The sequence below is a fragment of the Bacillus sp. FJAT-25509 genome, from assembly GCF_001420605.1.
Classification (GTDB): Bacteria; Bacillota; Bacilli; order Bacillales; family Bacillaceae_G; genus Gottfriedia.
In genome coordinates, this window is the sequence record NZ_LJIZ01000021.1 from 346,027 (window position 1) to 403,697 (window position 57,671).

Here is a 57,671-nt window from a genome sequence, read left to right on the forward strand (position 1 = left end):
AAATGTATTGGAAAGAAAATTCCATTATTCAAGCTATGCTTTTTTGTAAGACTGAAGATCTTCATAAATATGATATCAGCGAATTCCGATATGTGAGTTGGCACCAATATGGCTCAGATGTCATTCCTAGAGAGGGTTCGAAAGCAAAGACAATTTTGAAAATCGCTAAAGAAAATGGATTTAAGCAAGAAGATATTGTCTTCTTCGGTGATGGAATGAACGACATCGAACTAATGGAACATTCAGGAATTGGCGTTGCAATGGGAAATGCTGAAACTGCGGTAAAAGAGAAAGCTAATTTAATCACAGATAGTTGCAATGAACATGGTATTTACAATGCGCTTAAGAAAATGTTATTAATCTAATACCTGAACGAAATTAGATTAACCTAGAAAAGCGCGAACACTTTGTGAACTCTGCTTGATTTGATATTACTGACTTTAATAATTGGTAGAATTAGATTAAGATCTGACTTAATGTATGATATTTTTTGGAAAATCGAATAATAATCTTCAGATAGCACTTTATCTGGAGGACAAATATGAAGCGCACATTTAAAATAATTGGAATATGTTTACTTTTACTGATCATAGTTGGTGGTGGATCGATATTTCTATCTCCAAGACCTGTTACGTGGTTTTTGAAAAAGTCTTTCGCCGGTGGGATTGAAGTAGAGGCAGCTGATTATGGTATAGCAAAACATAAAACAACAATGGATACTGATATTGAATACTCATCAAAATATAAAAGCAGTACGTTTGATTTGATTAAGTATAAAGGTGATTTGAAATACGTTCCAACTATTTTTTGGATTCATGGTGGCGCTTTTGTAGCTGGAGATAAAAATGATGTTCGGAAATATGCTACATATATCGCGAGTCATGGGTATAATGTAGTGAATATAAATTACCCCTTAGCTCCAAGTGTTGCTTATCCAATACCTCTACAACAAATTGATCAAGCATACAAATTTGTCAAAAAAAATGCTGGTAAATATAGACTGGATTTAAACAATATTTATATAGCTGGAGATTCAGCAGGAGCTCAGCTTACAGCACAATTTGTAAGCATTCAAATGAATAAACACTACTCCGATACAGCTAAAATAGGTCAAAGTGTTGATCCAAATACAATCCGTGGTGCGATTCTTCTTTGTGGTCCTTATGATATGAAAGAAGTTCAGACAAACGCTTCATCAAGATTTATTAAATTTGTATTTAAACGGGTTGGATGGGCCTATTTTGGAAAATACAATTGGGAAGATGAAAAGATGACAAAGGAAACATCCCTTTTAAGAAATGTACCAGAAAAATTTGTTTCAACATTTATAACTGATGGAAATACAGGTTCCTTCGAATCACAAGGTAAAAAATTCGCAACTTTACTAGAAAAAAGAACAGGTGTTAAACAAGTCTTTTATAGTAAATCAGAAGGAAAACTAGGTCATGAATACCAGTTCCAAATGAATACGAAAGCTGCCCAAAATACATTTAATGAATTACTCAATTTCTTGAACGGTACGAAAGTTTCTCAATAAAAAGCATTGGAATTCGCTGCCTCCATTCACCCAAAAAAGAACCTCATAAGTACTTACACTTATGAGGCTTCTTTTTCTTTATAAATCAAACTTTATTTTACACCAACTGCATCAAATGCATTATTAACAGCTGTTACTTCAGCAGAACTTGCACCATATAGGTCAGCAGCAGATTGTACAAGTGCTGCACGTGCTTGACTAAAAGTTGCTGAAGAAGTTAAGTAAACAGTATTTGCACGATAGAAAATTTTTCCTAATTTATCAATACCGATGCCTGAAACAGTTACACCATAATGAGTTCCACCTGCTGAAATTAAGTAAGCAGCTTTATTGATAATACTGCTATTTGTGTGAACGCCACCATTATCAGATGTTCCAGTGTAACGTTTTGAGTAATGATCTGGATCACCATATTTAGTTGGATCACTCATTGAACGAAGAGCGTCACCAGCAATACCAGGTGTATAGATATCTTCACCAATCTCGTAATCTGGATTGTTATTATTATAGAACTCAATTACAGTTCCAAAAATATCCGAAATAGCTTCGTTTAATGCACCAGATTCATTTTGATAGATTAAGTTAGAACTTCTTTCAGTAACAGCGTGAGTTAACTCATGCGCTACTACGTCAAGTCCACCTGATAAGTAAGTGAATGTTGTTCCATCACCATCACCATAAACCATTTGAGAACCGTTCCAAAATGCATTGTTATAACTACGGCTATAATGGACAGTTGATTTTAAGGCAGCACCATTACCATCAAATGAATTACGTCCAAAAACAGTTTTGTAATAGTCGTATGTTTTTCCAGCATAATAATGTGCATCAACTGCTGCAGCTTCACTTGTACTATTTAGTAGTGTGTCAGTGCTTGTCAAAAGTGTACCAGGAAGAGTAGTACGATTAGCTCCATTATATGTGAAAATACCGTTTCCTCTTGTATTGTCTTGTAAATAATAAGTTGAACCAGATTGAGTCATATTTAATGTTTTTGTATCACCAAGTACACCTTTTCCTGTTGCAGTTACATTTGTACCAGTAACTGATGGTTTAGCAACTGATGCTCCAGCTGACTTACTAGCAGCATGGATGCTGTCCATTGTATCAATACTATTATATTTATTTAAAATTTTTCCTGTTGAAGCTTCAATGAAATAATTATAGTTTCCTGGTTTTGGAGAAAGGAAGTTTAAGTTTACTTGATAAGCATATGTAGCATCATCACCACTTGTATAAACTACTAGTTGAGCTGTAGGGTCTTTTTCATAGACAGGAGTATATCCAAGGTCTGTTTCTGCGATTTTGATAGATTTATTAGCGTTAACTTTTTTAGTAGATTTTAACCCTTTTTTAGTATCTAAGTTTGGAATTACTGTACCAGAGAATACATTTAGAGCACCATTATCTCCAACTACAGCCGTTTGAGTAGATCCCCATACAGGAACACCATTATAAACTTGTTGTAAGTGAAGTGCGGTACCATAAGTATCTTTTTTGCTAGACTTAACAATGAACGACTCATTTGCAGACTTTGAACCTAGTTTGAACTTATCTTTGTTAGCATTTACATAAGCTTTTACAACGCTTTCAGCATTCTTAGCTGATGGTTTTGTCAGCTGTCCAGAAACGAATTCAGGAGATCCTACTGATTTGTTGTACTTGTAATTTGACAATACATTTTTTGGTGCAGCATATGTATTAGTTACCGCTAAACTACTTGCCGCCAAACCTACAGATAATCCAACCGCTAAAACTTTTTTGTTCATTAAAAATTCCTCCCCTTGGTTAACAAATGTGGTATTGAGGAATTCATCGTATCATCCGAAAAACTGGTTTATCAAACTACAAAATTCGTCAATTCTTGCGTTATGAGAGAAAAAAATAAGCGGAAATATCGAGGAAATATTAATTCAGAATCTTTAAAATAGTTAAAAAGTATTGATTTTAGTTAAAAAATGGTAAATAAAAAATCGAATTTTATTAAGAATATGTATTTTTTTGGTTAAAATTAACTCAAGAAAAAGGAGTCTAAAAAGAGAAAAAGTATGGAAATTATTATATTAGTAAATGATTATTTTTTAATTTAGTTAGAAGGTAAAGTCGGAAATACAAAAGTGTTGGTGAACTATGTAGATAAGAGGGAAGGTAACAAGCTACAATATAGCAAGCTTAGCGAACAGATTTTATCTGATTCAGAGTTGTTAAAAACTTATTACAGAGAAATACTAATTTTGTTAGCAGATGTGGCCTCAAATCAAGATGAGTCTGTAAGTGAATATACAACAGGACAATTATCTATTTATTTTGGAGTAAGTATTACTACTATAAATAACTGGATTAATGACGGACGATTTATTGGCTATCAAAGAAAAGAAACTAACGAGCAAGCTAGAATAAAAAGTAACACTCTTTGGAAATCAAGGACTGGGAAAGTCTATCCAGTTCAAGAAATAGTAAATGAATGGGAAAATAGTAATCCAGAATCTAATGGTACGGACCAAGATGAAAAAGTATTTTTGATAAATCAAAACGCAGCTTTTGAAATTAAATATAAGGGTCCATATGAAGATACACTAGGATCAAAGCCACTTTCAGATATGACATCAATGGAAGAATCAGATGCTTCTGTTTGGAGATATTTTAGAAAGAGGTTGCACGATGAGTACGGGTTATAGACCGACTAGTTGGCCACGTATCGAAAGAGATTATGATGATATCATTCTAGAAATAAGTAATTCACTAAACTCTGAACATGATTTCGTAGCAAAAGTAGTATTATTAGATGATTACTCTCAAGTATAAAATCACCCTAAAATTACCAAAATAAATAATAAAAACTAGTAAAAGGGTGAGTAATTTGAGTATCGAATTCCAAGTCGGAAAAGATTACGAAAATGGTTCAATTAAAGACGCTTTACAAGATTTAGGTTTTCAAGAAGATGGTAGAGAATATAAAAAAGACGGAAAGAGATTTAGGTATGAAGGCTGTGATAAGTATCAAAGCTATATCTTTTCTGTAACGATGAATCAATTAAATTAAAGTATTATAAATAGACCTAATTTGTTTTTTTGTTTTAAATCTAGTTATTTAAGTCCTATTGAAATTTAAATTTCAATAGGATTTTTTTAGTTTAACGACTTAATCTTCAAACTTACACAAATTCTTGCTCATTTTCTATCGAAAATAGTCGAAAATAGTCTGTTTTTTTTAGAAGTGTTGATTTTACTACATTAAAATAACCCGTTTGACCTCCGATTGAATATTCAGAATAATTGAGAAGGTAGTCGGAAAATAGGAGGAAGAAGATGGGGAGTAATTTACACAAAGGAGATTTTCTAAAAGGTATAACAATCGTAGCGTTATCATCAAGCTTAATTTTGGCCTCTTTAGGAAATGTAGGTCATGTTTCAAAAGCTGATAGTTATTCAAAAGCAGAAGAAATTCTTACAAAATTAACACCAACACAAAGGGTAGCTTTAAAAGAGCTATCATCTAATGAGTCGAAAGGTCTTCAAATATCACATATGGATTTAAATTCCAATGAACAAACAGATGTAATCGTTGAGTTTTCCAATAAACCCGAAAAGGTTGCACAACTTGAATTAAATGCAGAAGGAAAGCAGCTTTCTAAAACGGAAGCTTCTAAACTAGTAGATCAAGATCATGAGGATTTCCAGACAGATGTAAATAAGGTTTTAATTGATGGAAATAAATCAAAAGTAAATTTTAAAATTAATCGCTCTTATAAGCATGCGTTCAATGGTGTAGCGATGAGCTTGCCAGCAAATCAAATTAAAAATCTTTTGAAATCAAAAGTTGTTAAAGCCGTTTGGAAAAATGAAAAGTTTTCAATTGATCCACCAAAACAAGCAGAAAATAATGAGCAGTTAAAAGCTGATGAGTTTAATGTCACTAATTATACACCGTATGATGGATTAGATCGTTTACATGAAGAGGGTTATACAGGAAAAGGTATCAAAATCGGTATACTTGATACAGGAATTGATTATAATCACCCTGATTTAAAGGACGCATATAAAGGTGGATATGATTTTGTTAACAATGATAATGATCCGATGGAAACAACGTATGCGGATTGGAAAAAATCTGGTCAGCCTGAGCTTTCTGGCTCAAATACATATTATACAGAACACGGTACGCACGTTGCTGGAATAATAGGCGGTCGTGGTGTTGCTAATAGTGAGTATAAAACACTTGGCGCTGCTCCCGAAGCAGATCTTTATGCTTATAGAGTATTAGGACCATATGGTAGTGGGACAACTGCTAATATTATTGCTGCATTAGATAAAGCTGTTGCAGATGGAATGGATATTATAAACATGTCGTTAGGGGCATCAATTAATGATCCTCTTTATGCTACATCAGTTGCTGTTAACAATGCAGTTTTAAGTGGTGTAACAACTGTAGTTGCTGCAGGTAATAGTGGAGACCAAATGTATACTCTTGGTTCTCCAGGTTCATCAGCTTTAGCATTAACTGTTGGAGCTTCCTCAACTGCAATTAATATGTTTCAGTTTACTGGATTACAAAATGGCAAAAATTATGCTGTTAGAGAGATGGCAAGAAATTATTCAGATGATTTAACAACTTTAAAAGGAAAAACGTTTAAATTAGTAGACGTTGGGCTTGGTAAGGCAACAGATTATAACGGTAAAGATGTAAATGGAAAAATAGCTTTTATCTCTCGTGGAGACACTGTATTTGTAGATAAAATTAAACTAGCTAAAAGTAAAGGCGCAGCTGGCGTAATTATTTATAACAATGAAGTGAATAAAGCTGAAGGACTAATCCAAGCGTATTTAGGTGAATCGGTCAATTCAATTCCTAGTTTTTCAGTTTCATATGAAGACGGAATGGCAATTTCAACAGCGATGAAAGCCGGGGATACTGATTTTACATTTGGTGAATTTACAAAAGTAAAAACGGCAGATGATGAATTAGCGGTATTTAGCTCAAGAGGTCCTTCGAGGGTAAATTATGATATCAAACCAGAGATTACCGGACCTGGTGTTGCTGTACTTTCAACTGTTCCGTTTTATGTTAATAATAAAACAGCAGATGGAACTAGATCGGAAGACTATAAAATAGCCTATGAACGTTTATCAGGAACATCGATGGCAACCCCTTATGTTGCAGGAGTTTCAGCATTATTACTCCAATCTAATAAAGATTTACAACCAGCAGACGTAAAATCAATCTTAATGAATACGGCTGATTCATTATCGAAAGATTATAGTGTTTATGAGATTGGTAGTGGAAGAGTAGATGCTTATGAAGCTATTCATTCAAATGTTGAAATTAGTGTTGATGATAAAACGCCAATGATTATTGATGGAAAAGAAAAATCTATTAACGAGTTAACGGGTGCAATGAGCTTTGGTTCAATTAGTTTTAATGATTTAGATCAAACTTCAACACGAAATATTACTATGAAGAATAGAAGTGAAAAAGCGAAAATCTTTAGTATTGAAGCCAAATTTCAAACTGGACTTAGAGGTTCAAAAGATGCTGCAAAAAATAAATTAACAATTGCAGGGCCTACATCCGTTAAGTTAAATGGCATTAGTTCAAAATCAATAAAAATGAATTTAAACATTCCAAAATCTGCGGAAAAAGGAATATACGAAGGTTATATTGTAATTACAAATAATGCGGATCCGACTGAAAAATATCAACTTCCATTTGGTGTCCATTATGTAGAAGATGGATTTAATTCTATGGCAACATACAATAAGATGCAGACTTCAGATTACAATAATTTCTATCCTTTATTAAACTACGCGACAGGTGTAGTTTTTAATGCTAGATCGAGTATGGAAACAATTGATTTTGTTTTATTAGACAGCGAAACTGATAAAGAGATTGGCTATTTAGGAACACTAAATACATCTCAGTACAATGAAAATACAGATTATTATATTGATGGTGTTTTTACAGGGTACTACTTACCGTTTACTGGAAATCCGAAGCAACCAATTTCAACTATAAAGGAAAAGGTACCGTATGGTCCAGGTCATTATAAAGTAAAAATAATTGGTACAAATCGAGAAGGAAAAACGTTTACGATGGTTGACCATACGATGATTGATATTACACCTCCTAAATTTACGACAGATTTAGAAGAAGGAGTAATTGAGTATAAGCCTGGCACGACATCATTTCCAATTAAAGGTAGAGTGTTTGATAAAACACAAGATGACTATAAAAGGCAAGGAATCTCAATAGATCAATCTGGCAATTTTGTTATGGAGAAAAATAATAGTTCATTGTTTACAAACGGATTTTACGTCGATGGAAAAGGAGACTTCGCATACAATATTCCAATAAGTGCGAAAAGCTTTAATGTAGAACTTGCGGGATATAATTCAGCGGCAATCGGTGACCGTTATAAGTACTATACTTTTATCCCAGAAGGCACTCCAATTGTATATGGAAGTGTAAATAAAAAAATTGTGAATCAAGGTGAAAGTGTTAAGGTAACTTTAAAAGCTAGTAATCTAACAGATGCGAAGAAAATAATAACAAGCTTCGGTTTTACTACTGGCCAACTGGAGTTAGTAGATGTAAAACTGAATCCAGCTATTGAAAAATTCGGAACTGCTAAAATCTCAACGACCACAGCTCAATCTGGTTCATATACAAATTTAAATGTAAATGTAGAAATGACAGAAGGTAAAGTAACTGGTGATGTATCTTTTGCAGAACTCACATTAAAAGTAAAAAATGACTCATATAATATGCTATCAACTTTCAGATCACCAACAGCATCGTATGAAAATGATGCGAACCAAACTATCTCGATGTTTTCGGCGATTACTCCAATTTGGAGCCAACCAACCTATTCCAAAATTACTGGAGGTTTTGGAATCCCAGAATCATTAAAAAGAGAAGGGAGGGAAAGTTGGAGGGTAGATCCATCTAAAATCGGTGCAGTGCTATCTGTAAAAGACCAAAGTGGAAATATATATCCAGGGGTAATCAATACATACGGCTCACCAACTGTAGAAAAACTACCAGTTACAATTGAAGAATTGGAAGCGTCACTTGATCTACCAGGTCATTTTACAATGTATGTTCCATTCCATGTGGGCTTTTTAAATGACGAAGGAATGCCAACTGCACATTGGAATCCAGAAATAAACTTTAAAGCACCAATTGCAGGAGATGTAAATAAAGACAATGTAATTGACATAAAGGATGCATTATTCATCCAAACATATTGGGGTACGAATAAACGAAGCGCAGACATTAATTTTGATAATATCGTTGATGCAAAAGATTTTACTTTTTTTGAGAAAAATTACTTAATGCAAAATCCAACGGTTGGGGATGCACCAAAACCGGTTAAAAAATATAAGGGAAAAACGATTGATGAGATTAAACTAGAGTTAGGGATTAATTAAATGAATAATTGAGACAAAGCCTTCTAGTATACGCTATAGTAGTCAGTTTGGGTGGGTATTTTAGGTAGTGTGATGATAAATAGGGGGAGTGAATTTTGCTCTCCTTTTTTTCTTTTATTTTCTCATAGTACTAATGAATCTTGAAACATCAAACAAATAAAACTTTAGAGGTATAATTAGTAGACATGCCAAATAGAATGATACAAAGAACTAGTCCTAAGTAGGTTTTAATAATAGGACTAGTTCTTTTTACGAAAAATCGTTGTTCTATACAAGTAGGAGGGGCAATTATGAACTTTACAGATTATCTAATAAATGTAAAAAAACTAAATGAAGTAAAAGCGAGTCAATATAATTATAGACTTTCAACTTTAAAAAAATATAGAATTTATAACAATGAAAAAGTATTAAGTGTTCATATGCTAAAGAGGATTAAAAGTCTTTCTAAAGATACAACAAAACAATATTTAAGGACTATTAATTATCATATTGAATTTTTGAATGATAATTATAGGATGTAACTAATGCCCATTCTTCTACACTTTGTTTACCTACGTAAAATAATGTTTGAAAGGACACTCTAAAGGATAAAATCCTGATAGGTTGTCTTTTTTTATTAAACAGTTTTTGAAGGGGATGTAGTAAATATGAAGAATTTTTATAGAGGAAGTATTTTATTTATTTTAATGCTTTTTATTATGAGCGGATGTAATGGGAATACACTTAATACAACTAAAAATTCAGATGAGACAAAGGTGGCGAATGTTACAATGAACCCTTCTTTTTATGTAGATCCATCAATTGATTTTTCAACTAACCAAATGACTTCAATTATTATTGAATTCAAGACGAAGCCTGCTGTGGTGGCTGTAAAGGAAGCTGAGGCAGCTGGAAAACAACTTACTTTAGAAGAAGCGACTAAGCAAGTAGAAGAAAGTCATGCAAAATTTCAAGAAGAAATAAAAACTCTCTTAGAAGACCAAAATGTTCCTTATACGATTAGGCATGTTTATAAGACTGCACTGAATGGTGTATCAATGCAGCTACCTGGCAAGGATATTAAACGATTATCACAATCAACAGTGATTGCAAGAATCTATCCAAATAAAAAAGTACATATTATGCCTCCTGTTACACCGTTTAATCAGAAATAATAATTCGTTTGTGAGTGCCTCAAAAGTTTACACACTTTTGAGGCACTTTTTTTAGAAGGAAAATTTGAAATCTAACAATCACTTCAAATACTATTTCATTAAAAAAGATTAATTAAGCGTTTTTAATCTACAAAAACAAAAAAAATTTGCTATTATGATATAAAAAAGTTAGAAGTGAAGGTGAAACACGATGGAAATTCATTTAGTTGCAAAAGATGAGTTAGAAGCTTCAGGGATTAGGTGGGTCGTGGAATCGCACTTTACTGGTATTAACCTTGTTTCTTGGAAAACGATGGGGGAATTTGAAAAGGCTATTCAAAAGCAGCAGCCGGACCTTGTCATATTTGATATGGACCATTGGAAAAATGAAAGTGAAAGATTTGGTGATTTAATCCAAAAATTTTCAATTCGTTGGTTAGGTATTTCATCCGAGCGAATTTTTCAAACTGCCTATCTTGCACTACAATATCGAGCGGAGGATGTATTGTTTCGCCCATTTTCTCCTACTGATTTAATTAAGCATATTCAACAATTACGCTATCAAATTCGTAACAAAGAACGTTATTTTACTAGAAACAAAAATGAAGAAATAAGCTCATTTAATATAGATTATCCTGACCTTTTTTTGAATGAACGCATGTATGATGGTCCGATTACGATGGTTGCATTTTTGACACCGAATTCTGGGACACTTCCTCTTGTCTATAAAGCGTTAGAACGAAATCCATTTACAGGGAAAAATCGTTTATTTGTAGGATCTGACTTTATTTTATGTGTACATGAAGTTGATGAAGTGTTATTGCAGGACGAATATAATGCATTTCTTGCTCGTTGGAAAGAAATGATGGATGAGCCTCTTGCAATCGTAATGAAAGTCGGTTCTCAGCAAGAAACATTAAAAGAAATTTTCGAGCAAACACTTCAGTTAACACGGAGAATCTTCTTTGAAGGTTATGATATTATTTTGGCAGAAAACGAACCAATGACATATCAAGAGAAGGATCCATTCCTTACACCTCTAGAGCAACGCCAATGGATTGAAATGTTAGAAAGAAGAGATGCAAAAGCAATTCGAGACTGGATGGAACGAGAATTTTTAACCTTTCAGCAGCCATACCCAGATCCAGAAATTGTTCGAATCCGATTAACAAGTGTACTTGCACAAATAAGAAGATATATGAAATCAAATAATCTTCAAACTGCATCTTGGGAAGGTACCTATTATGATATTTTCCAAAAAATTGTACATGGACCGATCATTTATCAAATTGTTCAAGAACTGCATGATTTTACAACAAGTCTATTGCTACAAGGTCATGATTCTTCCCAAGAAGGACATCGTACATTAGTTGAGAAAACAAGGGAATTAATTGAATCGAATTATTGGGATGCCGGATGGAGTTTAACGGATTGTGCTGATGCACTCCGAATTAATAAAAGTACACTTAGTCGTCGCTTTGCGGCCGAATCCAATCAATCATTTAGAGAGACGCTCCATGAAGTGAGAATTCGAGAAGCAAAACGATTATTAGATGAAACAGACTTACCACTAGATGAAATTTCAAGATTAATTGGCTATTCTCACCAATCATATTTTAATGCAAAGTTCAAACAACTTGAGGGATGTACTCCTTTAGTTTATCGATCTGGTTTGTAGGAATTGGTTTAAAAGACTATAGTATTCCCAAAATTGACTGCTATTGCTATAGTAGTCTTTTTTTGTCATATTAGTATAATGTAACCATAATAAATTTGATCGATAATTACAGAGAATAGGCGGTGAAAATAAGTGAATCTACCAATTTTTAAATACAATCCAAATCCAATAAAATTAGGTGTCATAGTTGAAGAAGAGACAGTTTGTCCTGTTTGCGAGCAGAAACGGAATTTTGTTTACGATGGTTCATTTTACTCAGAAGAAGATGTTGAAGGAATTTGTCCATGGTGTATCGCAGATGGTTCAGCAGCTAAAAAATATGATGGTGAGTTTCAAGATTTTGATTCTTGTGATGAAGTTGACAGTGATGAATTTATAGATGAATTGATTTATCGAACTCCTGGTTATACGGGGTGGCAACAAGAATACTGGCTTAGTCATTGTGGAGATTTCTGTTCGATTATTGATTATGTTGGATGGGAAGAAGTTAAACATTTAGAAAAAGAATTAGAGACAGACTTAAACAGGCTAAGTGAAGAATATGGCTTATCAATTCAAGAATTTAAAGATGCTTTAAAAAATGATGGTAAATTACAAGGTTATTTATTTCAATGTAATTGTTGCAAAAAGCATCGTCTTCATGCAGATGCATCATAATTAACTTTTTTCTATTAATAAATTATTATAAAATTAAATTTTTAAGTAGAAAAAAATGAAAGGGGTTGCAACTATGTACGAATGGAACAAATTACTATTAGTTGGCGAACAAGAAGGCGTAAAAGGAGATTTTAATACTCTAATTTCAATGATGAATTATGTAAGATATACAACTCTTGAAGCTATTATAGATATTAAAGTGGAGGAGTTAGATTACCTGCACACTCCAACAGGTAATACAATTGGGATGTTGTTAACTCATATGGCAGGAGTTGAATATTGGTATCAACTTAATACATTTGAAAATCGAGATTTAAATTCTGAAGAAGAAGAGAAATGGTTACCTGGTTTAGACTTAGATGATCATGCTAGGAAGACAATTAAAGGTAATGATGCAGACTATTATATTAATCTTTTAAACTCAGTTCGAGAAGAAACTTATGCAAAATTTAATACACTTTCAGATGAGTGGCTATATGAGCAGACAGAGTTTGGTAGAGATAAAGCTACAAATTACTTTAAATGGTTTCATGTTTTTGAGGACGAAATCAATCACCGTGGCCAAATCAGAATGATTCGTAAATTATATAAAAATAGTTAATAGTAGCCTGTATCGACGATTATTCATTAATCGATGATGCGGGCTTAAATTTTGGGTTTATTATTTATTACAAATCATTCGTGCATTCCGATCTAAATCGTAAAATAGACTAAATAATTAATCTGATTTGAGATAATTTATAAAAATACAACTTAAAGTTAAGTAAAGTGAAATAAATTATAAAATAATCATTATTTTATAATAAAATATCGGAAAATTCGTGTTAGACTGAAAATATCACATCAAGGGGGTATTAAATTATGAATACGGTTACAGTTGATAAAGTAGTTAGATATAGAGGTACGGAATTAAATACAAAAGGTTGGCAACAAGAAGCAGTTCTTCGTATGTTAATGAATAATTTAGATCAAGATGTAGCGGAGCGTCCGGAGGATCTTGTTGTATATGGTGGAATTGGTAAAGCAGCTCGTAACTGGGAGTGCTTCGATGCGATTGTTGATTCATTAAAGAATTTAGAAAATGATGAAACATTATTAGTTCAATCTGGTAAACCAGTTGCGATTTTTAAATCTCATACTGATGCGCCACGTGTTTTAATTGCTAACTCAAATTTAGTACCTGCTTTTGCTAATTGGGATACTTTCCACGAATTAGATAAAAAAGGTTTAATGATGTACGGACAAATGACAGCTGGTAGCTGGATTTATATCGGTTCTCAAGGTATTGTTCAAGGAACTTACGAAACATTTGCAGAATTAGCGAAACAACATTTCAATGGCACACTTGCAGGTACAATTACTGTTACTGCTGGTCTTGGTGGAATGGGTGGAGCTCAACCACTTGCTGTTACAATGAATGGCGGAGTTTGTATCGGTATTGATGTAGATGAAACAAGAATCGATCGTCGTATTGAAACTAGATATACAGATGTTAAAACAGATTCATTAGATGAAGCTATTCGTCTTGCTGAAGAAGCGAAAAAAGAAGGTAAAGCATTATCAATCGGTCTTGTAGGTAATGCAGCTGATATTTTACCAGAGATGATTGCTAGAAACTTTATTCCAGAAGTATTAACTGACCAAACGTCAGCACATGATCCATTAAACGGTTATACTCCATCAGGGATGTCATTAGAAGAAGCTGCAGAATTAAGAGCTTCAAATCCAGAACTTTATGTTGCTCGTTCAAAAGCTTCAATGGCAACTCATGTTAAAGCAATGCTTGAAATGATGGAAAAAGGATCTGTGACATTTGATTACGGTAATAACATCCGTCAAGTTGCGAAGGATGAAGGCGTAGAAAATGCATTTGATTTCCCAGGATTCGTTCCAGCTTATATCCGACCACAATTCTGTGAAGGTAAAGGACCTTTCCGTTGGGTAGCATTATCAGGTGATCCTGAAGATATTTACAAAACTGACCAAGCTATTTTACGTGAATTTGCTGATAATGAGCATTTATGTAACTGGATTCGTGTGGCACAAGAAAAAGTTCAATTCCAAGGCTTACCTTCTCGTATTTGCTGGTTAGGTTATGGAGAGCGCGCTCGTTTCGGTAAAATCTTAAATGACATGGTTGCAAGTGGCGAATTAAAAGCTCCAATCGTAATTGGACGTGACCACTTAGACTCAGGTTCTGTAGCATCTCCAAACCGTGAAACTGAAAGCATGATGGATGGATCAGATGCAGTAGCAGACTGGCCAATCTTAAATGCAATGATTAATGCAGTTGGTGGCGCTACTTGGGTATCAGTTCACCACGGTGGTGGAGTAGGAATGGGTTACTCATTACACGCTGGTGTCGTAATTGTTGCAGATGGTACAAAAGAAGCAGAAGCACGTATTGAGCGCGTATTAACAACAGACCCTGGAATGGGTGTAGTTCGTCACGCTGATGCAGGTTATGAGCTAGCTAAACAAACTGCTCGTGAAAGAGGAGTAAATATTCCAATGCTTGATAAAGGGACTGATAAGTAATGACAAAACCAATTTGGATTAATAATGCAGCTCAATTAGCAACGCTAGCTTCTGAAGTGAAAGGACCTCGCTCAAAGGAAGCAATGTCAGAGCTTGGTTTAATTGAAGACGGTAGCTTATGGATTGAAGATGGAGTAATTCAAGCTGTTGGTACAACAAAAGAAATTCAAGATCGCTATGCAGAAAAAATTCATGAAGCAGAAGTAGTAGATGCATCAAACCAACTTGTTACTCCTGGTCTAGTGGATCCACATACACATGTTGTGTATGGTGGAAGCCGAGAACGTGAATTTGAAATGCGTCTTGAAGGTGCAACATATATGGATATTATGAATGCGGGTGGCGGAATTCATGCGACTGCCCGCATGACTCGTGAAGCAACTGAAGAAGAATTGATGGCACAAACGATGCGACGTCTAGATTCATTCATAACACATGGCGTGACTACTGTAGAAAGTAAGAGCGGTTATGGTATGGATTTAGAAACCGAGCTAAAGCAGTTAAGAGTTATGAAAAAATTAAAATATATGCATGCAGTTGAATTAGTTCCTACTTTTATGGGTGCTCATGCAGTGCCGAAAGAGTTTAAAGGACGAGAAGACGATTTTGTTGATCACTTAATTAACGACATGCTACCAATCATTGCAGAGGAAAAATTAGCTGAATTTAATGACGTATTCTGCGAAAAAGGTGTATTTACGCCAGAACAATCAGAGCGAATTTTAGAAGCAGGTAAAAAATATGATCTAATTCCAAAAATTCATGCTGATGAAATTGAACCGTATGGCGGAGCGGAATTAGCAGCAAAAGTTGGTGCTATTTCAGCCGAGCATTTATTAAAAGCTTCTGATGAAGGCATTGCTGCAATGGCTAAATCAGGAACAATTGCTTGTCTTCTTCCTGCAACAGCACTTTATTTACGTGAAGATGCTGCAAAAGGAAGAAAAATGGTTGATGAAGGAGTAGCAGTAGCTATTTCAACTGACTGCAATCCAGGTTCTTCACCAACAACTTCAATGCCGCTTGTAATGAACTTAGCATGTATTTCGATGCGACTTACTCCAGCTGAAAGCTTAACTGCAGCAACATACAACGCTGCGTGTGCTATTAATCGCCAAGATCAAATCGGATCACTTGAAGTTGGAAAGCAAGCAGACATTGTATTATGGAATGTTAAAAACTATCAAGAATTACAATATTTATTCGGTGTTAACCATGTGAAATCTGTTTGGAAAAAAGGTAAAAAGATTGTGTAAGTAGTAGAAAATGATAAATAAATGGCGGGTTCTTCTAATAAAAAAATTAATAGGAGGAACTATCTTTTAATGAAAAATAATTATAGATTCTTTATCATTTTTATGATCATTATGATCACGATTGTTAATTATATTGACCGAGGTGCAATTTCATATGCACAGGCAGAAATCATTAAAGAGTTTGGATTAAGTCCAGTTAGCTGGGGTGAAATCTTAGGTTACTTTGGATATGGCTATATTTTCGGTGCATTATTTGGAGGAGCTTTCGCTGACAAAAAAGGACCAAGATTTATGTGGCTACTTGCCGCAACTGCCTGGTCAATTTTTGAATTAGGTACTGTATTTGCTGGTCATTTAGGTGCAACATTATTTGGTGGATCAGCTTTAGCTGGTTTCGCAGTTTTCCGAGTTTTATTCGGATTTGCAGAAGGACCTACCCTTTCAACAATGAATAAAACTATGGCCAACTGGGTTTCTCCGAAAGAAAGAGGGTTTGCAGTTGCACTTGGTTTAGTAGGTACACCTGTAGGGGCACTTATTACTGCACCAATCGTAGTTGCTCTATTATCAGTTGCAAATTGGAAAGTGACATTTATTATTCTTGGGGTAGTTGGTCTAATTTGGGCATTTATTTGGTCTAAAGTATTTACAAACTTACCAGAAGAAAATCCAAATGTCACAAAACAAGAACTTGAGACCATCCGTTTGAATAATCCAGTTAGTGGAAAAAGTGAACAAGAATCTACACCATGGTACTATTTTTTCAAAAATCCTAATCTAGTAATGAATGCAATTGGATATTTTGCCTTTTTATATGTAAATATATTATTACTTACTTGGACGCCAAAATATTTACAAGATGAATTCGGTTTTTCATTAGCATCACTAGGATTTGTTGGAATGATTCCATGGATTGGAGCTATTTTCACAGGATTACTAGGCGGAAAAATATCAGATTCACTTCTTAGAAAAACAGGAAATTTACGTATTGCTAGATCATGGTTTACAGTAATTTCTTTATTCTTTACAGCAATTTGTTTCATGCTAATACCAACCGTTCAAAGTGCTACAGCAGTCTTAATCTTAATGTGTATTGGTAATGCATTTAACTATCTACCAAACTCGATTTATTGGACAGTCGTATTAGATACAGAACCAAAAAAAGCTGGAACATTTGGTGGTGTAACACATTTCATTGCAAACCTAGCAACAATTATTGCACCAACCCTAACAGGTAGCCTAGTAGCAAAACACGGATATAGTGCAATGTTTATCGCAGCATCAATCGCAGTAACACTAGGAATGGTTGCAATGGTCTTTGTTAAACCAGGGAAAAGAGAACAAACTGCTAGACCTTCGAATGATCTTGCAGGTTAATAGAATGAAAAAGAGAAATTGTTTCGGCAATTTCTCTTTTTTTGCTTTTTGATACTACTTTCCAAAATTGGTATGCAACATAAAGTACTTAAAGTTCTAACTATTTTTATAGCTTATTAAAATAGTAATACTTTAAAAATAGGGGGGATTATAGTTGAAAAAAAGAAGGCGTAATCCTCCATATTTTACGTTTTTAGCTTAGGCATCTTTCTCTATTTTTAGCGTTTTAACTTTTATTGGACTTTATAGTAGAATTTTGATTTTCTTATTAAACTAACTGGCAGTCTAGTTGAACAAGGAATTTTAATTAAATCAATTTTTTTTGATTAATATATTGCATTTATTTGGTAAATTAACATATACTAAATTCATCAAGAAAATTTGATGAAGGAGAAAGCATATGACTGAGATGACACAACAGTTCCAGAAATATGAGCAGAAATTTAAAGCGTTAGCTGATCAGAAGCGTCTAGAAATCATGTATGAGCTCTGCCAAAGAGGAAGTACATGTGTATGCGATTTAACCGAAACGTTTGATATGACACAATCAAAGCTTTCTTATCATTTGAAAATCTTGTTGGACGCAGGGCTCATTGTCAAAGAGACGAAAGGTACATGGAGCTATTACGATTTAAACGACACAGAAGTTAACAGTTTGCTATCAGAAGAGCTTTGTTGTATTTTCCGAAAATCAGATAACGGTAACCGTAGCAGTAGTTGTTGTTAATTTTTTTTAATCATTAAATCAATTTTTTTTGATTTATAAATTAAGGGAGGAATTCTGTATGAAATATGTTCATGTAGGTGTTAATGTAACAAATTTAGAGGCATCTATTGTTTTTTATCAAAAGGTATTTGGTTTAGCACCTATTAAAGTGAAGGAAGGTTATGCGAAGTTTCTGTTAGAAAATCCAGGTCTTAATTTCACGATAAATGTTCGTGATCAAGTTGAGGGTAATCAAGTAAATCATTTTGGTTTCCAAGTTGAAACATCTGAAGAAATCTTATTTCATAAGGAAAGACTAGAAAAAGAAGGTTTCTTCGCACGTGAAGAAATGGATACAACTTGTTGCTATGCGGTACAAGATAAGTTTTGGGTAACAGATCCAGACGGAAATGAGTGGGAATTCTTCTATACTAAAGCAGATAGTGAAGTTCAAAAAATAGAAAATACGTCTTGTTGTAAAACATCCACTGAATCTAAAGTTAATTCTTGTTGTTAGTGTTTAAAAGGAGAAGAGAATGAAACGATTATCATTTTTAGACAGATATTTAACCCTTTGGATATTCGTAGCAATGGCAATTGGGATAATTCTTGGCATTTCAACACCTGGATTTGTAAATAGCCTAAACAAATTACAAGTTGGAACGACTTCAATACCTTTAGCTATCGGATTGATTTTAATGATGTATCCGCCACTGGCTAAAGTTCGTTATGAAGAGATCGGAAGAGTATTTAAAGATGTAAAAGTATTATTTCTATCATTAATTCAAAACTGGTTAATTGGACCAGTATTAATGTTTTTATTAGCAATTATCTTTTTAAGAGATTATCCAGAGTATATGGTTGGTTTAATCATGATTGGTTTAGCACGATGCATTGCGATGGTTATCGTATGGAATGATTTAGCTGATGGTGATCGTGAATATGCGGCTGGATTAGTAGCCTTTAACTCCATTTTCCAAATGATTTTCTTCTCTGTTTACGCATATTTCTTCGTAACAGTATTACCAAAAGTTTTTGGTTTAGAAGGTATGTCTATCGATATTACAATGCCAGAAGTGGCAAAATCAGTTTTCATCTATCTAGGAATTCCATTTTTAGCAGGTCTATTTACAAGGTTAATTCTTGTAAGAGCCAAAGGTAGAGATTGGTATGAAAAAGAATTTATTCCTAAAATCAGTCCGATAACACTTATCGCATTACTTTTTACAATCATTGTAATGTTCTCATTAAAAGGAGAAGTAATTGTAGAGCTACCTTTAGATGTTGTTCGTATCGCAATTCCTTTATTAATCTATTTCATCATTATGTTCTTTGTTTCTTTCTTCTTAGGGAAGAAATCGGGAGCAAGTTATGGAGTTTCAACAACTTTAGCTTTCACAGCTGGAAGTAATAACTTTGAATTAGCAATTGCAGTTGCAGTTGCAGTATTTGGAATTAATTCAGGAGCAGCATTTGCAGCAGTAATTGGTCCATTGGTTGAAGTACCCGTAATGATTGCGTTGGTTAACGCAGCCTTGTGGATGAGAAGAAAATATTTTGCAAAAGAAACAACAATATAAATTTAAACTAAGGTGGAATACACATGGCAGATAATAAAAAAACAATTTACTTCTTATGTACTGGAAACTCCTGCCGCAGCCAAATGGCAGAAGCTTGGGGGAAACAATATTTAGGAGATAAATGGAACGTCCTATCAGCTGGAATTGAGGCTCATGGTGTAAATCCGAATGCAGTCAAGGCAATGGATGAAGTTGGAATCGATATCCGTAATCAAACATCAGACTTAATCGATAATAACATCTTAAACAATGCAGACTTAGTTGTGACTTTATGTGGTCATGCGAATGACGTATGTCCAGTAACGCCACCACATGTGAAACGTGTTCATTGGGGATTTGATGATCCAGCTGGTCAAGAATGGGATGTGTTCCAAGAAGTTCGTGAACAAATTGGACTTCGTATTAAACAGTTTGCTGAAACTGGAGAATAATAAAAGAGCCTTCTACCATAGAAGGTTCTTTGTTTTTCTTATTGAACTAACGCACTGCATTAGTTGGATAACAAGATCGGCTGTTTAGTCGATTTTTTTATTCAACAAAATGGCAGTTTAGTTTAATAAGAAATGGTAAAATAAAAGGAGTTAAATAGTGTGGTTTATTAAAAAGGATGGTCTTATGGTTATTGAAACTGAAGAAAAGAAAAAATTGTATAAAGTTCTCGAAAAAAAACAATTATGTTCAGTTATGAATAACACAAAATGGAGACAACTGAAAGAAGCTGTTTTAACGACTCTTCCATTTGTTCCACCACTACAAATAAAAATGGTTTTGGAAGACACTCCAAATCCCCAAAATTTTGATAACGATGTTTATGGTTCTGGAGATTGGATGGATGGTGTGCCACTACGTTCGATTGAATGGATAAGAGTTCGACCAAGGCGTTTAGAATCAATGGGACTACTACTTCTTCCTAAAGAAATAGATATCACAAAAGAGTTCCTTGAAATTTTACATAAATATAAAATACCTTACAAAGAACACAATAATTCGTTTTATATTTATGGATATATTCGAGATACATGTTCCTTAATCAAAGGGGATTCTTAGGAAAACTGTAAGGAACTTATGCAACTAACGCAGTGCAATAGTTGAAGAACACGAGCTGCTTATATGCGGCTTTTTTTATTCAACAAAATGGCAGTTTAGTTAAATAAGAAGTAGGGTTTTCTAGATAAAAGTAGAATAAATAATTAAAAGTAGATTAAGAAAGTAAGGAGTACTTTTTATGAAAGATTCTATATATAAAATAATTCATTTAGTGTGCTTGATTGGAATTGGTATTTTGCTTTATCGAATCGGAACAATATTGGATAAGGTTGCTCTTTACTTATATCAATTAACTTTTAAATAAGATTAAGTAATAAGGGTTCTATTTCCTTATGCAACTAACTGATGCGTTTGTTGAATAACTTGGTCGGTTGAAAAGTCGATTTTTTTATTGAGCTAAGCCAGAGGAGGAGTTACTAATGAAATTTATGATGGTTGTGAAGGCCTCAAAGGATTCTGAAGCAGGGACAATGCCAAGTGAGCAGATGGATCTGATGTTTGCTGAGATGAAGAAATATAATGAAGAACTGAAGAAAGCTGGAGTTCTGGTGTCAGTCGGTGGACTTCATCCAAGCTCCAACGGTATTCGTATAACATACCCTGTTCCTGGAGAACCGCCGATCATTACAGATGGACCTTTCGCTGAAGTCAATGAGTTGATTGCAGGATACTGGTTCATAGATGTGAAATCTCGCGAGGAAGCCATTGAGTGGGCGATGCGCGCACCAGATCCACATGGTCTTGGTGAAGGACAGATTGAACTACGCCAAGTATTTGAATAGACCGATAGGCTAAATATTAGATTAATATGACCGAATAAAAAAGTCATATCAACGGGTTTGTCCTTTACAGGTAAACTAATATTCAGTAAAAAAGTGAAAAACCAGAAAACCTGTTAGAAGGCTTTTCTGGTTTTTTATCGTAAATAGTTAGAAATAAATCAATTGCTGAAAAGATTCTTATTCAACATAATGGCAGTATAGTTTAAGTGATATACTTCACAAACAGGTACGTATTTTAATATTTGTAAACCCTAAATTCATCCGCGTTTTTCTACGATTAGACAAATTATTAATGTAGGGGAGAAATTTATTTTATCATTTAGAAGTAATTAACACACTTAACTCATAAGTAATAGCAAAATTTCCGGAATCGATGAAAATCGATTCCTTTTTAAGTATTTGGCAGTTTAGTTGCATAAGAAATTAAATAATAGACACGAATAATGTAAGTGAAATATTGAACTTTAAGAGGTGAAAATTTTCATCATTATTTTTATTATCACTTTTAAGTTCATTTACTGATTAATTGCTTTATAAATTTCCTTCTTAGGAAAAATAAAAGGGAAATAATACCATTTTATTGAATATTCTAAATAGAGGAGGGGATTATCAAGCATTTACTTTTTATAATCGAAATGTGTCTCATTCTTGTAGGGTGTCAATCTCAAGATAAGACTACTGTAATAGAAACAATTAAAGATAAGACTACCTTGGAAACTGTTCCAATTGTTGAATCGAAAGGTTTTAAAGAAATTGAACACTTATACGATGAAATGTACCGAGGAAATCATGAGTATGCAGGTACATTAGTAGTCGATACAACCTATTATAAACAACATAAATTTCAGCGTGGTGAAGTTGTTTATTATGTTTCACCTAAAAATGGTAACAAGAATGTTGCAAGGGTTGTAGGATTACCTGGAGAAAAAATAGAAATCAAAAAAGGGCAACTGTATATTGATGACAAGATTTTAGATGCATTTTATGCTAAAGCCATGAACAATGGTATTTCTAATCGTACTACTTATAAAAAGAGTTTGAAAAAAAGTGGTAACGATATCATTAATGAAATAGAATGGAAGAATTATTTTACTCTGTTAGCCGAATAGGATAACAAAACTAATGGCATGGGCATAAAGCAACTGTTGGCATGAATGAAATTTAAAAACGACGATAAAGAAAGGTGAATCAATGATTAAATTAAATAATAAAGAATATAAAAATATTTTTCCATTAATTATTTCAATAAATTATATACCTACGTTTGTTTATTCAATTTTGCAAGAGATAGTAGATGGTGAGGTATTTGTTGATCATATCGAAACTCCAAATTCCATTTTTATTGGTACGAAATCAGGATTCTACTGTGTAATTGGAGAAACTTCAAATATTTCTTTTAACTATTGGTTAAAGGAATTTTATATTGATAGAGTAGAAGAGAAGAAATTACCTTTTATTTTATTTTCTTCATCAGGTTCTTGGAATCAATTAATTAATGACCTTTTAAATAACAAATTAACTAAGTTGGATCGATATTCTTTTACGTTTAAATTTAAAGAAGGAATACTAGATAATTATGAATTACCTCAAGACTACTCATTAAAAAAAATTGATGAAAATGTACTTCAGTCAAATGTTGGATTTAAACCAATTTACTATAAGCATTACTGGGATTCTGTTTCAAATTATTTAGAAAATGGTTTTGGAATTTGTGTTTTACATAAAGAAGTGTCTGTATGTGAGTGTACATCTGTATTTGCTAATGAATTATTTTCCGAAATAGACATTGCAACTAAAGAAGAATATAGAGGGAAGGGTTTGGCCTTTATTGCTGCAAAAATGTATATACAAGATTGTATAAATAAAGGTTTAGCTCCTCGTTGGGAATGTGATATTGATAATTTTGGCTCAATACGATTAGCAGAAAAGTTAGGTTTTGAAGAACCTATTCACTATGCAGTATATTATAAAGAGTAATTTTCACATCTTGTTGTTTAATTTAATACTTGGTGGATGCCAAAAAGAAGCTAAAACTGATACTGATAAATTGATTGATTTAGGCGTTCCTAAGAATATCGCTAATGTAGTTGGTGGTTATGTTATCGGGTTCAACCATATTAACTGGCGCGTTAGTTGAATATACGTGCGAATGCTTAGTCGCTATAAAAAATCGTTCTACTGAAAAAGGATGAAGCTTATTAAATCAATCTTATTAAACTAACGGATGCGTTAGTTGTACAACATGATCGACTGTATAGTCGTTTTTTTTTGTGCTAATTAGAGTCTTTTGGAATAAGATTAAAGGTATTTCGGGTGAATTATTGAATAAGAAATAAGGATGCTATTTCCATATTTATCGGAGTAGATAATTAAAAACAAGTACTGATTACATATTTTAGGAGTGATAGTGTGAGAGGAAAGTACTTGCCAATCTTTATCACATTTATGGCATTAATGATTTTATTTTTATACCCAAACAATACTTTAGCGAAGTGGGCATATAAGTTTGTTGTTTTTAATGATTACACTTATGTTATTAGCGATGAGTATGTAACAGGAATCGGAAGAGAAATAGGGTCAGTTACAAAGTATTCAGATGTTGAAGGTAATTATTATGGTAATTTTTCCAATGTTTATGAAAGGGGTACAAAATATTATTCAATAAAAGGTGTTAGTACGAAAAAAGCAATAGCAGTTGAAGCTGATGGTAAATATATAAAAGCTATTAGAAAAGGTGAGTATGCCGGATGGAAATACAGTCCCTTTAATTTAATTGTAGCAGGAATTGTCTTTCTTATAATGCTAGGTGCTTTAATTTTTTTAGTTCAAAAGAAAATGAAAAGAAATAAATCTTAATAAACTAACGCATACGTATGTTGAATAAAAAATCTGCTAAATAGTAGGTTTTTTTATTGTCCTAAATGGCAGATGGTCATATTGTAAAGGATGTAGTTTAGTATTAATATCTGGGAGCCGTATCATAAGTAAATGAGATTTTTGTAATTGTTTGAGCTTTTCTAAGCGGTCACAAAGGGTGAGAATATTACCAAAAGAAATCTTCCACAATCGGGCGCAATTCTGTAGCAAGAATTGTGCTCTTTCTTTATGTAAGAATAACTCTTTATAATTGGTTTGGGAAATTGTGAAGAATACTAGGATGAACATCACTGGATTTAGCAATTTTTTTCTGGAGAAAATTTCACCATAAAAAAACTGCACCTCCAATTGTTCGACGTATCTAACAATTGGGGGGCAGTTCACCTTTTATAAAAAGGAGACGGCTTTTTCATATCTTTTTATTTCATACAACCTATTTCATTTCAGGGATAGAGTCGGGACCTTTGACTAACTTGCTGCCTATCCCATAGAAAATGGCTGCAGATACAAGGCCAACAAAAGCTACTGAAAGATGTGGTGCGTAGAAGTTACAGTATAATGCGATGACCGAAGACAAAATCCAGACAAAGAATGCCAGTGGTCTCCAGTTTACTAAATTTGCCGAATCATTCTTTCGAAGAACCAAGCGATCCATAATCATAATTGCTCCGATAGGCGGAATGATTACCCCAAGAAGAACGAGCCAGTTGAAAAAGTGATTATAAATTCCAGAAACTGCAACGATTAAACCGATTATACCAATTATAAGCGTGATAGGTCTCATTTTTTTACCAGTCATATGTGACCAGCCTACAGCGCCATTGTATAAGCAATGTGTACCGACAGAACCCAAATTGATAAAGACAAAAAGGATAGACAAGATGGTAAGCAATGGACCATGTCCCGCTAATACTGACATGAAGTCCCCACCGGTTGAAGCTGGATTTGGGATAACTCCAGTTGCTACAATAATTCCTCCAACAAGCTCGGCAATCAAGTTCCCGATTGGAAAGGCGAAAATGGTTGATAAAATCCCTTCACGGCCACTTTTTGCCCAACGAGTAAAGTCCGCTGTCATTGTACCTGAATCGGCAAACCCGGCGAATACTAACGTTACAGCAGCTCCAAATGACATTGCATTTGAAACTTGAGGATGATAGTTTAAAATATCAGAGTTACCGGTTTTCATTGCCATAACAATTGCAATAATGGCAATTAGAAAATAAAATGGTGCTGCAATCCACCCTAAGAAAGATAAAGCCTTAATACCGATATAAGTTACTGCAACATAGAGAATTCCACCGATGACGGTCATTATTAACAAATTAGCACCAAATGACCCATGCATTGTAGCGCCAGTAAGTCCGACTTGAAGAGCAAACCAGCCGATTACAACTGTAGAAAGTAATCCGGAAATAATATAATAACCCGAGCGTCCAAATGTCTTTTGTGCGGTCAGAGAAAAGTTCAATCCCGAACGGCCGGCATCATAGCTTAGTAAGCCTACCATGACGAAAAGGAGGAGATTACCAAGCAGCATTGCTAAGGCGCCGGCTTTAAAGCCAAGCTGTGCAGTGATAAGTCCGCCGATTACTGCACTGGTTAATACCATTGGAAAACCAAACCAAACAGCTGCAACGGATGATAATTTTTTGCGGTATTCTTTGGGAACAGGAATGTGTTCAAACTCTGGATCCAGTAACTTCTTTTCATCAACGCTGGTTGACATGAATGTTTCCTCCTAGTGAAACAATTTTTTTGTGAGTCTCCAATCCGATAACAAGGCCAAGAGAAAAGCCTGATTTGGATAAAACTCTATTTTTTAATACGTACTTTAAAGCTGAAAGTCGGAACGAAAACTTGATGCATACTTTACCTAATAACGCCATTTTTAAGGTCATGTAGCAGATATCAATAGTAAAAAGCTTACCTTTTAGTGAAATACTGTTAACGAGTCACATGGGCAATTAGGCAAATAAAAGGTGAATAATAAAAAAGTCATCTCAAGAGGGCGTATCCCTTGTATTTAGGCTCATTAGACCAATTTCATGATTGAACGTATTTGACAAACTAATTTGTTCATTGGTGAGCAAAGAAGCGAAACATGGTGGAGCTATGTATGATTTGTCGTTTGTGATTCCCCCCTCTTTAATTTGCGAGGTGTATCTTTAATTAAGCGCTTTCATTTGACCTTGCAAGATTATTGTATGGGGTATTTCATTTAATGTAATTATATAAAATAACCAAAAATGTGGGTTTTCTATTAGGCAGTATGAATAAAAATAAAGGGTTAATTTAGTAATAATGGAGATGGTGAAAGAAATCTGTAAAAACGTAACATTTGGAAGTGCAAGACAGACGTAAATGGGAACATTAGCTAGAAGTAAAACGCCAGAAGCATATAAGATATTAGTCGATGTCTAGAAGATGAAACAGTACGAGGTCATACAATCGAAGGGCTAGGAAGATTTGGAAACATTGAAGCAATTGAAAACTTGGGAAGCTTAAATGTTAAAAAAGGTTATTATGAATACAAAGCGAGAGAAACAGCTTTAAAAAGATTACAACTTGAGGTTGAAAAATAGATTCATATTGAACTAACTAATGCTTTAGTTGAAAAAGCGTTACTTAAAGATAGTCTTTTTCAAGTTAAAATATCTGTTTAAATAAAAAAAGAGCCCTATTTGAGAGTGTCAAGTCAATAGGGCTAATAGGGAAATTATAGATTTTAAAGATTTTAAAAGGGACTTAAAGATTTAAAAGGTTTAAAGGGGAAAAGATTTGTAATCAAATTCTTTTCATAAGAATAATATCATTATTTTTAAATGTTAGTTTGTGAAAAATGTTACAAATTAATGACAATTAATAGATTACTTTACTTCCTAATTGTCGAAGCTAAACATGAATTAGATTATTGTGCAAAGAATAATACTTGGCAAGCATTGCTGTGTTAGCATTATTTTCAATGCTAGTAAATTTGGTTGGACCTGGAATAGATATAGCATTACTTTTCCGAATTAAAAATGAAATTCATCTTGATTCAAATTGGGCTGGAATTATTATGGCAGGTTTAAGTTGTGGTATGGTCATTGGTGCGATTGCTATAGGTAGAATAAAAAACCGTTTCAGTATGGGATTTTTACTTACTATTTCAACAATCGGGCAAGTTATTCCGCCATTTATATTAATAGTTTCCAAGGAGCCTATCGTAATTTTATTTACTCAATTTATTGTTGGATTTTTACTTATTGCATGGAATATTCAAACAGTGACTCTAAGACAGTTAATTGTTCCCGATCATCTTTTAGGTAGGTGTACGAGTCTATTCAGAATGATCGCTTGGATAACTATTCCGTTGGGTACAACTATTGCAGGTGTTTTATCAGAATTTTTTGGAGCATCTTTTTACTTTTTACTTGCAGGATGTGTACTTGGAGTGGTGTGCCTAATTTTCATAAGCTCAAAGTTATATAGTCTAAATGAAGTGGATATTGAGGCAAATACCTTACAAACTGCATCAACTAATAGTTGATATTATTAATGCTCAAAGGAACTAACTGAAAGTAATTTCTTTTGTGCCAGAGTAAAGCATTCCACTTTAAATTCCTTAGCTAATAAACATGGAATGAAGAATTTCTCTCAAAAATCAATTTGTTGACATGTGCACACGGATGCATATAATAGAAATTAGGCGGTGAGATTATGGGACTTAATCATGATCCAAATAAATGTAAAAAAATGATTGAAGACAATATAAATATAGAATTTTTCAGAGCAATTTTAGACCCAGTCCGAAGCGAATTGTTGATATTCCTCTCTGTTTATGGGGAAATGACTATTGGAGAAATAGCGGAGCATTTTCCTCAAAATCGTTCAGTGATTTCACGTCATCTAGATTTAATGAATCGATTTAATTCCGTGCAGAGAAGGAAAGAAGGTCGGGAGATTTACTACAAAGCAAATAAAGAATTTATTGTCGATACCTTTGAAGAGACAACAAATAATATAAAAGCACTCATGAATTTGGAAAAGTAGGGTGCTTTTCATTTTATTTAATATGTGCATTTGTGTGCACAGAAACACGAAAGGGGTTTTTAGTTTGGAAAATACTAAAAGAAAATGGTGGGTTTTAATTACGGTTAGTTTAGCTGTATTTATGGCAATGCTTGATATTACAATTGTGAATGTAGCATTACCAGAGATTCAAAAAAATTTTTCATCTGATTTTTCAAATTTACAATGGGTTTTGAATGCTTATACTTTAGTGTATGCTGCGATTTTATTGCCAATCTCGAAATTAGGAGACATCATTGGACGTAAAAAAGTTTTTTTATTGGGATTAGCCATCTTTGTGATAGGTTCCCTTACTAGTGGTTTAGCAAGTAGCGATCTTTGGTTGAACATTTTCCGAGGATTTCAAGGAATTGGTGGAGCAGCCATGATGTCCTTATCACTAACTATAGTTACTGCTTCATTTCCTGAAAAACAAAGAGGTCTTGCATTAGGTATTTGGAGTAGTGTTGTTGGTGTTGCTATCTCAGGTGGACCACTTATTGGCGGTGCCTTAGTTGATAGTTTTGGTTGGCGATCAATCTTCTTAGTAAATATTCCTTTTGGTATTTTAGCTATTCTATTAGGATTATTCTTCATTCAGGAAAGCAATAAGAACAGTAATGAAAAAATTGATTTTTTAGGATTTGTTTTAAGCACTGCATTGATTTTTACGATGGTATTAGCTCTAATTCAAAAAGAAATGCATGAAAATTATTTGTGGACAGATTGGCATATTTTAAGTTTATTAGGTTTATCGATAATTTTATTAATTGCATTTATTATCACTGAAAGAATTGTAAAACAACCTATGATCGAATTATCAATTTTTAGAAATTGGTCATTTAACGGTGCCAACATTGCGCCTTTGTTTTAGGAGCTGGTTTATATGGTGGATTCACCTATTTAGCTATTCTTATGCAAAATTATATGGGTTACTCTGCGTTTGAAACTGGAGTTAAAATGCTACTAATTAGTGGGTTTACCATCATATTAGGCCCTTTGGCTGGGATTATTTCTGGAAAAATCGGCAATCGTTGGTTGATTAGTGGTGCACTATTTATTGGAGCAATTGGAATACTTGTTATGCGTCAGATGATCAAAGTTCCTTTTGAATGGAGCTATTTAATGCCTGGATTTGTCCTTTTAGGAATTAGTAATGTTTTAGTAAATCCGCCAATATCTAATGTTGCAATGAGTTCAGTTGATAAAAAACAGGTTGGTATGGCTTCCGGTATTTTAAACGTATTCCGACAAGTCGGCATTTCATTTGGTGTAGTAATGCTGGGAATTAAGTTGACAGAAGGATATAACAATTCATTGGATAAACATATTATGGCGATTCAAAATATTGATTCAGGATTTAAACATCAAATGCTAGAAGTTTTTCATAAATCTGGAGCTTTTGCTGGATCGCTAATTTTTGAGAGTAAACAAGCTGAAGTATTCAAACAAATGCCAGCTTATGAACACATTAAGAATATTGTTTTTAGTACTTTCAACGCTGGTATAAAAGATGTAGATTTGTTCATTGCCATCTTTTTGCTTATTGGATCATTAGCAAGTGCATTATTAATTCGCGAGAAAAGTAAACCCGGGTTATAAATCAATGATGTAAAATAGAATATAACGCTTCTGAATTAGTAGTCGTGTACAAAACTAACACGTGTATTAAAAAAATGGACTTGAGGAGGATTATAACAATGAATAAACCACAATTTGTTTATGTCTCATACATCGCAACTACACCTGAAAAACTATGGGAAGCTTTAACGGACTCTCGATATACTGAAAAATACTTTTTCGGAACTGCAATTGAATCTGAGTGGCAAGTAGGTTCAACGGTTTCTTATTTACGAAATAGTGAAGTTACAGATTATGGAACGATTTTAAAATGTGAGCCATTTCGTTTACTTTCTTTCACTTGGAATCATACAAATGATCCGACGAACCGTAAAGAACCATCAATCGTTACATTTGTGTTGAAAGAATTAGAATCAACAGTCAGATTAACCTTGAAACTTGAAAATCTTGAACCTACTGACTTAGTAGATCGTGATGATACGTTTGAAGGATTAAACAATGGCTGGCCAGCAATTTTAAGTAACTTAAAAAGCTTACTTGAAACAGGAAATACATTGCCACCAATTTCTGTTTAAGAAAGATAGTTTATATGGATTTAAAAAGGGATTGCCCCATAAGTCAGGTTAACTGACAGAGGGACATCCTTTTTTAATTGTAAAAATAACTAGTGTTAAATAAAAAAGTCGGTGCACTTCTTAGATAATGTTAATCTGTTCGATTTTTTTTATAGTTTATTAGATTAATATCAATTTTTATTCGATATGAAAAGAATTAGAGCATATTTGCTAGTTTTCCATTTAAAAGTATTAATGATTGAACAATTTTAATATCATAATACCTTAACTGGTATGGGTAATTTTTTGTTTTAATTGCGATTCTCTAAATTTAATTGCAGTTTTGCCAATTTTAATTGCCATTCTCAGATTTTATTTGCAACCTATCGTTTTTCACTGACTTTCCTCAACCCTATAGTTTACATATATCGTATTATAAGATATAATCCATTTGTAAGATATAATCGTATTATACGATATAAGGAGAATCAACATGGATAAAGAAATTAAACAATTGAATCAATTATGGACAGATATTTACTATCTTTTACGATATAAGCATAAAGAAAATATTACGCACCAAAGCGTTCGGATTTTACAAATTATCGATAAAGAAGATGAAGTCGGGATAAAGGACATTGCTGAAGGAATTAAAGTCTCTCACAATACAGCATCGGAACATGTTAAACGATTACTAGAAAAAGAATATGTTTATAAAACTCGTGGTGAAATTGATCAACGAAAAGTAATCCTAATGCTTACTGATTTAGGGAAAGAAGTTTTGTTACAAAATTCAAGTTTAAATGAAGAAAAACTTCAACAGCTTCTTTTTGGACAGATGACCGAACAAGAAAGAGAAATGATTTTAAAAGCCTTTAATTTAATGAAAGAGAGAGCTCAAAATGTACGCGATTATTAAAATATTTACTTCAGCAATTATAATCGGGGTTATAACCGAAATTGCACGTCGATTCCCTTCACAGGGTGGATTGATTGCGGCATTACCTATTGTTAGTCTATTAAGTCTAATATGGCTCAATGTTCAAGGCGAACAAGTGCAAACATTAAGTAAATTTGCTTATGGAGTCGTATTAGGAATACCGGGTACGGTCGTGATGCTGTTAATTATTGGATTGGCTCTACAGCATTCAATGCACTTAATTAGTTCAATCGGGCTTGGAATTTTAGGATGGCTTGTTTATATTTTTGCCCAAGATTTAGTAGTCAAACATTTATTTTAATTTAAGAGTAGATTTTCCGACTTTTTATAACTTTGAAAAATAATTTTTGATATAATTATTCAAAATAAACGCTAATTTATAGGAGATAAAATGCTTAAAAAACTAAAAATATGGGCGAAGAAATTAAAGCACCAAATCTTCACACTTTATTTTGCTTGCAAGGATGAACGTGTTCCGTGGTATGCAAAAGTATTCATAGTTTGTGTAGTAGCATATGCTTTTAGTCCGATTGATTTAATCCCTGATTTTATTCCAATTTTAGGCTATTTAGACGATGTAATTCTCATTCCAATAGGTATTTATATTTCTTTAAAGCTGATACCAGACAATGTAATAGTAGACTGTGAAATGAAAGCAGAAGAAATGATGAAAAATGGTAAACCTAAAAATTGGATAGTCGGATCATTAATTTTGCTGATTTGGCTAGTGATTTTTATTTGGGTCATTTTCAAAGTTTATCAATTAATAAGTTAAGTATAAAAAGAGATTTAGATTGAATGTAAAACGGCTGTCCTTTTGAGAGGGCAGTCGTTTTTGTATGTTTTGTTTTTTGAAAAATTATTGGCTAAAAGTAAGGAGCCATTTAGACAGGAAATGCATTTGAAATTCCGTTTCTCACATGCAATGTATCAATGTGCAAGAAATAAAATTACAGAAGGAATACACGAAATCTTAGATGTTGCTATAACTGCAATAGAACTAGGTGTAGCGAAAGGGTATGGAAAGTGTCTAATGATTTACTGGAAACTTAGATAAAAAATTAGACCATGAACAAAAATAGTTACAAATATTGAGTAAATAACTGAGGAGTCTATAAAGAACGAAATAAAAGAAGATCTACAAGGTAATTATTCCTTGTGGTTTTTTGTGTTTTATTATGAATTGCAGTCATTTTTTTTACGACGATCTACCTTTAAACCTGCATTTAATATCCATCCCATCTACAAAGTTTTCGACTTAATCCAATTCTCTACAAAATATAAAAATATTGAAAAAAAGAATTAGTTATGAAATAAAAGCTTACTTGAATATAAATTTAATAAAACCTGTCTATGGAGGACTATTTATGGCTTTTGTTGCAATCTATACAGTTGGTAGGCTAAAAAACCCATATGACCACTCTGCGTCTCGTAATTTTTTTTCTGTAGGAAATGATGTATTTCGTCAGGCTACAAAATCAGGACACATGATTGATGCGTTTTCATCTGATGGAATCTCTCTACCTGAAGAAGTTAGTAAGGGGGGCGGTTATCCTATACTTACACTAACGGTATGGAGGAATCTTGAATCTTTATATCGTTTTACGTACTCGGGGCACCATAAGCAAGCGTTGAAGGATCGAAGTAAATGGATGGAATCTTATAAAGAGAAGCACTTTTCATATATTGTGTGGTGGACCGAGAAGCAAAGTGATGTTTCGTGGGAAGAGGCCTTTAAAAGATATGCCTATTACATTCAAAATGGACCAACTCCTACTGCTTTTGATTTTAAGCATGCATTTGATCAATATGGTGAAAAATTATTAATTAAGTAGTAATAGATTTCTAGTTAAATTGTATCTTAATGATAAAAAAGTAGGAATTTTACAAAAATATAATAATTCCTACTTGATTTATAGGAATACTTGTATTAATATTTTCGTAAATTATATTATTAAAAGAAAAGGGGGAGAAAAATGAATACATTTCTTATCTGCGTAAATGTTGTTATCTTATTAGTACTTATGTATGGCTTGTATTTTATGCAAAAAAAGCATGTATCTTTTTCAAAACGTGTATTCGCAGGTTTAGGTTTAGGTCTTATTTTTGGTTATATTATTCATTTAATCTATGGAACTGAACATGAAGTAACAGTCGGATCAATTGACTGGTTTAGCATTGTTGGTAGTGGTTATGTAAAACTATTACAAATGATTGTTATGCCACTAGTATTCGTTTCTATTGTCGGAGCGTTTACTAAATTAAAGTTAACTAAAAATATCGGTAAAATTAGTGTCCTTGTTATTGGGATTCTACTTGGTACAACAGCAATTTCAGCAGCTATTGGAATTGGATCCGCTTTAGGATTTGGACTTGATGGAATCAAAATATCAGCAGGTGCTGCAGAGACTGCTAGAATTACAGAATTACAAGGACGTGTTCCAAGTGTCGAAGCTATGACAATTCCAAAACAAATCCTTGAATTAATTCCAAGTAATCCATTTTTAGATTTAACTGGTGCACGTGCAACTTCAACAATTGCAGTTGTAATTTTTGCAGCAATTGTGGGAATTGCCTACCTTGGTATAAAACGTAAAGAGCCTGAAACTGCAGAGTTTTTTGCAAAAATAATTGATACACTTTATACAGTAACGATGAGAGTCGTATCGTTAATTCTTCGTTTAACACCTTACGGAATCTTAGCAATCATTACAAAAGTAGCAGCAACAAGTGATTATGATGCAATCGTAAAATTAGGTAAGTTTGTAATAGCATCTTATGTGGCTTTAATCGCAATGTTTATCGTGCATTTATTATTATTATCATTTGCAAAACTAAGCCCAGTAAGATATGTGAAAAAAGCATTACCAACTTTATCATTTGCATTTACTTCACGTACAAGTGCTGGAACTTTACCAATGACAATCAAAACACAAACAAAAGATTTCGGTGTTTCAGAAGGAATTGCAAACTTCGCTGGTTCGTTTGGTCTTTCAATCGGTCAAAATGGATGCGCAGGTATCTACCCAGCAATGTTAGCTGTAATGGTAGCTCCAGCAGCTGGTGTTGATCCAACAAGTGCATCATTTATTATCTCTCTAATTTTAATCGTAGCAATCAGTTCATTTGGTGTAGCCGGTGTCGGTGGAGGAGCAACTTTTGCAGCTCTTATCGTACTATCAGTTATGAATCTTCCAATCGCAATCGTTGGACTACTAATCTCAGTTGAACCGCTAATTGACATGGGCCGTACAGCTCTAAACGTTAGTGGAGCAATGACATCCGGTATCCTAACAAGTAAGGCTACCGGAGAATTCGAAAGTGAAGTCTATCAGCAAACGGATGTTGTGGAAGCATAAATGAAAAACTAATTAAAAATAAAGAGTCCCGAGGAAAATGGCTTTTACTTGGGGCTCTTTTTTGTATAGAAATATCAATCGATTCATTGTGTATGCAGGTCCTTTAACTAGATGCATACATTAAAAAATCATTATGCATTATTAAAAATATCTTAATAGTATTTATTGGTAGACATAAAAATTAAGTTTACTTTACATATGGTCAATAATTAAGGTGTATAATTAATGGCTAATTTTACTAGTTATATAACAATTTTTTAAATCTAGAAGAATCTAAGATCGATAGGACACCGAAAAATATAGCTAACAGACATGATTTCAAATTCAACTACTTAAGTTCAAGAACGTAGTTTTTCTTGAACTTTTTCGTATTTATTTAGACGTTGAAGATCAATTCTGGCCAAAGGATAGAGGAATGAAGGGTATACAGTTTTTAGGACTTTGGTTCTTCTTATTTGATTTACTTCCTGAGGAAAGCATTTGGTTAAAAGTCTTTATCATTACGGATTACTTAACACAAATGGTTGTGTTAATAATTGATAATTTAGAATTAATGTTCAATTTACATAGTGATTATATAATTGTCCGTGTGATATTTTTCACCTTCTCACTGAAAAAATAAATCAAAATTCTAAAGCGTGGCTGAATTCACTAGGAGAAGAAGTCGTAAGGAAAGTTAAGTTCATTTAGGAAAAGGAGGAACAATATTTTATTGATATTTAACTATTTTTCACAGTTTATAAATTGTTGTAATCTGCTTTACTACATTGAATTCACTTAATAGTCAGGAAAAAGTTCAGTGAGTTGATCTGTTAGATTGGGTGGAAACCTTGTAGCAAGAGTTGTAAAAGATCGATGCTTCCGAATTTAGCAAAAAAAACTGTCCAACAGGGGAGGGACAACAAAATTCGATGTGCCGGGCCGACGTTAATATGTATCCATAGATCTCTATACATTCGGATGGAAATAAACCCGATTTAGTTTTCCCTGTTATAAGTGATATTCATATTCAAGCTAAAAGTAATATTTTCTTAGAAAAGTTGGTCTTTACTTTAGAGTAATTAGCAGTAATCGTAGAAAATTAGAATTCCTGGAGGTTTTCTGTAATGAAAAGATTTTTATCTATTTCTCTCGTATTAACGATGATATTTGTTATGTTATCAACCACCACGAATGCACTTGCAAACGAATCGGGTACCAAACTTGTAAAAATCGACAATATGCAGCCGGTATACGGTCAAACGATCACTGCCAATGTAATCATGGGTCATGGTTCAATGGGCAAAAATCTAACATTTCAATGGCAAGTACAGGAATCACGTATAAGCGATCAATATATTAATGTAAAATCGGGTGGGACTTCCAAAAGCTACACAGTAACGTTAAATGATATTGGTAAAAAATTGCGCGTTGTAGTTGGTTTACCATCAAATGGTGACAGAAAAACTTCATTGCCCACAAATGCAGTATTAAATGCCAACCCCCTTATTTCATCGATGAAATTCGACAATAATTTAAAGGACGATGCAAATCAAGAGAAATTGGAAGGGAAAGGAAATTATAGTTATGTAGACGGTGTATTACCCGGGGCCAAAGCTCTGCACCTAGAAAGCGGAGACGGTAATTACGTCGGTACGACGCATAGCTTGAATTTTGGTAATGACAGTTTTACCACATCCTTCTGGTATAAGGGGGACACTAACAATAATCAGGTAATATTATCAAACAAGGATTTTACTAAGAGCACTAACGAAGGCTGGGCGATTTATACATCAGCCAATTCGGTCAATATGAATTTAGGATTCCCGACCTCATCAATAAAATTTGGGCGTGACACGTTTAATGCTTCCCATTGGCGTTACGTGACATTTGTTGTAGACAGAGATAAAATGCTTGGATCGTTGTATATTGATGGTTATAAAATGACTGAAACTTCTCTGGGGGTTGGAACCTTAGATACATCGAACCCATTAAATATAGGTAGCGACGGGTCGGGCGAAAATGGAGGTAATTCATTCGATATAGCTGATCTAAATATTTGGAAAGGTGCATTTAGCAGTGATATGGTTCAAGCTAATTATAATAGTTACGCTGTAAATAAAGTAGATATGAAAGCACTTAACGACAAAATATCAGAAGCAAATAAAATAACTGCAGACGGTCTCGGTAACGGCTTCAGCCAAACCGATTTTGATTATTTGAAGAAGGTTTTGAATACGGCAAATAAGGTTGCAACAACTCAAAAAGTAAAATTATATACACAGGAAACCATCAATTATTACGAACGTGAACTAAACAACGCCATATTCATCTATCAAAAAAGCAATAAAACATTAACTCCTGCCGGTTTAAATATGATTGTGGACAGCGATCCGGAAGTAAGTGCTAATCCCGCAACAATCGCGCGTATTGAAAAAGATTACAGAACTGAACTGAGACTATTCCCACAAGCCGACGTACTCTTTATTCCTGGCGACGTTACCGGTGGAAACAACGCCAATGAATATGTGTGGATGAAAAATCTGACAGACATTTACAATAAACTTAAAGGTGAGGGTCTGTTTGACAATACGAAGCTTTATATGGTAAGAGGCAACCATGATATGGGCGGCGCCGAAAAATTTATACCTGTCGGTTCGGCGGGCGCGTGGAACGCTTCAACGAATTCATACGATAACAATTTCTTTAACAGTGCTTATAGGGTAAAGGTAAAAGGATATAATATTGTAGGTTTTGACGGAAATTATAACAATGACAATACAGTGGGAAAAACCAAAGATTTACTCAACCAAATTAAAACAGAAGCGGATTACGATCCAACGAAACCCATATTTGTATCTTCTCACTACCCTATAAGTGGAACAGTGTGGTCAGGGAGATGGAGCAGCTCAGCAAGTAATAATGTAGGTAAATATATTGCCGACAATGACTTGTCGCAGGTGGTATATATGTCAGGTCATACGCAATACGACCCGACCGACGAACGTTCTCACTATCAAGGTTCTGCTACGTTTCTCGACAGCGGTGCGAGTTCATATTCAAGCTATATTGATGATGGTCCTTACGGTGGATATTTAGAAGGCTCGTATATCAACTATAAAACTACACCTCGCATTGTGAATTTCTTAGAGGTTTACGGTTCAAAAATTATCATCAAACAGTATAACTTAAGTACAGATGAATATGTAGGCATACCTTCTGTAAAAATCGTTGGTGAAGGTAAAGAGGCCTTTACCTATAGTAGGAGCGATATAAGAGAACTCATAGTTCCGGAGTTTGAAGAGGGTTTTACAGTCGATTCCTACAAAAACAACGAACTTGCTTTTACAATAAAGCAAGCAAATGACAATGTGCGCGTTTTGGAATATAATATTCAGCTTATCAACAAGCTCACGGGGAAAGTGGACAAATCGTTTAACAGCCTTTCGCTTCCACTAGACAAGCCGTTCGATGAATACAGGCATTATAAGTTTACAAATTTGTCGCCGACTACTCCATATATACTCAGGGTATTCGCTGACGATTCCATGTACAATCGTTCGTCGCAGGACATTGAAATTGAGGCTCAAAGAGTTAATTTAAACAGCATCACTGCGCCTGCATCGTTATCTGCGAACAACGGAACGGCCAAGACAGCGGAAGCTCTTGGATTGCCCACAGAAGTAATTCTTGCAACCGATAAAGGAAATGTGGACGCAAGTGTGACTTGGGATTTAAGCGGCGTTAACTACAATCCGGCTATCAAGACGGTGCAGACCTTCTCGGTGCCAGGGACCGTAACCCTGCCTTCCGGAGTTGAAAACCCGAACAGCGTTCCATTGACAACAAGCATTAACGTAACTGTTCAAGCAGTTGGAGTGGCTACAGGCCCAATAACACTAGACAAATCCCAGTACAACCAAGGGGAAGCTATTACCCTATCCTATACTGGGGCAGCGTTAAACGGGAAAGATTGGGTCGGCATATACAAAACCGGAGATGTTCCTCCAGGTGCCGGTGCATCTTTGCGATGGAGTTATTTAAATTCTGGATCTGGAAAAGTTAGTTTAAACAATGGACTGGCTCCTGGCACTTATGATGTACTCTTTTTGCTCAATGACGGTTATACGGTAGTGGATCGCAAGACATTCCAAGTCGTTCAACCGTGACGTTAAAGAGCATAACAGTGCCTGCAGCCATCACAAAAGTAGAGCAATTCAAGTGTTTGAAACCAAAAGTTTACACGCAGGTTTCATCGCATTAGCGAAATTTAGGATGGATCGGTAATGAAACGGGGGGAGATCAATTTTCTCCCCCTTATCGATTTAAACGCTTAATAGTACCAAAGGCGTACTAAATCTGCATCACAGCTTGAAATAAGTCGAGCAACATGATCAGGTTGCAGAATGAACGTTCGTAACAGGATATACAATATTTCAATTTGTAATACTAACATTTCATGAAAAGAGGTTCCGCTATGAAGATGCGTTCATTTCTGTCCATGTTCATCATCATGTTCTTATTATTTTTTGGGACTACCACAACTTCACTTGCGCATTCCATAGATATGAGTTATTCGGATTTAAACATTGAAGGAAACGAGATTCTGTATGACCTTTTTATTGAACAAAAAGACTTGTTTCCACATTTCGGTACTAACTTGGATAATCTGGTGAACGATGAACTGGCCTCGCAAAAAATTGAATCCTATTTACAGAATGGTCTTCGATTAGATGCTGATTCGAAGCCATTAAAGATGGAATTGGTTTCGATGAATATGGCGCAAAAGGGTGTCGTAAGAGGCATGGAATTTCAACTGAGGTTTATCGCCGATGAAGAAATCAAACAATTTAATCTGCATTACGATCTGGTGTTTGACGATGTACCTACTCATACGAGTGTACTCATGGTCCATGCAGGGGACTATTTTCAGCAGGATATGATTAATAGCACTAATAAAGATATTCTGATTAACCTTCCCAAAGACACTCCCAAGGACCTTTCCATGGACCTTCCAAAGGCTAAGATTGGCGATGTTTTGTGGAAATACTTTAAGCTTGGAATCGAACACATTTTGACAGGATATGATCATTTGCTGTTTTTGTTATCCTTAGTATTAATCGCAACTAAATTCAAGGATGCGTTGAAAATTGTTACTGCTTTTACTATCGCCCACAGCGTTACACTGTTCTTGGTGGCAACCGGTCGCATTCACGTCATCCCTTACTGGGTCGAATCCTTGATTGCCCTGACAATCTGTTATGTAGCAGTGGAAAACATATTTATTCAAAAAGCGAAATGGCGATGGCTATTGACGGCCTTATTTGGCCTGATTCATGGCATGGGCTTTGCCGGGGCCTTGGCTGAAACTGGACTTCCAAAGAGTAATCAACTTGGCTCACTCCTGACGTTTAATTTAGGTGTGGAAGGAGGACAACTCATGATCCTGTGCCTATTACTTCCTTTATTGCTATTGATGCAACGTTTCCCATGGTATCGTAAAATGATGGTCTCAACGTCTTGCCTTATTTTTGCGGTGGCATTTTATTGGTTAGTTCAAAGACTACAATAAGTCCATGATGATTCCTATTTCTGATTTTTTACATTGGGAAAATGATTTTGTGCGATGTTAAATTCCATCATGTTACATTTAATTGCAATAAGTTTTTTATTATATATTGGTACTATTAATATATTATTTTATATTTTTCTATGTTTAATTGAATGCTCCTTATTGTGGAGCCGGGTAGATGCATTATTCTTGAATTCAAGAATAAAAGAGTTCAATGAGTCTGTTGAACAGGCTATTTCGGTAGACTATTTTCTTGCTAATTGACAATGAGAAAATTCAATTATAGCAATCTATCTCGGGTCAACACCACAATTTTTAGCTGCTCATAGATTTTATGAAAAAAATGGATTTACGAGTATAAAACGTACAGATTTACCTGGAAAATTTCCAGTAGTACATGTCGATAAAATATTCTATAAGTATTTGGTAGATTAAGTATAAAATTTACCCTTTAACTAAGGGAATCAAGAATTGAACAACTTGGACTGCTTCAGAAGTCTATTATTCTTGTTTTTTAATCAAGGAGATCCTTGATATTGTTTTAAGTAGAGATGCTGTTTCAGTATTTGAAAACAGAGATGGATATAGATGTAGTTGATCTTTTTAGCGTCCCTTTAATTAGGTGACGTTTTTTGTTTTCCAATAAAATAAATTACTAGTTTTATCTATTTTTTTAAAATTATTTGTTGAAATATATCAATTAATATTTAGTAGGTTGAAAGTTATTTTCAAAATACAAATTGTATCAATTGTCAATATAATGTAATTGTAATTTTCAGAAAATTAATTCTAGCAAGGAGTTGATAAGGCTGATCATGGCATATAAGAAAAGACTAGAAAAAATTAATCAAACGAGTCCTATATTAATGCAATTAATCAAATCGAACAGCCCTCGAGCACCTACATTGTATAAGTTGAAATAAAATTTGGGGACATAATCTAAGGAGGGATTTAGTGTGAAAAAAGTTTGGAAGTTTTTAAGTTTAACAGCTTTAGCTACATCTTTAATAACAGCACCGACAGTAAATGCAGCTGATTTAGGTTTAGTTAAGAAGACTGGTAGAAATATTCTTCAATCGGAAAGTTCATTAAAGATTGATAGGTTTCTAAACAAATTATCTCCTGAGCAAAGAAAAGCACTCCAAGACTTGACCTCAACAACTAAACAGAAACTAAACATATCATCAGCGAAAGACTTAAACAGTTCAAAAGAAATTTCGGTAATTGTTGAATTCAAGCAACAAACAGCAAATACTGCTATTTTGCTAGAACAGCTTAAAGGAAAGGCCCTAACACATGAAGATGCGAATAAAAAATTAGAAGCTTCACATGATCAATTTAAAAAGGACTTATCAAAACTAATGGTTAAATACAAAGTTAGAGATACATACAAGGAAGCATTTAATGGTGTTTCAATAACATTACCAGCGAATCAGGTTAAAAGTCTGCTTCAATCTGGCGTTGTAAAGAGTGTTTATGAAAATAAAAAGGTTCAGTTGATTGAACCAATTTCTCCTCTTAAAGAAAAGGAATCAGCTGTTTATAGCGGAAAATCACCTCTTGAAATAATGGGAGTGGACAAACTACATAAAAAAGGAATTACCGGAAAAAATGTCAAGATTGGTGTCCTTGATACAGGAATTGATTATAATCATCCTGATTTGAAACGAGCGTTCAAAGGAGGATATGATTTTGTCGATAATGATAATGATCCAATGGAAACAACAGTTGATGATTGGATAAAAGCTGGCAAACCGGGAGGGACTTCTTCGGGTTATGTTACATATCATGGAACTCATGTTTCAGGTATAATTGCTGGCCAAAATAAAGCTAAATCAGCATATGCAATGGAAGGTGTTGCACCAGACGCGAATCTTTACGTCTATCGTGTTCTTGGCCCGTACAGTACGGGTTCAACTGAAGATATTTTAGCTGGTATAGAGCAATCGGTAAAAGATAAAATGGATGTTATTAATTTATCTTTAGGTGCAAATTATAACGATCCGTATTCTCCTTTAGCAATTGGGATTAATAATGCCGTATTATCAGGTGTTACATGTGTGTTAGCAGCTGGAAATGATGGTGGCGAAATGTACACTCTTGGCACACCAGCCGCATCAGCACTTGGAATAACAGTTGGTTCTAGTAATCCAGAAGTTGCTGATTATAATTATGTTGGAACATTTAAAAGTAATAGTACAGCAGTAGATTCTGAGATTCATTACGCTACAAATGGCTTTTTAGAAGATCCAAGAAAATTAGAAGGAAAAAGTTTTGATATCGTTGATGTCGGTCAAGGACTAGAATCCGATTTTAATAGTAAAAACGTAAATGGAAAAATAGCCCTTGTTTCAACTGGTATTACATCGCTCCAGGATAAGGTTAGATTGGCAAAAAAATATGGGGCTGCTGCTGTATTTATGTATAGTACTTCGAATGGATTCGTTGCGGACCAAGTCCCTGTAGCGATTGAAAATACATATGCATATATTTTGAGTGGTGAGCAAGGAAAAGCATTTAAAGAAATCTTGAAAAATGAAAAAGCAAAGTATACATTTACAACAATTCAAAAAAAGGTGTTTTACACAGAAGATTCACTGTCCTTTTTTAGCTCGCGCGGCCCTGCATTAGTGACATATGATATTAAACCAGAGGTGACGGCACCGGGCATGAGCATTATGTCTACTATTCCACCATATGTATATGGTGACAAGTATGATGGATTATATCAATATGGATATGCTCCTTTATCTGGAACTTCAATGGCTACACCGGAAGTAACTGGAGTAGCAGCACTATTACTTGAGGAAAATCCTAAAGCAACCCCTGCTGACATTAAAACGACATTAATGAATACTGCTGATGACATGAATGGTAATTATAGTGTATTTGAAGTTGGAGCGGGACGAATCAATGCACTTAAGGCAATAAACTCGGAAACATTAATCCAAGTTCAAGATAAAACAACGAATATTAATAACAATGAAGAAGTACAAGTAGATGATTTAACAGGAGCATTAAGCTTCGGTAGTCTATATTCAAATGGAGAAGCAGTACAGGATAAAAGAAACGTCATACTCCAAAATAATAAGAATAAGGAAAAAATATTTGAAATTAAAGTAAGTTATCAAACAGTAAGAGATTCCCTTGATGCGACAGCAAACGGTGTAAAGTTAAGAAGGAGTAGGACCTTTGTAACCTTAAAAGGAAAAAGTAAACAAAATATAGAAGCATCAATAGAGCTCCCTGCATCTGCCAAATATGGTATGTATGAAGGCATTATCACATTTACAAATGTTTTAAATCCAGATGAAACATACAAAATGCCATTTGGTGCTCGTAAAGTTAAAGAAGGGATTGAATATTTAAATACGAGCTCAGGGATTTCAACAATTAACAATGGTAATTTAAATTACAACAGTATGGCATCAGCTACTTTAAAATTGAATTCTCATATTCGCTCTATCGACATTTTCATAGCAGATACTAAATCTAAAGATTTCGGATACCTCGGATATTATGATGGTGTAGGGATACCTGAAAATCAGGATATTAAATTAACAAATTTCTTCGATGGAGATTATTATCCTATTGGAATAACAAATGAGCAGGCTGTAGGTATGGAACCTACACAAATAAAACCAGGTACTTATAAAGTAAAATTTGTATTTACAGAAGAAAGTGGAAAACAACTTATTATCGAAAAGCCGATTTCTGTTGATAATTCAAAGCCTGAAATGAATACAAATTTAGCTGATGGCATCATTGAAGTGGATCCAAATAATCCAATCGAAATAAAAGGGAATGTTATGGATCAAGGAATAAAAGAATTAATTGCGACAGGTTCTGAAATGACCCAAGGAAGTAACAAACTTTATTATAAATACAACACGAATTATCCGACGACCCAACCCCTTGATACAGATGGGAATTTTACTTTTGTCAGAAATAATATACCTAGCAGCTTAACTGTATTACCAATTGAAATGTATGCTATGGATTATATTGGCAATAAATCTAATTCATTGCAATACTATTTTGTCAAAAAAGGAGCTCCTTACGTAACAAGTATTGCTAATCATAAAGAAGTTTTTCAAGGTGACACAATCACATTTGATGTAAATGCGATGAATCAAGGGGTATTTAAAAATGCAGAATTAGAGTTCAAGTATGACCCGAATGTTCTATCCTTCAACAATATCGCTTTGGTTGATAATATGAAAAATCGCTTTGATGCCAATGTAACAAATGAAAATGGTACAATCAAAGTTAACTTACAAGCAAAAGACACATCTTGGAGTCCCGAAAATGTAATATCAATGCTGAAGCTGACAGCTACAGTGAAAAATGATAAGTATTTTAACGATTATACAAAAGTAACTTTATCAAAAGCTAATTTTACAAGCTTATCAGATGTCAAAACGTCTAGTGGACGTGTTGATCCATCAGTTAAAATTAATGCTATGAGTTCTCAAATAGTAGGTACAATGAATGGAGAAGCAGTCTATAAAGTAGCGGCTACTGGCCCTGTAAAGCTGTTTGATTACTCTAAAATGGGTGCTACCGTAAAGGTTATTGATCAAAATGGTATGGAGTATGTAGGAAAAGTATTAGATACTCCTAATTTTCAAGTGGATTCATTACCATCTGGTGACTCATTCATGTTAGTACTAGATATACCTGGACATTTTACAGTACAAAAGTCATTCTATATAGGTCTAGATGGCAAGATTGGTGAAAAGAAATTTATCGATAAAAAGTTAGCGAGTGCTGGAGACGTAAATAAGGACAATGTTATCGATATTTTAGACGCAATCTATCTACAAGAGCATTGGGGTACAAATGATCGCAAAGGAGATATTAACTTTGATGGTAAGATTGATCTGACTGACATGAATTACATTAAACAAAACTTTCTTAAGGAAAATCTAACAGTGGCTCATCAAAACAAACCGAAATCAACTGACAATGGAAAAACATTACAAGACATTATTGACAGTTTAAATTAATAGTATAAAAGGGAAACTAGTCCTAAGAAGTAGATTATTATTAGGACTAGTTTTTTAATAGTTGGAGGAAGGAAAAAGTACCCTTAATTATTAATTTACCAAAATAGTTAGATCTGATTAAAAAAATCAAAACCAACATAGGCTTAAATATACATAAGTGATCGCTTCAATAGATTTTGAATCATACTATAGAATCGATACTTTGAAGAACCTCGTTCAGTTAGGTAGTACTTTAGAAATCCCCACTTTAGTGATCGATTAATCGGACTTTACAAACTACGAATCTCGAATTTATACTTTGAATAGTTGGAATTTTGTTTCAATTTATAATAGAAAAAAATCGAAATTTATTTTCGGTAATTGAATCGAAATTTCTAACAAATAGAATAGTGTAAGTTTGAATAATCATCTAAATAGGAGGAGAACTTATTTGACTCGAATAACTCGTAGTATTGTAACATCAATGCTAACGCTTGCTTTAGCCATTACATCTGGAACTGTCAGTTATGCTCAAACAAATTCAGAGAAAAGCTCAATCCAGTCAGAGGTGAATGGAATGAAACAAATTAAACATAATGATAATTTTCCTGTTTTGAGCAAAGTAAAACGTCCTGAAGATGTTGGATTTTCATCTGAGAAATTAAAACAAGTAGATGAATTGATCCAACAGGATGTAAACAATGGTTTTCCGGGTGCAGTTCTAATGATTATCAAAGATGGGAAAATCGTAAAAAACACTGCTTATGGATACTCAAAAAAATACGATGGGCTGTCACCACTGAAACATCCTCAGAAAATGAAAACTAATACAATGTTTGATTTGGCATCAAACACTAAAATGTATGCAGTTAACTTCGCTTTGCAACATCTTGTTAGTATAGGAAAAATAGACTTGAATTCAACTGTACAATCATATTTTCCAAATTTTAAAGACAAATCAACTGATATGATTAAAGGGAAAGATACCCTACGCTTAATTGATATTTTACACCACACTGCTGGTTTTCCAGCTGATCCGCAATATCACAATCCTACTGTAGCAGGTTCTTTATATACACAAAACCGTAATGAAACATTTGAGAAAATCGCTGAAACACCGTTAGAATACGTACCTGGAACGAAAAATATTTATAGTGACGTAGATTATATGATTCTCGGTTTTATTATTGAGAAAGTAACTGGACAAAGCCTAGATGACTATGTAGAAAAGACGATTTATAAACCATTAGGTCTAAAACACACAATGTTTAACCCGTTACAAAAAGGATTCAAACCAAAAGATTTCGCAGCAACAGAGCTAATGGGGAATTCACGTGACGGAGTCATCTCCTTCCCAAATATTCGTACATACACAATACAGGGAGAAGTGCACGATGAGAAGGCCTACTACTCTATGGGTGGCGTATCCGGACATGCAGGGCTTTTCTCGACGACAAGCGATTTAGCAGTTCTTTTGCAAGTAATGTTAAACGGAGGTGGATATGGCAAAGTAAACCTATTTGATCAAAAGACTATTGATCAGTTTTCAGCACCTTCCGATTTAAATCCAACATATGGCTTAGGATGGAGAAGAAATGGCTCTCCGAGTATGTCGTCTACATTTGGATTATATGCAAGTCCAAATGCGATTGGACATACCGGTTGGGTAGGCACACTGACCATTATAGATCCAGATAATGATTTAGGGATTGTCTTATTGACCAATAAAAAACATTCACCTGTAATTGATCCACTCACAAATCCGAACAAATTTGCAGGTGATGACTTTGCTACAGGACAATATAAAGCGGTAGCAACTGCTGTGTATGAAGCATTATTAAAATAAAGGTTAGTATTGAATAAAATGCATTACAATTGTTGATTTTTATACTTACCCAGAAAAGAGAAAAATCGTCTATCTTGAATGATTTTTCTCTTTTTTTTGTCAAATACTTTTTCAATTTAGGCTTTGCTAAAGTAGATTGTTGATTTTCTTATTCAACTTCTATGAAAATCAGTTTCTTCATAAATAGATAAATGCCATAAGTTGTGGTGTAACGCTTGAACTTCATGAGTGGATAAATGGCAAGTAAGTTACATAAGAGATATGTTAAAATGTTTTAATATGATAGAAAAAGTGAAGGGAATGCAATAAATGAATAAGTTAAATTGGGACAGAAATCAACTTTGGGAAGGTTGTATTTTGGCTTCGATAGCCCATGCAATTATGGTAGCTCATTATCCTGATATTTCTCATGAACAATCTTGGGATGGGTTTAACTATAGTGTTCAAGATAGCTCTGGTACGCGTGGCACTATAACATTTCATCCGAATTTTTTAGTAGGTGCTTTCAGAAATGACCATAGCGAAAGGGCAGTAGATTACAAAAATGCTATCGAATATTTTATAGGTGCTCCTGAAGAGTCCAAAGAAGTAGCATCAGAAGAGGCTCTTCTATATTTATTAGATGAGATTGAAGAAAAGACAGTCCCAGTTATAACAACTGCATTTTGGGGAAATCTTGATGGCGTATACTCGAATGATACTTATGAGGATTTTATTGAAAATGGTTGTTTTCTTATAGAGAGACAAATAGATAATATGGAAAATGCTATAAATGAGTGGAAAGAAGAATATGAAATGTCTGAAATTCAAATAGGCCTATTAAAATCCATTTTCAAACGTAAAATTGAAAATCCGACTAAAGACATCGTATTGAATGAAAAAGAAATAAAAATGATTGGGTCAGAAGATGAAGAAGGTCTAAGTGAAAGTAGAAGATCATTTGAAGAGCTTGGAATTACGTGGAAGTTATAAAATTTATTATTTTACTTATTATAAAATAATGTTATGTAAATAAGGCAGTGCGATATTTGAAGATTACGGGTCACAAAAGTGGCCCGTATTTTATTGAACAAAATGTCAGTTTAGTTAAATAAGAAATTCCGATTTTCATGAGTCTTTTGATTGATTAATACCTTTAGGTTAGATGATAAAATAAAAATGAACTTACAAATATATATGGTATCGATTGATTTGGAGGATATAGAGTATGGATTTAGTAGTATCAATTTGCATGATTATGATAGTTTATTATTTAAGTCAAATTGTAAAAGAATTACGAAAAAGATAAATCATAGTGTTATAAACAGTTGAACTCTGGGAGAGTGTGAAATGGATCAATTAACACTAGGTAGAAAAGAGTAGTCGGGGCTAAAGTATAAATCGGAAACAAGCTTCGCCAGAACATCATAAATCTATTTCTTGGAGGTGCTAGCTTGAAAAAAATCGTTCTAGCTTTTTCGTTTGTTGTCTTCCTTAGTGCATGTAATCATCATGCTGCAGAAGACAAACTGTTCGGAAAGTGGTCTTATCACACAAAAACAACGAAATCGAATGAAGATGTTGATTATCAGATTGAATTTAAAGAAGACAAAAAAACAAAGCACGGAGTTCTTATGAGGTCCACTACGAAAATGGCTGCTTTTAACCAAACATTGGAACGACATTACAAAATCGTCTCATCGACCGACAAACAAGTGAAGCTGAAAATAAAAGGGACATCAAACATTTTAACGGTAAAGGTGACTGACAAAACCATAACACTTTTAAAACAAACATATAACCGAGTTGACGAATAAGTGTAAATAAAAAGGCAGATATAGTTCATTCTGTTAAGTGGATGATGGTTGTAATTAATTCTTAATAAGGGTCCTAAAAGTTGTCTAATTAGACAACTTTTTTAAGTTCAAAAATTAAACATTTATTTAACTGAGCCTCAATTTTAAGAAATTAAGTATTAGAATTTTTAAAAAAATTTATTGCAAATGCAACAAAATTAAGTTAGATTTAATGTATGATATTTTTATTGCATTTGCAACAAAAAACAAGGGGGATTCTGGATTATGTATATACCAAAATATTATAAAGTCACAAATCCTGAAGAAATTTGGGAATTCGTTCAAAAGAACTCTTTTGGCACGATTATCACAACAAAGCAGGGGAAACCAATTGCGACCCATTTACCACTAAGGCTAAGTAAAAAAGGTGAAGATTATTATATTACTGGGCATATTGCATATGGAAATCCTCAATGGAGAACATTTGAGAATAGTGAAGAAGTACTTGTTATGTTTCAAGGACCTCACTCATACATTTCATCTTCTTGGTATGAAGTTGAGGAAGTTCCAACTTGGAATTATCAAGCCGTGCATGTTTATGGAAAAGCAAGCATTTTAGAGAGAGATGAATTAGTAGATGAATTAACAATCATGCTAGAAAAATATGAGAAAAATCGTGAAAACCCAGTATTGTGGGATAAACTTTCTCCACAACTTTTAGAAAGTGAACTAAAAGGCATTGTTGGATTTAAGATTAAGGTGGAAGAAATTCAAGCTTCATATAAATTAAGTCAGAACCGAAGTGAAAAGGATTATAATAATATCATCGATAAATTACAAAAAGAAGAAGATCCACATTCAAAACAAATGGCTGAACTGATGGGAAAGAGATTAGAACATTTATCTTTTAAGGAAAGTAAGAAGTAAATATGGTTTTTAAAAATGAAATTGAACTAATACATTTCATTAACTGCATATAAATTATTTAAAGCTGTCTTTTTAGATAGCTTTTTTTGTTTCAAAAAAGTTTAAGGAAGTGAAAGTAGATGTTGATTTTGTTACTTACGGTACCAATTATATTAATAGGATTAATTAGTATATGGGTCTCAATTTTCAATAAAAATAAGCTTTTCTTAAAAAAGATATTTTATTTCATAATAGGAATAGCATTGATAATAATCGCCATTTATCTATTAAATTTCTATTTGTTTTTTCGTTTTTAGTGGCTCATGCGTTACGTTTAAGAACATTAGTTTATTTGCAACTCATCAAATTATTATAGTCGAACAGAAATATTTTTGTTGAGTAGACAAAAGAATGATTAGAACCTGTGTTAATATTAAATTACATATCTTTCCAAATTAGTAAAAAATCAACTGTTATTACCAAGAAATTAATGTACATTCTAGTGTTAGCTAATAAAAAATATAAAAATACATAATATAAAAATACTAGTGAAGAGGAGTTTAGAATGAAAGAATTTATACAGCTTTTAAAAAAGGGTAATAAATCTGCTTTATTAGCAGCTATAGTGAACGCTGTAATAGCGATAATAAAAGGAATAGGGTTTAGTATGACAGGAAGTGTTGCACTTTTTGCTGAGATGATGCATAGTGCTGCCGATACTGCAAACCAACTTTTTGTATTCAGTGGTTCAGCTTTAAGTAAAAAAGCACCAACAGATCGGTTTCCGAATGGATTTGGTCGACTCGTTAATTTAGTTTTACTTGGAGCAGTATTAATAGTAGGAATTATGGCGTTTGAAACGATTGTCGAAGGAATCCAGCATATTGTTCATCCAACTCACTCTTCAGGTCTGGCTATCACACTTACTATTTTAGGTGTTTCGGTGGTGCTTGAAGCATTTGTACTTTTCAAAGCAATGAAAGAAATTAGTCATGAATTGGGAATAACAACAAGTGGTTTTGGAGTGGTAACCGAGGCAATTTCTAATTTAGGAAAAGCGAAACCTGCTACAAAATTAGTTTTCTTAGAAGATACAGTTGCAACTTTAGGTGGATTATTAGCGATGATTGCTGTAATCGTAGCTTACTTTACACCATTCCATCAAGCAGAGGGGATTGCTTCTGTTATCATCGGTGTTTTGATGTTCCTAGTTGTTGGAAAAGTATTTCTTGATAATGCTGCAGGTGTAATTGGTGAATCAGATGAAGAAATGGAAGACAAGATTGGTGAGATCGTAATGGAAGATCCAGATGTCAAAGATATTCAAGCTCTTACGGTTGTAAAAGAGGGGGAAGATTTACATGTTGAATTAGAAATTGAACTAGACCCTAATTTAACTGTAGCTCAAGCTGATGACATAAAAGACCGATTAGAAGAAAAAATTATGAAAGAAAAAGGTGTAACAGACGTTATTATCGAATTGGACGAAGATGACGGAGTTCAAAATTGGACTGAAGATGATAAAACAGAATTAATCAAAAAATAGTAAAGATTGAAACGACAAATATCATTTTTGTCGTTTCTTTTGTTAATTGGAGATGCTTGTTGAAATCTATTGAAAAATTGTCCATATTTGTAGATCCTTTTGAAGTGAGATTTATATAGAATGAAAAGGACTTGTAATTTCAAAGTCCTTTTCATTCTATAATAACTAGACTCTAAAGTTACCCTTCTAGATCGTCACTTAAATCAGAAACATCGTTATTTATTTCTAATTCTTTTTCTCTCTCCTTATTAGATACCTGGTAAGGTTCGCCTCTTTTGTATTTTTTGGTTCTTTGATCATAAGTAAATCGACCTTTATACTCTCCTCTAAATGAATAAAACTTGAAACCTGTACCTATAGTGTCCTTATCATCTGTTAAAAAAGCGACAATACTTTGTCCAACTTTTGAATTTGATATACCTTCAAGTGATATTTCAAGTTTTTCTTGTAATTCTAATTCTGTTAAATTATTAAACTTTTTATCTAGGCCAAAATCTTTTTTTGAGATTTCTCCACCATATTCTAAGATTGTTATTGTTTTTCCATTCATTTTTTTGTCACCAGATAGAACATTCCTTATTTTAAATGTTAATTTTGTATAAGGTGTGCCATGGCTCTCCTCATCCAGATACACATATGGTTCAGTTGCTATAACAGTACCTTTAACGACTAAATTAGAATCTTTAATTAATGCATTAGTACTATCAAAATCACCAAAAAGTAATGCACTTGAAATTACTTTATTATTATCATTTTTATTAATAGATATGTTATTTGATTGTAGTTTTGTATCCTTACTCGATATTGTAGTATTGTTATTATCAAACTCTTTTTTTATATCATTATTTTTTACTAAACCCTGAATTGGCTCTACTACTTTATTAGACTTCTGATTTTGATAAAAATAGAATATTATCAAGCATATTGAAAATATAACAAAAATCTTAAACAAATTTTTTTTCTTAAACAAATTATTTTCCTCTTTATCGATAAATATAATTTATTCCATTGAATTGATCCTTTAGGGGAATATTCGTAGTTGAAGAGTTACCATTAGCGTGCATTAAATTACCGGAGATATTTGTGTGATCTAAACCGAATGCATGTCCAATTTCATGGGCATGAACGAGTCTTTTTTGCCAATCGCTTAATTTATTATAGGTCAGAGATTGAATATCAATTTTTACCCAGTACCAATCAGTTTTTGAAGCACTTACGTTTTTATTGCCATACATAAAATATGTGTAAGCAGCTACTGTATTATTTACTGATGTTTTTTTATATACATCTATAACAGAAGATGATTTAGTAGTTGTTTCTCTAAAAGAAATTGGTGTTGTAATAGTTCCATAGATCCATTTATTCATAGAATCTTTAAATTTTTGCTTTTCTGAACCTAATTAACTATCTAAAAAATAATATTGTCTGTTTTGCCCATAATGACCTACACCATTAACCAGTTTGTGGCCAAAAGTATTATAGGCATACGTCTTTTTGATCGGGATAGAAATACTTGTTAATATACAAACTATAACAATTAAACTTGTAAATAATTTTTTCATAATCTCTTCTTTATAAATTTATTTTAAAATAGTTGTGGAATTTATCTCCTTTACATGTATATATTACCAAATTATATCTGTTGCATTGTGCGAATAAGCGAATTATTTGTGAATGTTTTAACAAAGAAATGTGTTGTGTTTGTTTTCTCATAAATCAATAGATTCTTAAAGGATTCAATCAAAAAGAAAAGAATTATATTAATTGTACAAGCTTTTTAATGAAAGTTTGTTACGAAGTTGATAGAGATATTACATTAAGATGTTAAAATACATGTTTTAGTTAAAGGTATATTAAGGAAAAATTATCAAAAAGATAACAGGTAGTTTTCTTGTATAGTAGTGTTAGGGGAATTAGGACAATTCTATGTCTTAAAGTAAATTGTTTAATTCTAATCTACTAAAACGTACATAAAAAGATAAATCTTAGAATGAAAATGAAGGGTTCTTTGAAAACGTGAAATTATGTAATCGGTATGACGAGGAGGAATGATCATGTTTGAATTTGAAAATATAGAACAGTTTGCAAGAATAAAAGTAATTGGTGTTGGTGGCGGAGGAAATAATGCCGTTAACCGAATGATTGAAGATGGAGTAGAGGGCGTTGAATTCATTGCTTTTAATACTGATGCTCAAGCACTAAAACAATCAAAAGCTGAAATTACAATGCAAATTGGAGCGACATTGACGCGTGGTTTAGGAGCAGGTGCAAATCCTGAAATTGGAAAAAGAGCTGTAGAAGAAAGTAAGTCGCAAATTGAGGAAGTACTAAAAGGAGCAGACATGGTTTTCGTTACAGCTGGAATGGGTGGCGGAACAGGTACAGGGGCAGCACCTGAAGTTGCGAAAATTGCTCGAAAGCTTGGTGCTTTAACAATTGGAGTAGTAACTCGTCCTTTCAAATTTGAAGGTAAAAAGCGTGCAACAAATGCTGAAGGTGGAATTAAGGAACTTAGAGAAGCAGTTGATACATTAATTATCATTCCAAACGATCGATTATTGGAGCTAGTTGACAAAAAAACACCGATGCTCGAAGCATTCCGTGAAGCGGATAATGTACTTCGACAAGGGGTTCAAGGGATTTCGGACTTAATCGCAGTACCAGGATTAATCAATCTGGACTTTGCTGATGTGAAAACGGTCATGTCTCATAAAGGGACAGCCCTTATGGGAATCGGTATTGCAAAAGGTAAAGATCGCGCTACAATCGCTGCTCAGAAGGCATTGAACTCTCCGTTACTTGAAACTTCTATTAATGGAGCTCATGGTGTAATTATGAATATTACAGGTGGACGTAACTTAAGTCTGTTTGAAGTACAAGAAGCTGCAGATATCGTTGCTTCTGCATCTCATGAAGAATTAAATATGATTTTCGGTTCGGTAATTGACGAAAGCTTAAAAGATGAAATTATTGTAACGGTTATTGCTACAGGATTTGCGGATAAAGAAGATAAAATGGTAAGAACTCCTTCTAGACCAATAGAAGAAGCACCTAGCTTATACAATAGAGAGCAACGATTCCAACAAGATCAGAGATATCGTGTAGACCAACAGCAAGATTACGGTCGCTATAATGATCAGCAAGACTCTGGTCGATTCACAGAACAGCAAAATTATGGACGCTACAATGAACAAAACGATCATAATCGATATAATGAACAACAAGATTATGGTCGATATAATGAACAACAAGATTACGGCCGATATAATGAACAACAAGATCATAACCGTTACTCAGAACGACAAGATCATAATCGTTACACAGAACAACAAGATTACAACCGCTATAATGAGCAACAAGAATATGGCCGATACAATGAGAAGGAAGATTCAACTTCATATATTCCGGCTTTCTTACGTAATCGAAAAAACAGAAATAGATAGATTTATAGATGTAGACAAGGACATGAGTGTTGATGCTCATGTCTTTTTAATTTGGCTCAATTAATAAATTTTATGTTTTTTATAAAATAAAATATTAGTAGGGACATTATTGCTAGTAGTTGGATAATTATTAATGGTTATTCAGCTAATGGCAGTTTAGTTGCATAAGGAATGATATAATTAGTATCAAAATAGATTAGAAGGGTGTTTGAAAGTATGAAGTTTGAATATAAATTACGAGGGGCTGGTTGGGCAAATTTTAATATACAGATTAATTCCCAAAGTTTTAGTTTTAGTCCTGGTTATCTTACAGATGCATTAGGTGGACTTTTAAATGCAATAAAAGTAATTCATCCAGTATTTGATACAGAAGGAGACTATAAAGAGGGTGGCTCGTATTACTTTTGGGATGCAGAACCTGATAAATTAGACTGGAACTTTAAATATATAGATAATAAAAATATACGCATTAATCTTATCTACTTTGAAGATGATGAAGAAGATGGTGTAGTAGTATTAAACCAAGAATGTCCTTATGATGTTTTTCTAAAAGAAGTACTAAGAGAAGTCGAACTTATTTTATTAGAGTTTGGAATCGTTGGATATAAAGAAATGTGGTGTGAAAATGAATTCCCATTAAGTACGTTTTTAGAGTTAAAACATTATTTGGAAAACAAGAAACGTTTTCCAATAGTTACAAATATATTAGGAAATAAAGAAACGAAAAAGAGTGATTTAAAATTTGAAATTGATTTCATTAATAAAATAAACTTACGCAACTAACACATGCTTTTGTTCAATAAAAAGGAAGTGTAAAACTGTATGAAAACTATAAAAGAACTAATTGAGTTTCTAAATGAATTAGAAACAAAGAACATATATTATCGCTTAAATAAAACAAGAGATGAAAGTATTATGGTAGAAGTAGCAGTACCTGGACAACGATGGTACGTTAGAAATTGAAAAGTTTCTAAGTGATGGGAACTTTTATGATGCAAAAGAATTAGAGGTTTTGGTCAAAGAATTTTCGGATTAAACGAATACCTTATTCAACTAACGCATTGCATTAGTTGAACTACTAGAGTTGCTTTGGCAGCTCTATTTTTATTCAACATAATAGCAGTTTAGTTGAAGAAGGATTTGCTGTAAATATATGGAATTTATTTAGAGGGAATAAAAAGATTGAAGTACATAAAAAAGATGAGGAAATGAAAAGAATATGAATTTAGTTTTTAATAAGAAGAGATTTTCATTTGTATTTATTATTGCAGTATCAGTATTTTTAAGCGCATGTAAGATACCTGTAAGCATAGTAAAACAACCTGTCAAAGATTATTTAAAATCAGAGTTTAATATAAAGGATGATTTTAAAGTACTTGCTGCTGAGAATGATGGGGAATGTGGTTGTAATAATTATGCTTATGTTGAATTGAATAAACCTTATCGAACATATTTAAGTTTGGTTATTGATAGAGAGTCAAATTTGGTTAATCCTAAAGATAGTGATCAAGTTTATTTAGAACTATTTAAAGGTGCTTATATTGAACAGCATCCAGAAGTTATTAATGAAATGAAGCGCATATCTAAACAATACGAATATGTTCAATTTCAAAGCAAAGTAGTTAAAGGTTCAGAAGAAGAAGAAGTATCATTTCCGTACCCATATGAAAATATAGAACTAAATATGAAATATTCACCTGAAATGATCGAGGAAATTAAAAAGACTAAACAAATTGATACTAAGACTTTATTACCAACTCTTAAACCAAAGGATGCTCGTAATTTTAACCTAAGTTATTTAGGAGTATTAAATTTCTTTTTTAAATTTAACATAGATCAATCTAAAATGGCTGTACCTCAGGCAAAAGACATTGTATCATTATTTCAAAAAAGTGGTGTGTTGACTGAAGGTGTTTACAACATTGAAGTAAATGTTGCCAACATACCTTCTTATGCACTGTTCAAAGTAGATGAAAAGAAAAATTATTCGATTATTGCTACACCCAAATATGATGATTTAGAAGAAGCAGATTTCTATGGTGCTTATTTGAAAAAAAATCAGGATAATTAGTTTACCTGTTCAACTAACTCATGCATTAGTTGTATAACAAATAGGGGCTGATTGATTAATCAATCAGCTCCTATTTCAGTATTTAGCAGTTTAGTTCAATAAGGAATAAGAAAAAAAGAACATTTTCATGCGCAATAAGACAGTTCTGAGAACTCGCATAATGTAAACAAAAAAGCAGCCTCACATAAGACTGATTTTTTATTCTTTTATCAATTGTTTCATGATAAATTTATACTTTTCTATAAAATTAATTTTTTGGCTTTGAAGTTACCCACTGTTTTATATCATTTAACACATAAAAGGGGACATGCTTAGGTTGCATATAGTCTTGAACAGTTTTGGTCTCACCTGCTATTGTATATCCGTGATTCAGGTCTGGATACAGTTTAAATGTTACATTTGTATTATTTTGCAATGCTAACCGCCATTTTTCTAAGTGAGAATTAGGAACTTGAAAATCTG

The 57,671-nt window shown here is 33.4% G+C and carries 51 protein-coding genes and 2 pseudogenes (2 of these 53 only partly in view); 48 read left to right on the forward strand and 5 right to left on the reverse strand.

Annotated elements, in window-relative coordinates; genetic code table 11:
* A protein-coding gene (locus AN960_RS14730) for a Cof-type HAD-IIB family hydrolase (RefSeq protein WP_056472950.1) crosses the window boundary here: on the forward strand, positions 1-365 show its 3' portion. 406 nt of this gene lie to the left of the window's left edge; only the last 365 of its 771 coding nucleotides appear in the window; its start codon lies beyond the left edge, outside the window; the stop codon is at positions 363-365.
* Between the two features lie 176 nt (positions 366-541).
* Positions 542-1,537, forward strand: a complete 996-nt coding sequence (locus tag AN960_RS14735) for an alpha/beta hydrolase (protein ID WP_056472953.1) — start codon at positions 542-544, stop codon at positions 1,535-1,537.
* A gap of 92 nt (positions 1,538-1,629) precedes the next feature.
* Here the strand turns inward: AN960_RS14735 and AN960_RS14740 are convergent, their stop codons facing one another.
* On the reverse strand, positions 1,630-3,306 hold the full coding sequence (locus tag AN960_RS14740; protein ID WP_056472956.1) for a M4 family metallopeptidase: 1,677 nt from the start codon (positions 3,304-3,306) through the stop codon (positions 1,630-1,632).
* Positions 3,307-3,654: 348 nt separating this feature from the next.
* On the opposite strand from AN960_RS14740, the gene AN960_RS14745 reads away from it, so the two are divergent.
* The 21 genes from AN960_RS14745 to AN960_RS24920 all read left to right on the forward strand — a co-directional run bounded on the left by AN960_RS14745 (position 3,655) and on the right by AN960_RS24920 (position 24,575).
* The gene (locus AN960_RS14745) at positions 3,655-4,215 is read left to right on the forward strand and encodes a hypothetical protein (RefSeq protein WP_156339691.1); all 561 of its coding nucleotides are present in this window, start codon (positions 3,655-3,657) and stop codon (positions 4,213-4,215) included.
* Positions 4,199-4,342: a hypothetical protein gene (locus AN960_RS24515; RefSeq protein ID WP_156339692.1), complete on the forward strand. Its 144-nt coding sequence runs from the start codon at positions 4,199-4,201 to the stop codon at positions 4,340-4,342. The genes AN960_RS14745 and AN960_RS24515 overlap by 17 nt, the downstream gene beginning before the upstream one ends.
* Positions 4,343-4,397: 55 nt before the next feature.
* On the forward strand, positions 4,398-4,580 hold the full coding sequence (locus tag AN960_RS14750) for a hypothetical protein (protein WP_056472960.1): 183 nt from the start codon (positions 4,398-4,400) through the stop codon (positions 4,578-4,580).
* Positions 4,581-4,846: 266 nt separating this feature from the next.
* Positions 4,847-8,965 (forward strand): S8 family serine peptidase, encoded by a 4,119-nt coding sequence (locus tag AN960_RS14755; RefSeq protein WP_056472962.1) that lies wholly within the window; start codon positions 4,847-4,849, stop codon positions 8,963-8,965.
* A 290-nt stretch (positions 8,966-9,255) separates the two neighbouring features.
* Entirely contained in the window at positions 9,256-9,486 is a 231-nt protein-coding gene (locus AN960_RS14760; RefSeq protein WP_056472965.1) for a hypothetical protein, read from the forward strand.
* 126 nt (positions 9,487-9,612) lie between these two features.
* Entirely contained in the window at positions 9,613-10,119 is a 507-nt protein-coding gene (locus AN960_RS14765) for a protease inhibitor I9 family protein (RefSeq protein WP_286131716.1), read from the forward strand.
* Positions 10,120-10,309: 190 nt separating this feature from the next.
* A complete protein-coding gene (locus AN960_RS14770) occupies positions 10,310-11,776 on the forward strand; it encodes a response regulator transcription factor (RefSeq protein ID WP_056472968.1) in 1,467 nt (488 codons plus the stop codon).
* Positions 11,777-11,908: 132 nt separating this feature from the next.
* Entirely contained in the window at positions 11,909-12,433 is a 525-nt protein-coding gene (locus AN960_RS14775; protein ID WP_056472970.1) for a CbrC family protein, read from the forward strand.
* A 73-nt stretch (positions 12,434-12,506) separates the two neighbouring features.
* Positions 12,507-13,034: a DinB family protein gene (locus AN960_RS14780; protein ID WP_056472973.1), complete on the forward strand. Its 528-nt coding sequence runs from the start codon at positions 12,507-12,509 to the stop codon at positions 13,032-13,034.
* 260 nt (positions 13,035-13,294) lie between these two features.
* The gene (gene hutU, locus AN960_RS14785) at positions 13,295-14,971 is read left to right on the forward strand and encodes a urocanate hydratase (protein ID WP_056472977.1); all 1,677 of its coding nucleotides are present in this window, start codon (positions 13,295-13,297) and stop codon (positions 14,969-14,971) included.
* Complete coding sequence (gene hutI / locus AN960_RS14790; protein WP_056472980.1) at positions 14,971-16,227, forward strand: imidazolonepropionase; 1,257 nt, start codon at positions 14,971-14,973, stop codon at positions 16,225-16,227. Before hutU ends, hutI begins: the two co-directional genes overlap by 1 nt.
* A 69-nt stretch (positions 16,228-16,296) precedes the next feature.
* Entirely contained in the window at positions 16,297-17,604 is a 1,308-nt protein-coding gene (locus AN960_RS14795; protein WP_056472983.1) for an MFS transporter, read from the forward strand.
* Between the two features lie 409 nt (positions 17,605-18,013).
* Entirely contained in the window at positions 18,014-18,331 is a 318-nt protein-coding gene (locus tag AN960_RS14800; protein ID WP_056473131.1) for an ArsR/SmtB family transcription factor, read from the forward strand.
* Positions 18,332-18,389: 58 nt separating this feature from the next.
* The gene (locus AN960_RS14805) at positions 18,390-18,827 is read left to right on the forward strand and encodes an ArsI/CadI family heavy metal resistance metalloenzyme (RefSeq protein ID WP_056472988.1); all 438 of its coding nucleotides are present in this window, start codon (positions 18,390-18,392) and stop codon (positions 18,825-18,827) included.
* A 19-nt stretch (positions 18,828-18,846) separates the two neighbouring features.
* Complete coding sequence (gene arsB, locus AN960_RS14810; protein ID WP_056472992.1) at positions 18,847-19,890, forward strand: ACR3 family arsenite efflux transporter; 1,044 nt, start codon at positions 18,847-18,849, stop codon at positions 19,888-19,890.
* A gap of 23 nt (positions 19,891-19,913) precedes the next feature.
* Positions 19,914-20,321, forward strand: a complete 408-nt coding sequence (gene arsC / locus AN960_RS14815) for an arsenate reductase (thioredoxin) (protein ID WP_056472994.1) — start codon at positions 19,914-19,916, stop codon at positions 20,319-20,321.
* Positions 20,322-20,478: 157 nt separating this feature from the next.
* The gene (locus AN960_RS14820; protein ID WP_056472997.1) at positions 20,479-20,937 is read left to right on the forward strand and encodes a DUF6678 family protein; all 459 of its coding nucleotides are present in this window, start codon (positions 20,479-20,481) and stop codon (positions 20,935-20,937) included.
* A gap of 419 nt (positions 20,938-21,356) precedes the next feature.
* Entirely contained in the window at positions 21,357-21,719 is a 363-nt protein-coding gene (locus AN960_RS14825; RefSeq protein ID WP_056472999.1) for a YciI family protein, read from the forward strand.
* A gap of 710 nt (positions 21,720-22,429) precedes the next feature.
* Positions 22,430-22,828 (forward strand): signal peptidase I, encoded by a 399-nt coding sequence (gene lepB, locus AN960_RS14830; RefSeq protein ID WP_172795421.1) that lies wholly within the window; start codon positions 22,430-22,432, stop codon positions 22,826-22,828.
* Positions 22,829-22,910: 82 nt separating this feature from the next.
* The gene (locus tag AN960_RS14835) at positions 22,911-23,696 is read left to right on the forward strand and encodes a GNAT family N-acetyltransferase (protein ID WP_056473004.1); all 786 of its coding nucleotides are present in this window, start codon (positions 22,911-22,913) and stop codon (positions 23,694-23,696) included.
* Between the two features lie 432 nt (positions 23,697-24,128).
* The gene (locus AN960_RS24920; protein ID WP_082459520.1) at positions 24,129-24,575 is read left to right on the forward strand and encodes a hypothetical protein; all 447 of its coding nucleotides are present in this window, start codon (positions 24,129-24,131) and stop codon (positions 24,573-24,575) included.
* A 454-nt stretch (positions 24,576-25,029) separates the two neighbouring features.
* Here the strand turns inward: AN960_RS24920 and AN960_RS14855 are convergent, their stop codons facing one another.
* Positions 25,030-26,325, reverse strand: a complete 1,296-nt coding sequence (locus tag AN960_RS14855; protein WP_056473011.1) for a purine-cytosine permease family protein — start codon at positions 26,323-26,325, stop codon at positions 25,030-25,032.
* Positions 26,326-27,543: 1,218 nt separating this feature from the next.
* Here AN960_RS14855 and AN960_RS14860 point away from each other — a divergent pair.
* The 21 genes and pseudogenes from AN960_RS14860 (at position 27,544) to AN960_RS14950 (ending at position 51,695) form a co-directional block, all read left to right on the forward strand.
* Complete coding sequence (locus tag AN960_RS14860) at positions 27,544-28,128, forward strand: MFS transporter (RefSeq protein ID WP_156339693.1); 585 nt, start codon at positions 27,544-27,546, stop codon at positions 28,126-28,128.
* 170 nt (positions 28,129-28,298) lie between these two features.
* Complete coding sequence (locus tag AN960_RS14865; protein ID WP_056473017.1) at positions 28,299-28,631, forward strand: ArsR/SmtB family transcription factor; 333 nt, start codon at positions 28,299-28,301, stop codon at positions 28,629-28,631.
* Between the two features lie 64 nt (positions 28,632-28,695).
* The gene (locus tag AN960_RS25085) at positions 28,696-29,523 is read left to right on the forward strand and encodes an MFS transporter (protein WP_286131717.1); all 828 of its coding nucleotides are present in this window, start codon (positions 28,696-28,698) and stop codon (positions 29,521-29,523) included.
* A 41-nt stretch (positions 29,524-29,564) separates the two neighbouring features.
* Positions 29,565-30,251: an MFS transporter gene (locus AN960_RS25090; protein ID WP_286131718.1), complete on the forward strand. Its 687-nt coding sequence runs from the start codon at positions 29,565-29,567 to the stop codon at positions 30,249-30,251.
* Positions 30,252-30,349: 98 nt separating this feature from the next.
* A complete protein-coding gene (locus tag AN960_RS14875) occupies positions 30,350-30,805 on the forward strand; it encodes an SRPBCC family protein (protein WP_056473020.1) in 456 nt (151 codons plus the stop codon).
* 472 nt (positions 30,806-31,277) lie between these two features.
* Positions 31,278-31,703, forward strand: coding sequence for a MarR family winged helix-turn-helix transcriptional regulator (locus tag AN960_RS14880; protein WP_056473021.1), 426 nt, complete (start codon positions 31,278-31,280; stop codon positions 31,701-31,703).
* Positions 31,687-32,025, forward strand: coding sequence for a DUF3147 family protein (locus AN960_RS14885; RefSeq protein ID WP_056473024.1), 339 nt, complete (start codon positions 31,687-31,689; stop codon positions 32,023-32,025). The genes AN960_RS14880 and AN960_RS14885 overlap by 17 nt, the downstream gene beginning before the upstream one ends.
* A 90-nt stretch (positions 32,026-32,115) precedes the next feature.
* Positions 32,116-32,499: a YkvA family protein gene (locus tag AN960_RS14890; RefSeq protein ID WP_056473027.1), complete on the forward strand. Its 384-nt coding sequence runs from the start codon at positions 32,116-32,118 to the stop codon at positions 32,497-32,499.
* Positions 32,500-32,559: 60 nt separating this feature from the next.
* Positions 32,560-32,781, forward strand: a complete 222-nt coding sequence (locus tag AN960_RS14895) for a hypothetical protein (RefSeq protein ID WP_056473029.1) — start codon at positions 32,560-32,562, stop codon at positions 32,779-32,781.
* 310 nt (positions 32,782-33,091) lie between these two features.
* Entirely contained in the window at positions 33,092-33,559 is a 468-nt protein-coding gene (locus AN960_RS14900) for a DUF3291 domain-containing protein (RefSeq protein ID WP_056473031.1), read from the forward strand.
* A gap of 141 nt (positions 33,560-33,700) precedes the next feature.
* Positions 33,701-35,083, forward strand: coding sequence for an L-cystine transporter (locus AN960_RS14905; RefSeq protein WP_056473034.1), 1,383 nt, complete (start codon positions 33,701-33,703; stop codon positions 35,081-35,083).
* Positions 35,084-35,498: 415 nt separating this feature from the next.
* Complete coding sequence (locus AN960_RS14910) at positions 35,499-35,705, forward strand: hypothetical protein (protein WP_056473036.1); 207 nt, start codon at positions 35,499-35,501, stop codon at positions 35,703-35,705.
* Between the two features lie 484 nt (positions 35,706-36,189).
* Positions 36,190-39,231 carry a LamG-like jellyroll fold domain-containing protein gene (locus AN960_RS14915; RefSeq protein ID WP_056473037.1) on the forward strand — a complete coding sequence of 1,014 codons (3,042 nt, stop codon included), beginning with the start codon at positions 36,190-36,192 and terminating at the stop codon, positions 39,229-39,231.
* A 308-nt stretch (positions 39,232-39,539) separates the two neighbouring features.
* Positions 39,540-40,634 (forward strand): HupE/UreJ family protein, encoded by a 1,095-nt coding sequence (locus AN960_RS14920; protein WP_056473040.1) that lies wholly within the window; start codon positions 39,540-39,542, stop codon positions 40,632-40,634.
* A 288-nt stretch (positions 40,635-40,922) separates the two neighbouring features.
* Positions 40,923-41,069: pseudogene (locus AN960_RS25095) on the forward strand (GNAT family N-acetyltransferase); the annotation flags it as partial.
* Between the two features lie 521 nt (positions 41,070-41,590).
* Complete coding sequence (locus AN960_RS14925; protein ID WP_056473044.1) at positions 41,591-45,643, forward strand: S8 family serine peptidase; 4,053 nt, start codon at positions 41,591-41,593, stop codon at positions 45,641-45,643.
* A gap of 556 nt (positions 45,644-46,199) precedes the next feature.
* Positions 46,200-47,468 (forward strand): penicillin binding protein PBP4B, encoded by a 1,269-nt coding sequence (gene pbp4b / locus AN960_RS14930; protein ID WP_286131722.1) that lies wholly within the window; start codon positions 46,200-46,202, stop codon positions 47,466-47,468.
* Positions 47,469-47,777: 309 nt separating this feature from the next.
* Positions 47,778-48,440: a hypothetical protein gene (locus tag AN960_RS14935; RefSeq protein WP_056473047.1), complete on the forward strand. Its 663-nt coding sequence runs from the start codon at positions 47,778-47,780 to the stop codon at positions 48,438-48,440.
* 461 nt (positions 48,441-48,901) lie between these two features.
* Positions 48,902-49,264, forward strand: coding sequence for a lipoprotein (locus AN960_RS14940; protein WP_056473050.1), 363 nt, complete (start codon positions 48,902-48,904; stop codon positions 49,262-49,264).
* A 264-nt stretch (positions 49,265-49,528) separates the two neighbouring features.
* Positions 49,529-50,170, forward strand: a complete 642-nt coding sequence (locus AN960_RS14945; RefSeq protein WP_056473053.1) for an FMN-binding negative transcriptional regulator — start codon at positions 49,529-49,531, stop codon at positions 50,168-50,170.
* 544 nt (positions 50,171-50,714) lie between these two features.
* A complete protein-coding gene (locus AN960_RS14950) occupies positions 50,715-51,695 on the forward strand; it encodes a cation diffusion facilitator family transporter (RefSeq protein WP_056473055.1) in 981 nt (326 codons plus the stop codon).
* A 178-nt stretch (positions 51,696-51,873) separates the two neighbouring features.
* Here AN960_RS14950 and AN960_RS14955 read toward each other — a convergent pair whose 3' ends face one another.
* The gene (locus tag AN960_RS14955; protein ID WP_056473058.1) at positions 51,874-52,665 is read right to left on the reverse strand and encodes a hypothetical protein; all 792 of its coding nucleotides are present in this window, start codon (positions 52,663-52,665) and stop codon (positions 51,874-51,876) included.
* A 13-nt stretch (positions 52,666-52,678) separates the two neighbouring features.
* The gene (locus AN960_RS14960) at positions 52,679-53,062 is read right to left on the reverse strand and encodes a matrixin family metalloprotease (protein ID WP_056473061.1); all 384 of its coding nucleotides are present in this window, start codon (positions 53,060-53,062) and stop codon (positions 52,679-52,681) included.
* A gap of 687 nt (positions 53,063-53,749) precedes the next feature.
* On the opposite strand from AN960_RS14960, the pseudogene ftsZ reads away from it, so the two are divergent.
* From ftsZ to AN960_RS14980, 4 genes and pseudogenes are all read left to right on the forward strand, one after another.
* Positions 53,750-54,733, forward strand: a pseudogene (gene ftsZ / locus AN960_RS14965) (cell division protein FtsZ); the annotation flags it as partial.
* Between the two features lie 621 nt (positions 54,734-55,354).
* Entirely contained in the window at positions 55,355-55,921 is a 567-nt protein-coding gene (locus AN960_RS14970; protein WP_056473063.1) for a hypothetical protein, read from the forward strand.
* Positions 55,922-55,960: 39 nt separating this feature from the next.
* Positions 55,961-56,101, forward strand: a complete 141-nt coding sequence (locus tag AN960_RS14975; RefSeq protein WP_286131720.1) for a hypothetical protein — start codon at positions 55,961-55,963, stop codon at positions 56,099-56,101.
* A gap of 256 nt (positions 56,102-56,357) precedes the next feature.
* The gene (locus AN960_RS14980) at positions 56,358-57,209 is read left to right on the forward strand and encodes a hypothetical protein (RefSeq protein WP_056473066.1); all 852 of its coding nucleotides are present in this window, start codon (positions 56,358-56,360) and stop codon (positions 57,207-57,209) included.
* Between the two features lie 247 nt (positions 57,210-57,456).
* Here the strand turns inward: AN960_RS14980 and AN960_RS14985 are convergent, their stop codons facing one another.
* A protein-coding gene (locus tag AN960_RS14985) for an alpha/beta hydrolase family protein (RefSeq protein ID WP_056473068.1) crosses the window boundary here: on the reverse strand, positions 57,457-57,671 show its 3' end. It continues 1,141 nt past the right edge of the window; the window shows 215 of its 1,356 coding nt (coding positions 1,142-1,356); the start codon falls outside the window, past its right edge — the gene reads right to left on this strand; it ends in the stop codon at positions 57,457-57,459.

What these genes read in the sequence shown, in the direction of transcription:
- AN960_RS14835 (WP_056473004.1), top strand. Translation starts at nt 22,911, where the DNA reads ATGATTAAATTAAATAATAAAGAATATAAAAATATTTTTCCATTAATT.
- AN960_RS14915 (WP_056473037.1), top strand. Translation starts at nt 36,190, where the DNA reads ATGAAAAGATTTTTATCTATTTCTCTCGTATTAACGATGATATTTGTT.
- AN960_RS14805 (WP_056472988.1), top strand. Translation starts at nt 18,390, where the DNA reads ATGAAATATGTTCATGTAGGTGTTAATGTAACAAATTTAGAGGCATCT.
- AN960_RS14920 (WP_056473040.1), top strand. Translation starts at nt 39,540, where the DNA reads ATGAAGATGCGTTCATTTCTGTCCATGTTCATCATCATGTTCTTATTA.
- AN960_RS14855 (WP_056473011.1), bottom strand. Translation starts at nt 26,325, where the DNA reads ATGTCAACCAGCGTTGATGAAAAGAAGTTACTGGATCCAGAGTTTGAA.
- AN960_RS14880 (WP_056473021.1), top strand. Translation starts at nt 31,278, where the DNA reads ATGGATAAAGAAATTAAACAATTGAATCAATTATGGACAGATATTTAC.
- AN960_RS14740 (WP_056472956.1), bottom strand. Translation starts at nt 3,306, where the DNA reads ATGAACAAAAAAGTTTTAGCGGTTGGATTATCTGTAGGTTTGGCGGCA.
- AN960_RS14800 (WP_056473131.1), top strand. Translation starts at nt 18,014, where the DNA reads ATGACACAACAGTTCCAGAAATATGAGCAGAAATTTAAAGCGTTAGCT.
- AN960_RS14875 (WP_056473020.1), top strand. Translation starts at nt 30,350, where the DNA reads ATGAATAAACCACAATTTGTTTATGTCTCATACATCGCAACTACACCT.
- AN960_RS14960 (WP_056473061.1), bottom strand. Translation starts at nt 53,062, where the DNA reads ATGAATAAATGGATCTATGGAACTATTACAACACCAATTTCTTTTAGA.
- AN960_RS14760 (WP_056472965.1), top strand. Translation starts at nt 9,256, where the DNA reads ATGAACTTTACAGATTATCTAATAAATGTAAAAAAACTAAATGAAGTA.
- AN960_RS25090 (WP_286131718.1), top strand. Translation starts at nt 29,565, where the DNA reads ATGCAAAATTATATGGGTTACTCTGCGTTTGAAACTGGAGTTAAAATG.
- AN960_RS14890 (WP_056473027.1), top strand. Translation starts at nt 32,116, where the DNA reads ATGCTTAAAAAACTAAAAATATGGGCGAAGAAATTAAAGCACCAAATC.
- AN960_RS14900 (WP_056473031.1), top strand. Translation starts at nt 33,092, where the DNA reads ATGGCTTTTGTTGCAATCTATACAGTTGGTAGGCTAAAAAACCCATAT.
- AN960_RS14975 (WP_286131720.1), top strand. Translation starts at nt 55,961, where the DNA reads ATGAAAACTATAAAAGAACTAATTGAGTTTCTAAATGAATTAGAAACA.
- hutI (WP_056472980.1), top strand. Translation starts at nt 14,971, where the DNA reads ATGACAAAACCAATTTGGATTAATAATGCAGCTCAATTAGCAACGCTA.
- AN960_RS14765 (WP_286131716.1), top strand. Translation starts at nt 9,613, where the DNA reads ATGAAGAATTTTTATAGAGGAAGTATTTTATTTATTTTAATGCTTTTT.
- AN960_RS14825 (WP_056472999.1), top strand. Translation starts at nt 21,357, where the DNA reads ATGAAATTTATGATGGTTGTGAAGGCCTCAAAGGATTCTGAAGCAGGG.
- AN960_RS14865 (WP_056473017.1), top strand. Translation starts at nt 28,299, where the DNA reads ATGGGACTTAATCATGATCCAAATAAATGTAAAAAAATGATTGAAGAC.
- AN960_RS14980 (WP_056473066.1), top strand. Translation starts at nt 56,358, where the DNA reads ATGAATTTAGTTTTTAATAAGAAGAGATTTTCATTTGTATTTATTATT.
- AN960_RS14795 (WP_056472983.1), top strand. Translation starts at nt 16,297, where the DNA reads ATGAAAAATAATTATAGATTCTTTATCATTTTTATGATCATTATGATC.
- AN960_RS24515 (WP_156339692.1), top strand. Translation starts at nt 4,199, where the DNA reads ATGAGTACGGGTTATAGACCGACTAGTTGGCCACGTATCGAAAGAGAT.
- arsC (WP_056472994.1), top strand. Translation starts at nt 19,914, where the DNA reads ATGGCAGATAATAAAAAAACAATTTACTTCTTATGTACTGGAAACTCC.
- pbp4b (WP_286131722.1), top strand. Translation starts at nt 46,200, where the DNA reads ATGAAACAAATTAAACATAATGATAATTTTCCTGTTTTGAGCAAAGTA.
- AN960_RS14910 (WP_056473036.1), top strand. Translation starts at nt 35,499, where the DNA reads ATGAAGGGTATACAGTTTTTAGGACTTTGGTTCTTCTTATTTGATTTA.
- AN960_RS14780 (WP_056472973.1), top strand. Translation starts at nt 12,507, where the DNA reads ATGTACGAATGGAACAAATTACTATTAGTTGGCGAACAAGAAGGCGTA.
- AN960_RS14945 (WP_056473053.1), top strand. Translation starts at nt 49,529, where the DNA reads ATGTATATACCAAAATATTATAAAGTCACAAATCCTGAAGAAATTTGG.
- AN960_RS14950 (WP_056473055.1), top strand. Translation starts at nt 50,715, where the DNA reads ATGAAAGAATTTATACAGCTTTTAAAAAAGGGTAATAAATCTGCTTTA.
- arsB (WP_056472992.1), top strand. Translation starts at nt 18,847, where the DNA reads ATGAAACGATTATCATTTTTAGACAGATATTTAACCCTTTGGATATTC.
- AN960_RS14755 (WP_056472962.1), top strand. Translation starts at nt 4,847, where the DNA reads ATGGGGAGTAATTTACACAAAGGAGATTTTCTAAAAGGTATAACAATC.
- hutU (WP_056472977.1), top strand. Translation starts at nt 13,295, where the DNA reads ATGAATACGGTTACAGTTGATAAAGTAGTTAGATATAGAGGTACGGAA.
- AN960_RS14970 (WP_056473063.1), top strand. Translation starts at nt 55,355, where the DNA reads ATGAAGTTTGAATATAAATTACGAGGGGCTGGTTGGGCAAATTTTAAT.
- AN960_RS14905 (WP_056473034.1), top strand. Translation starts at nt 33,701, where the DNA reads ATGAATACATTTCTTATCTGCGTAAATGTTGTTATCTTATTAGTACTT.
- AN960_RS14770 (WP_056472968.1), top strand. Translation starts at nt 10,310, where the DNA reads ATGGAAATTCATTTAGTTGCAAAAGATGAGTTAGAAGCTTCAGGGATT.
- AN960_RS14935 (WP_056473047.1), top strand. Translation starts at nt 47,778, where the DNA reads ATGAATAAGTTAAATTGGGACAGAAATCAACTTTGGGAAGGTTGTATT.
- AN960_RS14885 (WP_056473024.1), top strand. Translation starts at nt 31,687, where the DNA reads ATGTACGCGATTATTAAAATATTTACTTCAGCAATTATAATCGGGGTT.
- AN960_RS14735 (WP_056472953.1), top strand. Translation starts at nt 542, where the DNA reads ATGAAGCGCACATTTAAAATAATTGGAATATGTTTACTTTTACTGATC.